The 55,329-nt window shown below is 57.1% G+C and carries 55 protein-coding genes, 3 tRNA genes and 1 riboswitch (2 of these 59 running past the window's edge); of the genes, 29 read left to right on the plus strand and 29 right to left on the minus strand.

Annotated features, from left to right (window positions below; genetic code table 11):
* The 4 genes in view from ACSSVV_RS05470 to rluB are tightly spaced (at most 41 nt apart) and all read left to right on the plus strand, a layout consistent with a single transcriptional unit that may run on beyond the window.
* Positions 1–326, plus strand: partial view of a tryptophan--tRNA ligase gene (locus ACSSVV_RS05470; protein ID WP_011784667.1) — the end only. It extends 889 nt beyond the left edge of the window; 326 of the gene's 1,215 nt are visible here — the last part of the coding sequence; its start codon lies off the left edge, out of view; it ends in the stop codon at positions 324–326.
* Positions 327–363: 37 nt separating this feature from the next.
* Complete coding sequence (locus ACSSVV_RS05475) at positions 364–1,191, plus strand: segregation and condensation protein A (RefSeq protein ID WP_011784668.1); 828 nt, start codon at positions 364–366, stop codon at positions 1,189–1,191.
* Between the two features lie 16 nt (positions 1,192–1,207).
* Positions 1,208–1,873 (plus strand): SMC-Scp complex subunit ScpB, encoded by a 666-nt coding sequence (gene scpB, locus ACSSVV_RS05480; protein ID WP_014421715.1) that lies wholly within the window; start codon positions 1,208–1,210, stop codon positions 1,871–1,873.
* Between the two features lie 41 nt (positions 1,874–1,914).
* A complete protein-coding gene (rluB, locus tag ACSSVV_RS05485) occupies positions 1,915–2,901 on the plus strand; it encodes a 23S rRNA pseudouridine(2605) synthase RluB (protein ID WP_454105702.1) in 987 nt (328 codons plus the stop codon).
* 9 nt (positions 2,902–2,910) lie between these two features.
* Here rluB and ACSSVV_RS05490 read toward each other — a convergent pair whose 3' ends face one another.
* A complete protein-coding gene (locus ACSSVV_RS05490) occupies positions 2,911–3,837 on the minus strand; it encodes a GGDEF domain-containing protein (protein WP_031211270.1) in 927 nt (308 codons plus the stop codon).
* A gap of 272 nt (positions 3,838–4,109) precedes the next feature.
* Between ACSSVV_RS05490 and ACSSVV_RS05495 the strand changes: the two genes are divergently transcribed.
* The 5 genes from ACSSVV_RS05495 to ACSSVV_RS05515 all read left to right on the plus strand — a co-directional run bounded on the left by ACSSVV_RS05495 (position 4,110) and on the right by ACSSVV_RS05515 (position 14,377).
* Complete coding sequence (locus ACSSVV_RS05495) at positions 4,110–4,790, plus strand: GntR family transcriptional regulator (RefSeq protein WP_022992464.1); 681 nt, start codon at positions 4,110–4,112, stop codon at positions 4,788–4,790.
* A 1-nt stretch (position 4,791) separates the two neighbouring features.
* Positions 4,792–8,283 (plus strand): chromosome segregation protein SMC, encoded by a 3,492-nt coding sequence (gene smc / locus ACSSVV_RS05500; protein WP_454105703.1) that lies wholly within the window; start codon positions 4,792–4,794, stop codon positions 8,281–8,283.
* A 130-nt stretch (positions 8,284–8,413) separates the two neighbouring features.
* Complete coding sequence (gene zipA / locus ACSSVV_RS05505) at positions 8,414–9,430, plus strand: cell division protein ZipA (RefSeq protein WP_454105704.1); 1,017 nt, start codon at positions 8,414–8,416, stop codon at positions 9,428–9,430.
* A gap of 24 nt (positions 9,431–9,454) precedes the next feature.
* Complete coding sequence (gene ligA, locus ACSSVV_RS05510; protein WP_454105705.1) at positions 9,455–11,491, plus strand: NAD-dependent DNA ligase LigA; 2,037 nt, start codon at positions 9,455–9,457, stop codon at positions 11,489–11,491.
* Between the two features lie 147 nt (positions 11,492–11,638).
* Positions 11,639–14,377, plus strand: coding sequence for a hypothetical protein (locus ACSSVV_RS05515; RefSeq protein WP_454105706.1), 2,739 nt, complete (start codon positions 11,639–11,641; stop codon positions 14,375–14,377).
* A gap of 28 nt (positions 14,378–14,405) precedes the next feature.
* Here the strand turns inward: ACSSVV_RS05515 and ACSSVV_RS05520 are convergent, their stop codons facing one another.
* The 3 genes from ACSSVV_RS05520 to ACSSVV_RS05530 form a co-directional block, all read right to left on the minus strand.
* The gene (locus ACSSVV_RS05520) at positions 14,406–15,050 is read right to left on the minus strand and encodes a CBS domain-containing protein (RefSeq protein WP_014421707.1); all 645 of its coding nucleotides are present in this window, start codon (positions 15,048–15,050) and stop codon (positions 14,406–14,408) included.
* A 90-nt stretch (positions 15,051–15,140) separates the two neighbouring features.
* Complete coding sequence (gene mnmC, locus ACSSVV_RS05525; protein WP_454105707.1) at positions 15,141–17,036, minus strand: bifunctional tRNA (5-methylaminomethyl-2-thiouridine)(34)-methyltransferase MnmD/FAD-dependent 5-carboxymethylaminomethyl-2-thiouridine(34) oxidoreductase MnmC; 1,896 nt, start codon at positions 17,034–17,036, stop codon at positions 15,141–15,143.
* Between the two features lie 5 nt (positions 17,037–17,041).
* Positions 17,042–17,650 (minus strand): peptidylprolyl isomerase, encoded by a 609-nt coding sequence (locus ACSSVV_RS05530; protein WP_199453160.1) that lies wholly within the window; start codon positions 17,648–17,650, stop codon positions 17,042–17,044.
* Between the two features lie 204 nt (positions 17,651–17,854).
* Between ACSSVV_RS05530 and ACSSVV_RS05535 the strand changes: the two genes are divergently transcribed.
* A complete protein-coding gene (locus ACSSVV_RS05535) occupies positions 17,855–18,598 on the plus strand; it encodes a hypothetical protein (RefSeq protein ID WP_014421704.1) in 744 nt (247 codons plus the stop codon).
* A gap of 71 nt (positions 18,599–18,669) precedes the next feature.
* Here the strand turns inward: ACSSVV_RS05535 and ACSSVV_RS05540 are convergent, their stop codons facing one another.
* The 3 genes from ACSSVV_RS05540 to flgA form a co-directional block, all read right to left on the minus strand.
* Positions 18,670–19,140: a flagella synthesis protein FlgN gene (locus tag ACSSVV_RS05540; RefSeq protein ID WP_454105708.1), complete on the minus strand. Its 471-nt coding sequence runs from the start codon at positions 19,138–19,140 to the stop codon at positions 18,670–18,672.
* A 7-nt stretch (positions 19,141–19,147) separates the two neighbouring features.
* A complete protein-coding gene (flgM, locus tag ACSSVV_RS05545; RefSeq protein ID WP_011784682.1) occupies positions 19,148–19,474 on the minus strand; it encodes a flagellar biosynthesis anti-sigma factor FlgM in 327 nt (108 codons plus the stop codon).
* Between the two features lie 127 nt (positions 19,475–19,601).
* Positions 19,602–20,309, minus strand: coding sequence for a flagellar basal body P-ring formation chaperone FlgA (flgA, locus tag ACSSVV_RS05550; protein ID WP_454105709.1), 708 nt, complete (start codon positions 20,307–20,309; stop codon positions 19,602–19,604).
* Between the two features lie 185 nt (positions 20,310–20,494).
* Here flgA and ACSSVV_RS05555 point away from each other — a divergent pair, with 185 nt between their 5' ends.
* The 4 genes from ACSSVV_RS05555 to ACSSVV_RS05570 all read left to right on the plus strand — a co-directional run bounded on the left by ACSSVV_RS05555 (position 20,495) and on the right by ACSSVV_RS05570 (position 23,707).
* Positions 20,495–21,424, plus strand: coding sequence for a chemotaxis protein CheV (locus tag ACSSVV_RS05555; protein WP_454105710.1), 930 nt, complete (start codon positions 20,495–20,497; stop codon positions 21,422–21,424).
* Between the two features lie 35 nt (positions 21,425–21,459).
* On the plus strand, positions 21,460–22,287 hold the full coding sequence (locus ACSSVV_RS05560) for a CheR family methyltransferase (RefSeq protein WP_023008233.1): 828 nt from the start codon (positions 21,460–21,462) through the stop codon (positions 22,285–22,287).
* A 34-nt stretch (positions 22,288–22,321) separates the two neighbouring features.
* Positions 22,322–23,221 carry a LysR family transcriptional regulator gene (locus tag ACSSVV_RS05565; protein ID WP_454105711.1) on the plus strand — a complete coding sequence of 300 codons (900 nt, stop codon included), beginning with the start codon at positions 22,322–22,324 and terminating at the stop codon, positions 23,219–23,221.
* A 120-nt stretch (positions 23,222–23,341) separates the two neighbouring features.
* Positions 23,342–23,707, plus strand: a complete 366-nt coding sequence (locus tag ACSSVV_RS05570; protein ID WP_014421698.1) for a DUF7352 domain-containing protein — start codon at positions 23,342–23,344, stop codon at positions 23,705–23,707.
* Positions 23,708–23,764: 57 nt separating this feature from the next.
* Here ACSSVV_RS05570 and ACSSVV_RS05575 read toward each other — a convergent pair whose 3' ends face one another.
* Both ACSSVV_RS05575 and ACSSVV_RS05580 read right to left on the minus strand, forming a co-directional pair.
* Complete coding sequence (locus ACSSVV_RS05575) at positions 23,765–24,433, minus strand: cupin domain-containing protein (RefSeq protein WP_023008234.1); 669 nt, start codon at positions 24,431–24,433, stop codon at positions 23,765–23,767.
* A 21-nt stretch (positions 24,434–24,454) separates the two neighbouring features.
* Complete coding sequence (locus tag ACSSVV_RS05580; protein WP_023008235.1) at positions 24,455–24,985, minus strand: isochorismatase family protein; 531 nt, start codon at positions 24,983–24,985, stop codon at positions 24,455–24,457.
* Between the two features lie 204 nt (positions 24,986–25,189).
* Between ACSSVV_RS05580 and ACSSVV_RS05585 the strand changes: the two genes are divergently transcribed.
* A tRNA-Ser gene (locus tag ACSSVV_RS05585) sits at positions 25,190–25,280 on the plus strand.
* A 169-nt stretch (positions 25,281–25,449) separates the two neighbouring features.
* Here the strand turns inward: ACSSVV_RS05585 and ACSSVV_RS05590 are convergent.
* The 4 genes from ACSSVV_RS05590 to ACSSVV_RS05605 form a co-directional block, all read right to left on the minus strand.
* Positions 25,450–26,400, minus strand: a complete 951-nt coding sequence (locus tag ACSSVV_RS05590) for an AEC family transporter (RefSeq protein WP_454105712.1) — start codon at positions 26,398–26,400, stop codon at positions 25,450–25,452.
* Complete coding sequence (locus tag ACSSVV_RS05595; RefSeq protein ID WP_023008248.1) at positions 26,397–26,675, minus strand: acylphosphatase; 279 nt, start codon at positions 26,673–26,675, stop codon at positions 26,397–26,399. The genes ACSSVV_RS05590 and ACSSVV_RS05595 overlap by 4 nt, the downstream gene beginning before the upstream one ends.
* A 76-nt stretch (positions 26,676–26,751) precedes the next feature.
* Positions 26,752–27,765, minus strand: a complete 1,014-nt coding sequence (locus ACSSVV_RS05600; protein ID WP_454105713.1) for a c-type cytochrome — start codon at positions 27,763–27,765, stop codon at positions 26,752–26,754.
* A gap of 12 nt (positions 27,766–27,777) precedes the next feature.
* Positions 27,778–28,425, minus strand: a complete 648-nt coding sequence (locus ACSSVV_RS05605) for a c-type cytochrome (protein ID WP_454105714.1) — start codon at positions 28,423–28,425, stop codon at positions 27,778–27,780.
* Positions 28,426–28,650: 225 nt separating this feature from the next.
* Here ACSSVV_RS05605 and ACSSVV_RS05610 point away from each other — a divergent pair, with 225 nt between their 5' ends.
* Positions 28,651–29,055 carry a DUF1330 domain-containing protein gene (locus tag ACSSVV_RS05610; protein ID WP_011784694.1) on the plus strand — a complete coding sequence of 135 codons (405 nt, stop codon included), beginning with the start codon at positions 28,651–28,653 and terminating at the stop codon, positions 29,053–29,055.
* A 12-nt stretch (positions 29,056–29,067) separates the two neighbouring features.
* Here ACSSVV_RS05610 and ACSSVV_RS05615 read toward each other — a convergent pair whose 3' ends face one another.
* Complete coding sequence (locus tag ACSSVV_RS05615; protein ID WP_014421679.1) at positions 29,068–29,400, minus strand: branched-chain amino acid transporter permease; 333 nt, start codon at positions 29,398–29,400, stop codon at positions 29,068–29,070.
* A complete protein-coding gene (locus ACSSVV_RS05620; protein ID WP_023008252.1) occupies positions 29,393–30,097 on the minus strand; it encodes an AzlC family ABC transporter permease in 705 nt (234 codons plus the stop codon). The genes ACSSVV_RS05615 and ACSSVV_RS05620 overlap by 8 nt, the downstream gene beginning before the upstream one ends.
* A 156-nt stretch (positions 30,098–30,253) precedes the next feature.
* Between ACSSVV_RS05620 and ACSSVV_RS05625 the strand changes: the two genes are divergently transcribed.
* The 5 genes from ACSSVV_RS05625 (at position 30,254) to pgsA (ending at position 35,378) form a co-directional block, all read left to right on the plus strand.
* Positions 30,254–31,873 (plus strand): methyl-accepting chemotaxis protein, encoded by a 1,620-nt coding sequence (locus ACSSVV_RS05625; RefSeq protein ID WP_454105715.1) that lies wholly within the window; start codon positions 30,254–30,256, stop codon positions 31,871–31,873.
* A 74-nt stretch (positions 31,874–31,947) separates the two neighbouring features.
* Positions 31,948–32,211: a YheU family protein gene (locus tag ACSSVV_RS05630; protein ID WP_011784698.1), complete on the plus strand. Its 264-nt coding sequence runs from the start codon at positions 31,948–31,950 to the stop codon at positions 32,209–32,211.
* A gap of 102 nt (positions 32,212–32,313) precedes the next feature.
* Positions 32,314–32,973 (plus strand): UvrY/SirA/GacA family response regulator transcription factor, encoded by a 660-nt coding sequence (uvrY, locus tag ACSSVV_RS05635; RefSeq protein ID WP_011784699.1) that lies wholly within the window; start codon positions 32,314–32,316, stop codon positions 32,971–32,973.
* Complete coding sequence (uvrC, locus tag ACSSVV_RS05640) at positions 32,957–34,816, plus strand: excinuclease ABC subunit UvrC (protein ID WP_222180621.1); 1,860 nt, start codon at positions 32,957–32,959, stop codon at positions 34,814–34,816. The genes uvrY and uvrC overlap by 17 nt, the downstream gene beginning before the upstream one ends.
* A gap of 7 nt (positions 34,817–34,823) precedes the next feature.
* A complete protein-coding gene (pgsA, locus tag ACSSVV_RS05645; RefSeq protein ID WP_011784701.1) occupies positions 34,824–35,378 on the plus strand; it encodes a CDP-diacylglycerol--glycerol-3-phosphate 3-phosphatidyltransferase in 555 nt (184 codons plus the stop codon).
* Here pgsA and ACSSVV_RS05650 read toward each other — a convergent pair.
* From ACSSVV_RS05650 to thiB, 7 genes are read right to left on the minus strand one after another with little or no spacing between them, the layout of a single operon-like run.
* Positions 35,375–35,983: an ABC-type transport auxiliary lipoprotein family protein gene (locus ACSSVV_RS05650; RefSeq protein ID WP_454105716.1), complete on the minus strand. Its 609-nt coding sequence runs from the start codon at positions 35,981–35,983 to the stop codon at positions 35,375–35,377. The two genes, pgsA and ACSSVV_RS05650, sit on opposite strands and share 4 nt — an antisense overlap.
* The gene (locus ACSSVV_RS05655) at positions 35,980–36,918 is read right to left on the minus strand and encodes an MlaD family protein (RefSeq protein ID WP_023008256.1); all 939 of its coding nucleotides are present in this window, start codon (positions 36,916–36,918) and stop codon (positions 35,980–35,982) included. The genes ACSSVV_RS05650 and ACSSVV_RS05655 overlap by 4 nt, the downstream gene beginning before the upstream one ends.
* Positions 36,918–37,712, minus strand: coding sequence for an ABC transporter ATP-binding protein (locus ACSSVV_RS05660; protein ID WP_023008257.1), 795 nt, complete (start codon positions 37,710–37,712; stop codon positions 36,918–36,920). Before ACSSVV_RS05660 ends, ACSSVV_RS05655 begins: the two co-directional genes overlap by 1 nt.
* A 3-nt stretch (positions 37,713–37,715) precedes the next feature.
* Positions 37,716–38,864, minus strand: coding sequence for an MlaE family ABC transporter permease (locus ACSSVV_RS05665; protein WP_023008258.1), 1,149 nt, complete (start codon positions 38,862–38,864; stop codon positions 37,716–37,718).
* A gap of 36 nt (positions 38,865–38,900) precedes the next feature.
* The gene (locus ACSSVV_RS05670) at positions 38,901–39,515 is read right to left on the minus strand and encodes a thiamine ABC transporter ATP-binding protein (protein WP_023008259.1); all 615 of its coding nucleotides are present in this window, start codon (positions 39,513–39,515) and stop codon (positions 38,901–38,903) included.
* Positions 39,508–41,175: a thiamine/thiamine pyrophosphate ABC transporter permease gene (gene thiP / locus ACSSVV_RS05675; RefSeq protein ID WP_023008260.1), complete on the minus strand. Its 1,668-nt coding sequence runs from the start codon at positions 41,173–41,175 to the stop codon at positions 39,508–39,510. Before thiP ends, ACSSVV_RS05670 begins: the two co-directional genes overlap by 8 nt.
* A gap of 4 nt (positions 41,176–41,179) precedes the next feature.
* Positions 41,180–42,184 (minus strand): thiamine ABC transporter substrate binding subunit, encoded by a 1,005-nt coding sequence (gene thiB, locus ACSSVV_RS05680; RefSeq protein ID WP_023008261.1) that lies wholly within the window; start codon positions 42,182–42,184, stop codon positions 41,180–41,182.
* Between the two features lie 48 nt (positions 42,185–42,232).
* A riboswitch (TPP riboswitch) is annotated at positions 42,233–42,324 on the minus strand.
* Between the two features lie 160 nt (positions 42,325–42,484).
* On the opposite strand from thiB, the gene ACSSVV_RS05685 reads away from it, so the two are divergent.
* The 3 genes from ACSSVV_RS05685 to ACSSVV_RS05695 all read left to right on the plus strand — a co-directional run bounded on the left by ACSSVV_RS05685 (position 42,485) and on the right by ACSSVV_RS05695 (position 43,563).
* On the plus strand, positions 42,485–43,228 hold the full coding sequence (locus ACSSVV_RS05685; protein WP_023008263.1) for a murein L,D-transpeptidase catalytic domain family protein: 744 nt from the start codon (positions 42,485–42,487) through the stop codon (positions 43,226–43,228).
* Between the two features lie 128 nt (positions 43,229–43,356).
* Positions 43,357–43,432: transfer RNA gene (locus ACSSVV_RS05690), tRNA-Gly, on the plus strand.
* A 57-nt stretch (positions 43,433–43,489) separates the two neighbouring features.
* Positions 43,490–43,563: transfer RNA gene (locus ACSSVV_RS05695), tRNA-Cys, on the plus strand.
* A gap of 238 nt (positions 43,564–43,801) precedes the next feature.
* Here the strand turns inward: ACSSVV_RS05695 and ACSSVV_RS05700 are convergent.
* Entirely contained in the window at positions 43,802–45,529 is a 1,728-nt protein-coding gene (locus tag ACSSVV_RS05700; RefSeq protein WP_023008264.1) for a putative bifunctional diguanylate cyclase/phosphodiesterase, read from the minus strand.
* A gap of 150 nt (positions 45,530–45,679) precedes the next feature.
* Between ACSSVV_RS05700 and ACSSVV_RS05705 the strand changes: the two genes are divergently transcribed.
* Complete coding sequence (locus ACSSVV_RS05705; RefSeq protein ID WP_454105717.1) at positions 45,680–46,531, plus strand: putative RNA methyltransferase; 852 nt, start codon at positions 45,680–45,682, stop codon at positions 46,529–46,531.
* Here the strand turns inward: ACSSVV_RS05705 and ACSSVV_RS05710 are convergent.
* From ACSSVV_RS05710 to ACSSVV_RS05720, 3 genes are all read right to left on the minus strand, one after another.
* Positions 46,513–47,259 (minus strand): DUF3581 family protein, encoded by a 747-nt coding sequence (locus tag ACSSVV_RS05710; protein ID WP_011784827.1) that lies wholly within the window; start codon positions 47,257–47,259, stop codon positions 46,513–46,515. The two genes, ACSSVV_RS05705 and ACSSVV_RS05710, sit on opposite strands and share 19 nt — an antisense overlap.
* Before the next feature lie 193 nt (positions 47,260–47,452).
* Complete coding sequence (locus ACSSVV_RS05715) at positions 47,453–47,659, minus strand: cold-shock protein (protein ID WP_011784828.1); 207 nt, start codon at positions 47,657–47,659, stop codon at positions 47,453–47,455.
* Positions 47,660–47,905: 246 nt separating this feature from the next.
* Positions 47,906–48,778, minus strand: coding sequence for a LysR family transcriptional regulator ArgP (locus tag ACSSVV_RS05720; protein ID WP_023008267.1), 873 nt, complete (start codon positions 48,776–48,778; stop codon positions 47,906–47,908).
* 89 nt (positions 48,779–48,867) lie between these two features.
* Here ACSSVV_RS05720 and ACSSVV_RS05725 point away from each other — a divergent pair, with 89 nt between their 5' ends.
* The 4 genes from ACSSVV_RS05725 (at position 48,868) to ACSSVV_RS05740 (ending at position 54,134) form a co-directional block, all read left to right on the plus strand.
* On the plus strand, positions 48,868–49,473 hold the full coding sequence (locus ACSSVV_RS05725) for a LysE/ArgO family amino acid transporter (RefSeq protein WP_014421660.1): 606 nt from the start codon (positions 48,868–48,870) through the stop codon (positions 49,471–49,473).
* Between the two features lie 125 nt (positions 49,474–49,598).
* Positions 49,599–50,753 (plus strand): efflux RND transporter periplasmic adaptor subunit, encoded by a 1,155-nt coding sequence (locus tag ACSSVV_RS05730; RefSeq protein ID WP_014421659.1) that lies wholly within the window; start codon positions 49,599–49,601, stop codon positions 50,751–50,753.
* The gene (locus ACSSVV_RS05735; RefSeq protein ID WP_454105718.1) at positions 50,750–52,684 is read left to right on the plus strand and encodes a MacB family efflux pump subunit; all 1,935 of its coding nucleotides are present in this window, start codon (positions 50,750–50,752) and stop codon (positions 52,682–52,684) included. Before ACSSVV_RS05730 ends, ACSSVV_RS05735 begins: the two co-directional genes overlap by 4 nt.
* A gap of 4 nt (positions 52,685–52,688) precedes the next feature.
* Entirely contained in the window at positions 52,689–54,134 is a 1,446-nt protein-coding gene (locus ACSSVV_RS05740) for an efflux transporter outer membrane subunit (RefSeq protein ID WP_454105719.1), read from the plus strand.
* Here ACSSVV_RS05740 and ACSSVV_RS05745 read toward each other — a convergent pair.
* The 3 genes from ACSSVV_RS05745 to ACSSVV_RS05755 all read right to left on the minus strand — a co-directional run.
* Complete coding sequence (locus tag ACSSVV_RS05745) at positions 54,082–54,876, minus strand: RES family NAD+ phosphorylase (RefSeq protein ID WP_454105720.1); 795 nt, start codon at positions 54,874–54,876, stop codon at positions 54,082–54,084. The genes ACSSVV_RS05740 and ACSSVV_RS05745 overlap by 53 nt on opposite strands.
* Positions 54,873–55,238: an MbcA/ParS/Xre antitoxin family protein gene (locus tag ACSSVV_RS05750; RefSeq protein ID WP_454105721.1), complete on the minus strand. Its 366-nt coding sequence runs from the start codon at positions 55,236–55,238 to the stop codon at positions 54,873–54,875. Before ACSSVV_RS05750 ends, ACSSVV_RS05745 begins: the two co-directional genes overlap by 4 nt.
* A gap of 66 nt (positions 55,239–55,304) precedes the next feature.
* On the minus strand, positions 55,305–55,329 hold the end of the coding sequence (locus ACSSVV_RS05755) for an FGGY-family carbohydrate kinase (RefSeq protein WP_370257062.1). The gene runs 1,535 nt beyond the window's last position; only the last 25 of its 1,560 coding nucleotides appear in the window; its start codon lies beyond the right edge, outside the window; the stop codon is at positions 55,305–55,307.

Here is a 55,329-nt window from a genome sequence, read left to right on the forward strand (position 1 = left end):
ACCCGCAGCGGGTGCGACGGACAGACCCGGGCGAGCCGGAGAAGTGCCCGGTCTGGGGTATGCACAAAGTCTACTCGGACGAGCAGACCTGCCAGTGGGTACAGGAAGGCTGCCGCAGCGCCGGTATTGGCTGCCTGGACTGCAAAAAGCCGCTGATCGATGCCATCATCGAGGAACAGAAGCCGTTGCATGAGCGTGCCCGGGAATACGAGAGCAATCCGGATCTGGTGCATTCCATTCTGCAGGAAGGGCGAGAGCATGCGCGCGATGCCGCCCGTGATACCCTGGAAGAAGTCCGTGCAGCGATGGGGCTCAGCTACCGCTGATTCCTGACCGCCAATAACGTCAAAGGCTGGCAAAGGCATGACCGAAGACACCAGGGAGCCGGAAGAAGCGCAGGCAACGACACCGGAACAGGTGCCGCTGGCGCTCGTATCCGGCAAACCCCTGGTGGATATCCCCAAGGATCTTTATATTCCGCCGGATGCCCTCGCGGTTTTTCTGGAGGCCTTTGAGGGGCCGCTGGATTTGCTGCTCTACCTCATTCGCCGCCAGAACATGAATATCCTCGATATTGATGTCAGTGAAATCACACGCCAGTACATGGATTACATTGGTGCGGTGGAAGCGATGCGGTTTGAGCTGGCAGCCGAGTACCTGGTGATGGCTGCGACCCTGGCGGAGATTAAATCCCGTATGTTGCTACCCCGCCAGGAGAGTGACGATGAAGACGATATTGACCCCCGGGCAGAGCTGATTCGCCGGCTGCAGCAGTACGAACGCTTCAAGAAGGCTGCGGAGGATATCGATGAAATCCCGCGCATGGAACGGGATACCTATCCGGCTTCCGCTGCTTTACCCAAGCTTCCGTCATCGCAACCCCATCCGGACGTTGATATGAAGGAGCTGTTGCTGGCGTTGCAGGGTGTTTTGCAGAGGGCGGATCTGTTTACCAGCCACCATGTCGAGAAAGAGCGGTTATCGACAAGGGAGCGGATGTCCCACATTCTCTCTGTGCTGCAGGGCGACCGGTTCGTAACATTCGAGAGCCTGTTTACCCTTGAAGAGGGCCGGCTTGGCGTGGTGGTGACCTTTCTTGCCACACTGGAACTGGTGAAAGAACAGCTGATTGAAATCGTTCAGGCGGAAGTGCTCGGCCCCATTCATGTCAGGGCGCGGGCGGCAAGCTGAAGGATCGAGTGACACTATGAACGAAGAACATCTGGCCCGTATTCAGGCTATTGCTGAGGCGGCACTGTTGGCGGCCGGCAAGCCGTTGTCTCTGGAGCAGCTGCGCGAGCTGTTTGGCGAAGATGAGCGCCCGGCCAGGCAGGTGATGGAGCATGCGCTGATGATGCTGGAGCAATCCTGCGAAGGTCGCGGCTTTGAGCTTCGCAAGGTTGCCAGCGGGTACCGATTGCAGGTCAGGGAAGAGTTTGCGCCATGGGTTGGTCGACTGTATGAGGAAAAGCCCCAGCGTTATTCCCGGGCGCTTCTGGAAACTCTGGCCCTGATTGCCTATCGTCAACCCATCACCCGTGGCGAGATCGAGGATATTCGTGGGGTTACGGTAAGCAGCAATATCATTCGAACACTGCTTGAGCGAGAGTGGGTGCGCGTGGTCGGTCATCGGGATGTCCCTGGGCGGCCTGCCATGTATGCCACCACACGCCAGTTCCTCGATTATTTCAACCTGACCGGGCTGGATGAACTGCCTCCGCTTTCTGAGGTACGTGACCTTGAGGAGATCGGTCGGGAAATAGAGCAGAACATGCAGGGAGAGATCAAATTCGACTCTCCTGATGGTTCCGGTGCCAGTCCGGACTCCGACGCGGAGTCCCAGGCGCCTGAACCGGATCAGACACTTCACTGAAACCCAGGTTTCAGCCCCGTATATCAAGGATATTTACCCTTATGGCGGCAAAAGGCCCCGAAAACAAAACAGCCCGTAGCGATCAGTCTCTAAGTGCAGGTCCGGAGCGGGTGCAGAAGCTGCTTGCTCGCGCCGGCGTTGGCTCCCGGCGGGAAGTGGAAGGCTGGATAGAGGCCGGTCGACTGCTGGTCAATGGTGTTCCGGTTCAGCCTGGCCAGAAGGCTTCCACTTCTGATCGTTTTGAGCTTGATGGCAAGCTGCTGGACGTGAGTTCAGCTGCCGAAGTTGTGCGTCGGGTGCTGATTTACAACAAGCCAGAGGGCGAAGTAACCAGCCGGAAAGACCCGGAAGGGCGGCCCACGGTGTTTGACCGCCTGCCGCGGCTCAAGGACCAGCGCTGGATCTCCATTGGGCGTCTGGATATCAACACTACCGGTCTGGTGTTGTTTACCACCGACGGTGAGTTGGCGAATCGCTTGATGCATCCCTCCAGTCAGATTGACCGGGAATACGCGGTTCGGGTATTCGGTGAAGTGGATGACGCCATGATTGAGCGCCTGAAGGAAGGTGTGCTGCTTGAAGACGGCATGGCCAAGTTTACAGATATCAGCCCGGCGGGTGGCAAAGGTATGAACCAGTGGTTCCACGTAACCTTGCTGGAAGGTCGTAACCGGGAGGTGCGTCGCCTTTGGGAATCTCAGGGCGTTCGGGTGAGCCGTCTCAAGCGGGTACGGTATGGACCGATCTTCCTGCCCAGCCGGTTGACCATGGGCCGTTGGGAAGAGCTGGATCAGAAGGGTGTTGATGCGCTGAGCCGTGCCGTGGGGCTCGGCAGCGTTGCTGTACCCCAGAAAACTCCGGGAGAGCAGGCTGCCCATGATCGCAAGCGCCGCAAGAGTCCTGGTAAATCACTGCAACGGACGCGTAAAGGTGGAAGCTGGCAAGTCGCCGATGGTGCGCCGTCAAAAGCCCGGTCAGATTCCCGCGGGAAGCCATCTGCAGGCAAGGGCAGAAAGCCCGCACGCTGAGGACTCTCTTCAGGAAATACTTGCGAATACCCGCGTGCAGTTTCTGCCGGCCGCCTTGGCCCGGTAGAGTGCTTCGTCGGCCCGGGCAAGCCATTGCTCGGGCTGTTCATCCGTCAGATGCATCGCCACACCGCAACTGGCGGTAACCGTCAAAGGTGTTTCACCGCCGTCCACTCGAATGCTTTCAATGGCACCCCGAATTCGATCTGCTACATCACGGGCTTCCTGCTCATTGGTATGAGGCAGGAGAATGGCAAACTCCTCACCACCAAAGCGATAGACCGTGTCGGAATTACGCAGGGCCTGCTCAAGCTTTTCCGCGGTGCGAGCGAGAATGTGGTCGCCAACCACATGGCCGTGGTTGTCGTTAATCAGTTTGAAGTGATCCAGATCGCACAGGATCAGGCTCCAGGGGGCGCCGTGTCTGTCCGCCATGGCGCTGGCGCGCTGGAGCGCTTCGTCCAGTGCCCGTTTGTTGCCAATGCCTGTCAGGGAATCCGTCAGTGCGGTCTGTTCGATGGCAATGAACTGGCAGGCATTACGAATATGGCAGATCGCACCGGACAGCATCATCTCGATACCCGTCAGCTCGTCATCGCTGAATCGCTGGCGACGGTGTAACGTCAGAGTGCCATACTGGTGACCTTCCAGAGAGAGACGGTACTCGCAGCGATGGGGCCCACCCATGCCAGTGGAAAAAACGAAGTCCTGACGGGCGATGCGGTGCCTGTAATTGAGTGAGTCGAAAGGCACCATGTCTGTCATCTCCTCCGCCAGAATCGACAGTTGCGCCTCGAGGGAGAGAGTGGTGCTCAGGCGTCTGGCCAGCCGGGCCATGACATCGGAGGTGTTGTTCCAGTCCTGAAACGACTGCTTCAAAGCCGCAAGCCGCGCGGGGCGGGAAGTGTTTGGCCGGATCGATGTCAGGTTTTTCACAGTAGGACGCTCTGCTGGTGACAAAGTGATTTGCTGTACCAATAAGCAGAAAAAATGCCATAAGATAAAAAACCAATAAAAACAACAGGGAAATGTCTCTTTTTAAAGTCGATTCCATAAACTGGCAGATAATATTTGCCTGGTTGTCAAAATTCCGGCAGCGGGTTGCCGGTTCTGAAGACGTGCAATCGAAATGTCGGACAAAGGGGTGGGGCTGCCAAAAGCCTGTGATAAACTCCTGCGCTTGAATGTACCAAGTGAGCTGTCGATTTATGAGATTTCAGGCACCGGAAAGCCTATCCGAACAGATTGCCCAGCATCTGGGGCAGCGCATTGTTGTTCGCGATCTCAAGCCGGGAGAGCGAATTCAGGAGCTCAAGGTCGCCGGCGATCTGAATGTCAGCCGCGGCTCCGTGCGTGAGGCTCTGCTGATTCTGGAGCGGCGTCATCTGGTTGAGATCTATCCCCGGCGCGGGGCGGTGGTGTCGGAGCTGACGATAGACTCGGTGAATGCCCTTTACGATATTTACATCGATCTGCTGTGCATGTTGGCTCGCAAGGTGCTGGAGCGTTGGCCAGGTGAACAGCTCGGCGGCGTGATGGGGCAGGTTAATGAAATGCAGGCGGTTATTGATGCCCTGAACTCGAATGCGCCCGATGCCGCAGAGCGGGTCATTGAAGCGGGGTTCGGGGTCATGCAGTATGCCTACCGTCTGGTTGACAATCCCTTTCTTGAGGAAACCCTCGAAAACTTCCGTCCCGCCATCAGCCGGACCTATTACGTGGCGCTGGATCATTTCCGGAGTGAGATCGCAGAAACCGGTACCTTCTTCCGTCGTCTGGCCGATGCTGCCGTTGAGGGCGATTCCGAGCGTCTGCAACGGGTTATTCAGGACTTTGGCGAGCATCAGCGCCACCAGGTTCTGAGTATTCTCACGGAGGAGACCGCCTGATATGCGGCTGAAGTCCATCAAGCTCGCGGGATTCAAATCCTTCGTTGATCCCACTACGGTGCCTTTCCCCTCCAACATGACCGCGGTGGTGGGCCCTAACGGCTGTGGCAAGTCCAATATTATCGATGCCGTTCGCTGGGTAATGGGTGAAAGTTCCGCGAAGTACCTGCGTGGCGAATCGATGACCGACGTTATCTTCAACGGTTCCAGTGCCCGCAAGCCGGTGGGACAGGCGTCGATTGAACTTGTTTTTGACAACAGTGACGGATCGGCGCCCGGCGAGTTTGTGAAGTTCAACGAGATTTCGGTAAAACGCCGGGTATCACGGGAAGGGCAATCCGAGTATTTCCTGAATGGCTCCAAATGCCGTCGTCGTGACATTACCGATCTGTTCCTTGGAACCGGTCTCGGGCCGCGCAGTTACGCCATTATCGAGCAGGGCATGATTTCCCGGCTGATTGAGGCGAAGCCCGAAGAATTGCGGGTATACATCGAGGAAGCTGCGGGCATTTCCAAGTACAAGGAACGGAGGCGGGAAACGGAGAACCGTATTCGCCGTACTCAGGAGAACCTGGAGCGGCTGACAGACCTTCGCGAAGAGCTTGGACGTCAACTGCAGCACCTGGAGCGTCAGGCGGCCGCCGCGGAAAAATACAAAGCCTACAAACAGGAAGAGCGCGAAAAGAAAGCCGAGCTAACCGTGTTGCGCTGGAAAGCCCTGGATGACGATCTTCAGACCTGGCGCGGAAAAATCCGCGATACCGAGCTGGAACTTGAGAAGTTCCTGACCGAAAGGGTGAACCTGGAAACTTCGCTGGAATCGCTCAGGGAAGACCACCATGAACGGACCGAGCACTTTAACCGGGCTCAGGCCCGGTACTATGAGGCCGGGGCCGACATTGCCCGTATTGAGCAAAGTCTGGAGCACCAGCGCGAGCGCAGCCGACAGACTGCCGCAGAGCTGGATCAGGCCCTGGCCAACGAGCGCGAATTAGGCCGCGAACTGGAACAGGATGAAGAAAAGCTGGCCACGCTCCGGGAAGAGCTCGACATGATCGAGCCTGAGCAGGAGGCATTGGCGATACGTTCAGAGGAATCGGCCGAGAAGCTCCAGCAAGCAGAAGAGGCCATGAGTGACTGGCAGCATCGCTGGGATGAGTTCAGTACCCGTTCATCGGATGCCCGCCGGCAGGCCGAACTGGCGCAATCCCGAATTCGCTCTCTTGAAGACGCCATCGAACAGCTGAAAACCCGACAACAGAAATTGCGGGATGAGCAGGCGCTGCTCGACGGACAATTGGATCGCTCGGAGCTCGAGCAGCTTCTGGAAGAACAGGAAACCCTGGCACTGAAAAGGGAAGAAACCGCGGAGCGTATTCAGCAACTGCAGGATCAGGTGTATTCGAGCCGACAGGCTTTGCGCGACGCCGAACAGAGTTCATCTGAATATCGGCAGACGGTGCAGAGCCTCAAAGCCACGATGGAGTCCCAGCAGGCACTGCTGGACGAACAAATGGGTGCCGGCGACGATGCCCTGCAATCGTGGCTGGCCGATCAGGGGCTGACCGACGCGCCGCGACTTGCTGCGAAATTGTCGATTGAGGACGGCTGGGAGTTTGCCGTCGAGCAGGTCATTGGCCGCTTCACTCAGGGCCTGACGTTGCCGGAATTCGATCAACTGGCTACAGCGCTGGAATCGGCCCCCAAAGGTTTTGCGGTGGTCAGTGACCGTGCCGTTGCCTCCGAAACCCGTGGCCTGGCGGCCAAGGTGAGTGGTGTTGGGGCGATCAGCCAGCTGCTTTCTTTGGTTCAGGCTGCCGATACCCTTTCTGAAGCCATGGCCAACCGATCTGGTCTGGCGCCTGGCGAGAGCATCATCACCCGGGACGGTGTCTGGCTTTCTCGTGACTGGTTGCTGATGCCTGACTCCGATGCCGCTCAGGTTGGTGTGATTGAGCGTCAGAAAAAGGTAACGGAATTGCAGGCAAAGCTGGCGGAAGCAGAAGCCAGGCTCGAGCAGGCAACCGAGCAGCTTGAGCATCTCCAGGAGAAGGCGGAGCGTGCCGAAACCGAACGGGACGAGGCTCAAGCCCGCCACAGCGACGTTGAGCGGGAGCTTGGGGCTCTGGCCTCACGTGCCAGTGGTCTGAAAGCCAGGGCAGAGCAGATTGAAGCCCGGCTGTCCCGGATCAGGGAAGACATTGCGGATGTGGGTCTGGCGTTGGAAGAGCAGCAGGCCAACCTCCAGGAAGCCCGTGAAGAGTGGGATATTGCACTCGCATCCAGCGAGGACAGTGAGGAAGAGAAAGAGCAGTTGCTGGAGCAACGGGATTCTCTGAGGGAAACACTGGACCGCCTGCGCCAGGAAGCCCGGCATGACCGTGATCACGCTCATCAACTGCAACTACAGTTGCAGACACTCCAGAGCCAGCGCGACGGACTGCAGCAAACCATCGACCGGATGCAGATGCAGAAAGAGCGTCTGCAAGAGCGGCTGGATGTACTCAGGGAATCCCGCGAAAGTGCCGAGGAGCCTATTGAGGATCTCCAGTTGCAACTTGAAGGGTTGCTGGAACGACGACTGGCCGAAGAAGAAAAGCTCAGTGCCGCCCGGGATGCCCTGGAAGAGATTGATCGACAGGTTCGTGATCGCGAACAGGGGCGGAGCCGAACCGAGCATCAGGTTCAGGAAATCCGGGCTCGGCTGGAAAAACTGAAGATGGAATCCCAGGCCCTGGAAATTCGCTCCGGCAACCATGTTGAGCAGCTCAAGGAACTCGACGTTAAACTCCAGGAAGTTCTCGAACAGCTGCCAGAGGATGCTGAAGAAAAGGTCTGGGCCGAAGAGCTGGAGAAAATCGGTAACCGTATCCAGCGCCTGGGAGCAATTAACCTCGCGGCCATTGAAGAGTATCAGGTACAAAGCGAGCGAAAGACCTACCTGGACGAGCAGCACAACGACCTGATGGAAGCGCTGGAAACCCTGGACAATGCTATCCGGAAAATTGACCGGGAAACCCGGCAGCGCTTCAAAGAGACGTTTGATCAGGTGAATGGCGGCCTGCAGGCCCTTTTCCCGAAAGTATTCGGTGGTGGCAATGCCTATCTCGAGTTGACCGGGGAAGACTTGCTGGAGACTGGCGTGGCCATCATGGCGAGGCCGCCGGGCAAGAAGAACAGCACCATCCACCTGTTGTCGGGGGGTGAGAAGGCGCTGACAGCCATCGCGCTTGTGTTCTCGATTTTCCAGCTCAATCCCGCTCCGTTCTGTATGCTGGACGAAGTGGACGCGCCGCTGGACGACGCCAACGTGGGTCGCTACGCGAATATGGTTAAGGAGATGTCGAAACAGGTTCAGTTCATCTACATTACCCATAACAAGATCGCCATGGAGATGGCGGATCAGTTAATGGGGGTCACCATGCACGAACCCGGCTGCTCGCGGCTGGTATCTGTTGATGTGGATGAGGCCGCCGCGCTGGCTGAGGCCTGATAGGCGCAGTGGTTGGTGAAATGCTCGCCAACCATGACAATAACGCCATCTGGGCCCGGTGTGCGTTGTATTCATTACGGGCTTTTCTTAGAGTAGCAACGTTCCAAACTGCAAACAGGACAGCAGCATTATGTCACTTAGGGAATGGTTAATTGCCATAGGTACCCTGGTTATTATTGGAATTGTGATTGACGGTGTGCGCCGTATGCGGCGTGCCCGGAAGGAATCCATGGCTATTTCGTCCGGTATGGGGGCTGACGAACTCAAGGATTCCCCGCTGGATGATGACTTCAACCCGGAATTGCCAAACGGTGGTGCTCGCACGGTTTCCCGTTCGACACTGGAAGACCGGGGCTATCTGAAGCGCGATATGTCCGCGCCCGTAAGTGCTGATCAAGAAGACGATGTAACCCCGGAATCCGGCTGGAGCGCCCGGGACGACGATGAGGATGACGGCATCCTGAGTCCGCCCAGGGTTGTGAAACCGGAAATAGAAGAACCCGAGTCCCCTGAGCCCGAGGTGACCAGCACTCCGGAACCAGAAGCGGATAAACCGAAAACCAGGCCCACCCGGCCTGAAAAGGCCAAAGCCGAACCCCAACCCCGAGCGGAAGAGCCGCCGGTGGTTACTACCGAAGTTGAGGAAGATACCGCCCGGCGAACGCCCAACAAACCGCGCAAGAATCAGCCCCTGGCCGGAGCCAATCGCCCCGAGGCCAGGGAAGTGCTGGTGATCAACGTGTTGGCCCGCAGCGGCGAGCAGTTCCAGGGCAGCAAGCTCAAGAGCCTGTTTGAGGCCTGCGGCCTGGAGCATGGCGATATGGACATTTACCACCGCCATGAATCCGAGGACACCACCACGCCTGTGCAATTCAGCGTGGCCAACGCCGTGGAGCCGGGCACCTTTCGCCCTCAGGACATGGCCGGGCTCAGCACTCCCGGTATCAGTTTCTTCATGAGCCTGCCAGGGCCCACCAATGCCTTGCAGGCCTTCGAGTTCATGCTTGAAACCGCCCAGTGTGTGGTGCGAAACCTCGGTGGTGAACTGAAAGACGAGCGTCGAAGCGTGATGACACCGCAAACCATTGAGCACTGTCGCCAGCGCATTCGTGAGTTTGAACGCAAGCAGCGCTCCCAGCGAGCCTAATAGCCCGTCCGGACCCCAGACCCGATGACTAACGTTCCCGAAGCTATCCGGAAGCGCGTGGATTCTCTGCGCGCTACCCTCGAAGACCACAATTACTACTATTACGTTCTGGACGACCCCAGAATTCCCGATGCCGAGTACGATCGTTTGTTTCGGGAACTGCAGAAGCTGGAAGCTGAACACCCGGAACTGGCGACTGAGGATTCCCCCACCCGTCGGGTAGGCAGTAGTGCTGAGACAAGTTTCGAGGAAGTCACCCACCGCCTGCCGATGCTGTCGCTGGATAATGCCTTCAGTGAGGACGAACTTCGGGATTTTGATCGTCGGGTTCGAGACCGACTGGGTGAGGACGGCGCCATTGAGTATGTCTGTGAGCCCAAACTTGATGGTCTCGCCGTCAGTCTGCACTACGAAAATGGCACCTTAACCCGCGCCGCTACCCGGGGCGATGGCTATACCGGCGAGGATATCACCGCCAATATTCGCACGATTCCGTCGGTACCCCTCAAACTGCGCGGCTCGGGATACCCGGATCTTGTTGAGGTTCGGGGCGAGGTCTACATGCCCCGTGCCGGTTTCGAGAAACTCAACGAGCGGCTGGCAGAGCAGGGCGAGAAGACCTTTGTGAATCCCCGCAACGCTGCTGCCGGAAGCCTGCGCCAGAAGAAATCGACCGTTACCGCCAAGCGTCCGTTGGAGCTGTGTGCTTATAGTATGGCGGTGACCGATGAAACGGTACTGCCGGAAACCCATTGGGACAGCCTGCAGCTTGTCCGGGGCTGGGGCTTCCGGATTAATCCGGAAATGCGCAAGGCTGAGGGCGTGGAAGCCTGCCTGGATGCCTACAACGAACTAATGGCCAAGCGTGACAGCCTGCCCTACGAAATCGACGGCATTGTGTTCAAGGTAAACCGTCTGGATTTCCAGCAGGAGCTTGGGTTCGTTTCCCGCGCCCCGCGCTGGGCGATCGCCCACAAGTTTCCAGCCCAGGAAGAGCTGACGGTTATTGAAGATGTGGAATTCCAGGTGGGCCGAACCGGAGCTGTAACCCCGGTAGCCCGGCTGAAACCGGTGTTTGTCGGCGGCGTCACGGTATCAAATGCGACCCTGCACAACATGGACGAGATCCGGCGCCTTGATGTTCATATCGGCGACACGGTGTTCATTCGCCGCGCCGGGGATGTAATCCCGCAGGTCGTGAAGGTGGTGCCGGAAAAGCGCCCGGCCAAGGCGCCGATGGTTAAAATGCCAGAGCATTGCCCGGTCTGTGGCTCAGATATAGTCCAGATTGAAGGGGAAGCCGTTGCCCGGTGTTCCGGCGGTCTGTACTGCCCGGCTCAGCGCAAGGAAGCAATCCGGCATTATGCCTCCCGGAAGGCCATGGATATTGAGGGCCTTGGGGACCGGCTGATCGAGGTGTTGGTAGACGAGGGCATGGTCAGCACCGTGGCGGATCTTTATCGCCTGACGAAATTCCAGATTGCCAGCCTGGAGCGTATGGGCGACAAATCTGCGGCAAATCTGATTGCCGCCATCGATCGCTCCCGTGAACCGGTGCTTTGGCGTTTCCTTTATGCACTTGGTATTCGTGAAGTGGGTGAGGCCACGGCCAAGGGGCTGGCAGCCCATTTCGGCACGTTGGAAGCGATTTCCGAAGCGGATGAGGAGACTCTGCAGACGGTACCTGACGTCGGGCCGATTGTGGCCGGTCATATCCGGAGCTTCTTTGATCAGCCCCAAAATCAGGAAACACTGGCGGCGCTGAAAGAAGCAGGCGTCACCTGGCAGGAAGAGCAAGTGCTGTCGGCGGATGAACAGCCTCTCAGTGGTCAGACCTGGGTATTGACCGGCACTCTCTCAGGCATGACACGGGATCAGGCCAAGGAAAAGCTTGAGCAGCTCGGTGCCAAGGTTGCTGGTAGTGTCTCCAAAAAAACCGCCTGCGTTGTCGCAGGCGAGGCCGCCGGCTCCAAACTGGCCAAAGCCGAGCAGCTGGGAGTGCCAGTGTTGGACGAGGAAGGGCTGGCCAACCTGCTACGGGAGCATGGTCTGGAGGCCTGAGGGCAGCTGGCCAAAGAATCTGAGAACTCGCGCAGGTCGCTCCGGATTCAAATTGGCTACCATGGCGTTGATCTGTAACGGTGTGTAAACCGGGTGCCAGGCACCCGGGCACGGCCATAACAACAACGTCATGAAACGGATTTTTGCATGCGCGCCGATTTGTTCTCCCGCTCAACCGCCTCGGGCCGCCTCCTTGGTGTTGCCCTGATTGCCCTGGCAGCGACCGGCTGCAAGACCGAAAAAGATCCTGACCAGCCCACCTTGTTGGGGGCGCCACCGACCACCGCCTATCTGGGGGTAGAGTATTACTACAACTGGGGCGCCTATGGCGGCGAAAGCATTCTCGATTACTCCCTGACCAATGCGCCATCCTGGCTTGCGCTGGAAGACACCAGCAATAAGGCCCGTCAGGGTATTATCATGCGCGGTGTGCCTGGGTTATCCGGGGGCAACCGGGGTGAAGCTGATCTTGGCCAGACCGAGAATATCGAGATAGTCACCACGGACGGCCGCATGGCGGGTTTCCAGCCGTTTGATATTGAAGTCAAGCGAAACGTAATTACCCTCGACGGAGCCAACCTGAAAGAAGGTGAAAGTCAGGCGTCTGAAGATGAGTCGGAGGAGCGGTGTGCGGTGCCTGAGCTGGATGCCGGTTCCTATTCTTACGAGCTCCAGAAGTTCACGGATGAGGGCGAGCCGGATGGAACTGAGTCAGTCACCTACCCAACCAAGCGCGCGTATGTAAAAGTAAATCTGGATCAACCCTCCGTTACCGAAGTCAAAATCGCCTTTGAGCTGCGTTCTGATTTCGACCCAGCTGCCTGTGACAATGACGAAACTGATCCCGCCCATCAGGACTGCAAATATAGCCGCGCCAACACCGGTGCGATTATTATCGGCGAAGACCTCGTTGCGCTCAGCGACGAGCTGAATCACCCCGTTGATAAAGAGGGTAACCCCCTCGAGTACGTCGAATATGACACGACTGGCAATACGGTAACCAGCGGTGTTGTGACACTGAAGCCCGGTCTCACCGAGTGCTACATTCCCTTTGAAGTGGTTGACGACCTGATTCCCGAGCCAACAGAAGTGGCGACCATGGTTCTGACCGAAGTACGCCAGGGCATTGCCTCGCTGGGCAATGGTAGTGTTGAGGTCAAAGCCAACCTTTCAATTGAGGATAACGAGCCGCTACTCAGCATAGAAACCGTCAATGGCGGTAGTCGCGATACCATCAATACCGAGACGACTCGTGAGTATCGCGCCATTCTCACGGGTGACCGTAAAACCCTGTTCAGAGCCAAGCTGACAAGAATTGGTGAGCTGACGGGTGTTGTCGAGGACGAGACTTTCGAGATTGTTGAGAAGAACGCTCAGGGTACCTACGACCCAATTGAGGAGCTGGTATTCCCGCTGGAGCAGGATGAAATCACCTTTGGTGTGCGTGCGCTTGTTTACAACAATCTTCAGGATGAATTGGACGACAACGCAGCGCCTATTGGCGTCGATGTAAATTACCAGGCTGGCCGGGCCGGATATGCGAGGGGCGAGTCTGAAACACTGCTGAGGTTGAACCTTAACCGTCTGATTGAACCGCTGGTCTGGAGTGATGGCTTTATGGCAACGGATGTGTCGCTGGGCCATGAGGGCCGGGTGTTTGTTGCTGGTTACCTTCCAGGGAACAATCAGGTCCAGGTCCGCATTTATGATCAGGCAGGTATGGAGCTGCAGATTGTTGAGGTGACAGACCCGGCGATAGCGCTGCAACCTTCAGACGTATTCCTGGACGTTGGTGTACGAACGGTCACTGAAAACAATAACCGTGTGAATCGTTATGAAATTGCCGTTGCTTTTAGCTCTGACCAGGCAGAACCGGGTGCTCCCGTTGGCGGGTCTGATGCGGTAACGGCCCTGTTCCATTATGACGGTGCTTCGGGGAACTATCTTCCGAGCTGGACCGGAAACAATATCTTCAGAATTGGCACGCCGGCGGACGATTCGGTGCGATGGGTGGGCATTAACGGCACCACTGGTTATGTTTTGGTGGGCGGCGAAACCCTCGGTGCCTGGAATACCGATGCCTACCAGGGCGGCACCGACAGTTTCCTGGCCCGCATTGATACGGCGGAGAACGCAGGGGCTCTGGAGCCGACCCTGGCCTGGACACGGCAGGTTGGCTCATCAGGTGATGAGACCGTGGTCGGTGGTAGCTCACAAGGCTCGCTGGCTCTGCTGTTCGGGGCGTCGCCAATGACGCTTGATGGCCTCGGAAATGTTGGCCCGTATTTCTTCAATGGCAACACCGGAGAGTCACCGACCGTGTATCAGGTGGGTGAAGACAGCTCTGAATCGCTCGGGGACGGTCTGTATGGTGGTGCCGGGGTGGTGCTGGTCGGCGACGCGCCCTATAGCTACCGATTCCGTGAAGCGCAGCCAGAGGATGCCGGTACCGAAAATGCGGAGGATGAGATTATTCGCACGCGGCTGGATAATCGGGCCGGCTTTGTTTTGGGATTCAATACTTCAGGCGAACCTCTGAGCGCGTACACCGTTGATGATGCGGGTGATCTATCCAACGAATTCCTGACCCGTGGTGTCCGGTTTGACGGTGATATTGTGGTGTCGGGCAACACCAACGGGAGCTTTGTTGAAGGCCAGGCGGCGCCGGTGGCGGGCACAGAGAGTATCCTGGCGAGAGTGGATACCTCCGAATCTGACGTAGCCTTCCGCAACTGGCGTAGGCAACTGGCATTCGAAGGTCTGGACATTCTCGATCTGGAGAATTACCGCGACGATGAAGTGGTGGCGTTGGTGAACCGAAATGGCGAAAGGATGCTGCTTGTTTTCAGCCCGGAAGGTGAGTTACTGACACCGATAACGCCGTAATCCTCCGGGTTGCAGGTCCGGGTTGGGGTCAGACCGCCCCTTCCTGTCGGCCCGCATTGGCATAGAGCTTCAGGTAGTCGGTGCTGGTGACCACGCCGGCGGGTTGTCCGGCAGCATTGATGACCAGGGCCGCATTCAGCCGGTGAGCGAGCATCAGGCGTGCCAGTTGATGGGCATCGGTTTCGGGAGATGCAGTCAGAAAAGCCGGTAGTTCGATGTGAATCAGGCTTTGGTTCAAAGCTTCCGAACTGTTCTCGTGAATCCACGAAAGAAGCCAGCGCAGGTCGATCAGGCCTGCGACATTGTTATCCGAGAGCACGACCAGATGGTGAACGCCGTGTTCTTCCATGGTCTCCAGCGCCTCTGCGACGGTGGCAGAAGCAGGAACCGAAAACTGCGCTGGCGAGCTGATGTCGGCGACTGGCAGGTAAACCCTTTCCTCCCGACGTTCGCCCGCAGCAGCGGCACCATACTCCTGAAGTGCGCGGAAGCTGCTACCACCACCGCCGCTGTGCACCGCCTGCTGGAACTCGGCGTCGGTAGCCTCGCTGTGTTCGGCAGAAATGGACGCAGACTCCGACAGCTCGGTGACATCGCCCACCCGGCGACTTCGGAACGCTTCGGGTAACCGGGTTCCGATCGGACGTCCGGGTTCACTGACGAAAATGGACATGGTTCCACCTCTCCGGGGATTTCCCCCTCTACTGCCACCTTATGAAGGTTTATCGGCCGCCGGACCGTTCGCTATAGCTCGAGTTTATTACTATACGGTTAGTTGGTTCCGGTAAAGGCGTCCCGTTTCCACACGACGGGCGAGCCGGGTATTCAGGCAGGCCGGTTGCTGGCAGATCCGGTCGGCCAGATATTCCGCCAGCAGGGGAGCCCATACCAGGCCTTTGCTGCCAAAACCGGTGAGCAGATACACGCCGGGCCCGGCTGTCTCATCGTTACCGGGGCACGGACCAGCCACCGGCTGATAGTCGTGTGTGGTACAGCGAAATCCCACGCGCCCCTGAAGATGTTCTGCCTGTATGTGTTCTGAGATGTTTACGGAGGGCAGCAGTTCCCGAAGTTGGTCCAGGTTTTCCTGATGTCCCTTGGGCGTTGGTTCGGGGTTATCGTCGCGCAGATCAAATGTGGCGCCGGTTATGGCACTGCCGTCATAAGCGGGGTTCAGATATTTGGTGCCACAAATGACCACGTCTGGAAGTTGGCAGTCGTCTGCGGGTATGCGCGTGACCTGTCCGCGAATGGGCTTGAGGCGCAGCGACTGGCCCTCAGGTACTGGAGCGAGGGCAGTGCTTTCATGGCCGGCAGCAACCACAACCTTTGCGGCTCTGAGAGATCTTCCGTCACTGGCCTGAATGACCCAGTGGTTGTCTGCCCACCTCAGCGTACCGGCCTTGAACCCGAAAATCGTGTGGATGAGTGGGTGCTCAATCAGCGTTTTGCACGCTCGGGCCGGTTGTAGCCACCCGGAACCCGGAAACCATAGCCCTTCGCGCTGGACCGGTATGCCGGCAATACGACTAGCTTCGGTGGGTGATACGGCACCCAGCAGGTTTTCGGGGTAGCTGCTGCGTTCCAGAAACCGCTTTTGGCGATCCTGCTCCTGGTCTGTGGCTGCAAGCTGCAGCAACCCGCTTGGGTGCCAGAACTCGCCCTGCCAGCGTTGGTAGAAGCGCTGACTGAAGCAAAGCGCGGTGGCTGAGAGCTCTGTCTGGTCGTTGTACTCGACACCGAGTTTTACGTACAGGGCCCCCTGGTCGTTACCGGAAGCTCCTGCTCCAGGGCCACTGGCCTGGTCGGCAAGCACCACCGGAACGCCCCGTTCCGCCAGGTTGCGGGCCAGAGCGGCACCGGCGATCCCGGCACCAATGATGACGATGGGGTCAGTTCCGACAGTGGGGGCAGAGACCTCTTCCGAGGTTGGCAGTCTGCCGGTCAGCATTTCCCGCTTGCGCCCGAAGCCGGGAACTTTCGCCATCTCGAAGCCTTCATCTGCCAGCGCACGACGAACCCTGCCGACCGAGGTGAAGGTGGCCAGGGTGGTGCCTGGTTGGCTGTGAGCCCGAATCTGATGAATGGCTTTTTCGAGCCACATGTCCGGGTTCAGCGACGGCGCAAACCCATCAAGGAACCAGGCGTCGGCCACGAATTCCAGTTCGTTCCAGGCGTCCAGTACATCGCCAAAACAGAGGGTAAGCCTGATAGCGCCGCCGCCAAGTACCAGGCGGTGCGTTCCTTTGATCAGCGGTGGGTAGTTCTCAATCAGCTCCCGAGCCAGGGGCTGCAGCCCCGGCCAGCTCTCCAGGGCCTTTTCCAGATCGGCCAGAGACAGGGGGTAACGTTCCACCGAGATGAAGTGAAGAATTGCGTGGTCTTTATCGTCAGGTCGTTGAGCCAGCCACTCGGCCCAGGTCGCCAGGAAGTTGAGCCCGGTTCCGAAGCCTGTCTCGGCGATCACAAAGTGGCTGTTCCTGTCGAGTTCGGCGAAGCGCCCGGGTAGTCCATTTCTTTCGATGAACACGTAACGGGTTTCGGCCAGACCGTCATCTCTGCTGAAGTAAACGTCGCCAAAGCGCGCTGATTCAGGCACTCCGTCTCGCCATATCAGCTCCGCCGGTTCCATTGCCGGCGGACGAAGGTCGTTAATCATGGGGCTTAGTTGTCTTTTGTGATTTCTTCGGCGGACTCGATGATGACCGGGCTCACCGGAACATCGGCCATTCCGCGCTGGTAGCCGGTCTGGACCCCTGCGATACGATCAATCACACCCATGCCATCGGTCACCTTGCCGAAAACCGCATAGCCCGGGCCCCGAACTCCGGCGTTCAGGAAATCATTATTGGCCACATTGATGAAAAACTGGCTGGTGGCAGAATCCGGCGCATTGGTTCGGGCCATGGCGATGGTGCCGCGAAGGTTGGGCAGGGTGCTGGTAGCTTCGTTCACGATGGGAGCTCGGGTCTGTTTACGCCCCAGGTTCTCATCGAATCCGCCGGCCTGAACCATGAAGCCGGGAATAACCCGGTGAAAGATGGTGCCATCGTAAAAACCGCTGTTTACGTAAGCCAGAAAGTTTTCCACGGTTTTGGGCGCAACATCGGGCCGAAGCTGAAGCACGAAAGAGCCCTCCGTCGTGACAAAACGGACCTCAGGAAGTGCCGGTTCCTCGTTTTGCGCCACGGCTGGTGAGGTGGTCAGCAGAGTGGCAACGAAGGCAAACAGGACAGACATCACAATCGGGACGAGTTTTACGGGATTTGTCATTTCAGGGCAGCTCTCTGTTACAGGTGGTGACCAGAATACTGAGATAATCCGGTTATTACGTAGTTTGTGCAGATCTTAACAGATCATTACGCCATTAAGGGCAAATCAGAACAGCACGCTCAGAGGTTGTGGGCTACGCTTCACTTGACTGTTGAATACCGGGCCGGGTTGTACGGTGATCACTGATACTGCAGGAGGAATCTGGTGAGAATCCGTCAGGGTTTTGAAGAGAAATCCCGGCTTGGCCGGTTGCTGATCAATCGTGGCTACCTGTCTGAAGGTCAGCTGGAAGAAGGGCTTCGTGCTCAGAGGGAAACCGGGCAGCGCCTCGGTGAGGTGTTAATTGCTGCCGGCTGGATCTCAGAGAGGGAACTCCACCGCGTACTCAAGCATCAGTCGCGTTACCGCAATGCAGCAGCTCTTGTTACCATGGTCACCTTGCCATTTCAGCCCTTGGTGTCACTGGCGTCCAGCAACACCAATGCAGCGCAGATAGGCGCCGGAGCGGGCGAACTCTACGAGCGGAGCGGACTCACCCCCCTCTCGGAAGAGGAAATGTCAGGGGTGTCTGCACAAAGCGGTATTGGCCTGATGGAGCGTCTGGAGGCCGTGTCTTCCATGCCCGCCAGCGCCCGGGACGATCTCTCAGGAGAATCTCCCGATGTCGATGTGGTGGAAGGGATCAGACTGGCGGCAAATGTATTCGTGCCGGTGCTCAGTTTTCTGGATTCAGACCTTACAATTACGGGTGTGCATTACCGGGACTCAGAGCCTCGCTACTCGCTACAGGAAGACGGAGGCCTGAGGCTGGCATTTCCGGAGCGTATCGAGGAAATCCGGATGGATAATATTCGCGTGATGGGCGGCCAGACTCCACCCATGGGCAATGTCAGCATTCGCGATATCCGCTTTCACCCGGATTCCCAGATGACCATCTATACGCGTTGAAAATCTTGCCCTGAAACGAAAAATGCCCGGAAGATCTCCGGGCATTTCGTTGTCTGTGAGCGATGGGCGTATCAGGCGCTGGCCAGAATGTTGGTGCTTGAGACGTTGGTCTGCTGGCCTTTGGCACCATAGAGCTTCTGCTGGGTGGAAGCACCTCGGAAGATGTCGGTAAGGCGTGACAGGCGCTTTTGCAGGTGGCCAAGAATTCGGCCGTTGTTCTGATTCACGGCCTGGCATTCGCGCAAACGGGTGTCGGCTTCTTTCCAGAGTTGGTACAGCTCATCCATACCAGCGGCGCGAATGAAGCGTGATGGCTCTCCGGCATTGGGCTTGTAGCCCATATTCACCAGCAGGTGAATCTTCTTTTTGGCGCGTTCGCGTATGCCCTCAAGAATCTGGTTTTTCCGGCTGGTCATTTCCTGGAGGGGTTGGATATCCGCAGAGGAGAGCACGGATTTTTCCTGGTGGAGTACTTCCGCCAGCGACTCAAGCTGGCGGATATCTTCCTGAAGAATCGCTTTCAACTGTTCATGTGCAGTCATGCTTTACTCACCCGAAAATGCTTTTATCCATCTCAAGCATTTTCTGGGCCAGTTTCTGGGCATCTACCTTGTAGGTGCCGTTCTCAAGAGCAGAACGAATCTGTTCGATGCGATCATCGTCCATTTCGGGGTAGTCCCCCAGCTTCTGCTCAAGTTGCTTCAGGTTTTTCGCCTGATTGCTCAGGTTCACGTTTTCGCCACGGGCAGCGGGGCTCTGGGCCTTGGCTTGCTCGCCTGTGGGCGCCTGTGACGTTTGATTGCCTGAGGCTTTGTCGGCCGTGGTGCGCGTGGTGTTGACCTGGCCGGGGCCAATTCCATTTAAGTCAACTGACATATCAATACCTGCTTGCCTGGGGCCACAAGAAAGTGGCGTATTCGGGTTTATATCTGCTTAACGGCAAATCCGCGCCATACTTTAGTTACAAAACGGAAAACATTTGCCGCTCTTGCTGTTTGCCGCCTTACATCGGAATTTCGACCCGCCCGGGGCCGACGGCACGAGCTTTGACTGTCCGGGACGAGCGGAGGTTTTCCACCAGTACCTGTTCTCCAACGCCCGCGCTCGCCAGTGCCTTACCGCGAGATGATACCGAGAATGAGCCTGAGCGCGCGGTGATAATAACATGGTCACCCCGCTCAATCGCGTTGGGAGCTTCAAGGAGATCCGGGGTCATTACCGTGCCGGCGTTCACCGGGCGGCGCATCATCATGCCTGAAACGGACTCTTTGCGGGTGAGTACGCCGCGACGACTGGCATTGATCTGCACCGAATTTACGGTGACCAGATCTGGTGTCAGGCGCTCTCCGCGCGCCAGGGGACGGGCTGCTATCAGGGCGGGGCCATGAACCTCGACGCTGGCGGTAACGTACATTCTCCAGGGTCGCTCACCACTGCAGGAAACCAGGACCGACGGGCTGGTGGTCTGTAGCGGATCGCCCGCAAACTCGGCGTTCAGCCCCTGGTTGCAGGCAGCAAGGGCGATGCGGCTGTCGATAGCGCCAACTTCGTAGCGGCTCGTGTAGCCATCGGCAGCAAGGGTTCTGGACCACTCTGCCAGGAACGTCTGGGCAGCGTCACGGATGGCTTCAGCACTGGTTCTCTCTGAAGACAGAGTGATTGGGCTCAGTGATAGACACAATGCAGCCAAAAAGATGATTCGCATACGCACCGGTTTGTCCTATGCTGTCTGTATCTTTGTGTATTGTCGAAATCCGCTAAGGATTCGGGTTTTCGGGCCGTTAACCGTTAACAGGTTTGCAGGCGTCAAAGATTTGTCTTGGACAGGCCTGAAAACACCTTACAAAGGTCAAAGCAATATTGATGCCGGTAAAGGCGCGCCAGGAGTAAAGCATCATGACAGGGGTACTCGACAGCGTTAATCAGCGAACGCAACTGGTCGGTAAGAACAGGCTGGAATTATTACTTTTTCGGCTCCGGGGGCAGCAGCTATACGGTATCAACGTCTTCAAGATTAAAGAGGTGCTGCAATGTCCCAAGTTATCCTCGATTCCCAACAGTAAAACGGTGGTGAGAGGCGTTTCTCATGTTCGGGGGGAGACCATTCCCATTATTGATCTGAGCATGGCGATAGGGCTCGCGGGCATACCGCAGGAGCAGTTAGCTACAAGCTTTGTGATCATTACGGAATACAATCGTAAAACGCAGGGTTTTCTCGTGGCTGGTGTCGAGAGAATCATGAATATGAATTGGGAGGATATTCTTCCGCCACCCAAGGGTGCGGGAAAGGATGTTTACCTGACTGCGGTGACGAAGATTGATGATAAGCTGGTAGAAATCATAGATGTAGAAAAGATTCTTGCAGAAGTTTCTCCGCTCAGGGAAGATGTTACGGAGGAGTTGGTTGCCAGGAGTGCCGAACGTGTGCCGGGCCACCTGCCTGTGCTGGTGGTGGATGACTCTTCGGTGGCTCGTCGGCAGATCGAGCGTTGCCTGACCGCTATAGGAATGGAAGTGGTTACCAAAAACGATGGCAAGCAAGCACTGCAGTATCTCAAAGAGATAACTCAGGATGGATCGCGCGCAAATGATCACCTGTCTCTGATTATCTCTGATGTTGAGATGCCGGAAATGGACGGCTACACCCTCGTTACCAGAATCAAAGAAGATGCGGCTCTGAAAGAAATGTATGTAATGCTGCACACCTCGCTGAGCGGTGTCTTCAACCGGGCGATGGTGCAGAAAGTGGGCGCAGACGATTTCATGGCGAAATTCAGCCCGGATGAGCTGGCCGAGCGAGTAATGGAAATTATTGATCAGCACTGATGCTCGGCTGATGGTTTCACCCACGAAGAGATCCAATGAAAGCGGACATAACGCCCCAGGAATACGAAGCCTTTAAAAAGTTCCTGCAGGATGCGTGCGGCATCCTGCTGGGTGATAACAAACAGTATCTTGTAAAGAGCAGGCTTCGGCGCATTCTCGAAGAAAACAGCCTGAATTCCCTTGGAGAGCTTCTGGAACGATTAAAGAGGCCTGGAAGGGCAGGCTTGCGCGAGGTGGTCATCGACGCGATGACGACCAACGAGACACTTTGGTTCAGGGACAACCATCCGTTCCGGATTCTGCAGGAAAAGCTCTTGCCAGAGTTTGCCGAGCGCAGTTCACTCCAGCCGTTAAGAATCTGGTCTTCCGCCTGTTCTACTGGCCAGGAGCCATACTCCGTAGCCATGGTAATTGACGAATTCCGCCGTACCCGGCCGGGTAAGCTGCGGGATGTAAAAATCACGGCAACGGACATTTCCAAAAGCGTGCTGGAGGTTGCCCGGAGAGGCGAGTATGAAATGATCGCCATCGGCCGCGGGCTGTCGCCGGAGCGTCAAAAGCACTTTTTTACCCCCTCGGCCAACGGTGGTTGGCAGATTCGACCGCAAATCAAGTCCATGGTGGAATTCAAGGAATTGAACCTGCTGGATCGATACATGCTTGGCAAGTTCGACATCATCATGTGCCGGAATGTGCTGATCTATTTCTCAGCGGAACTGAAAAAGGACATTCTTACCCGGCTGCATGGTGCTCTGAACCCCGGAGGCTATCTGATTCTTGGTGCTTCTGAGTCTTTGAACGGGCTTCCCAATCTCTACGAAATGGTCCAGTGTCACCCTGGCATCATCTATCGCAAAAAATAGCCGGGAACTGTTCAATGCGGAGTAGGGGACCGATGTGGAGAATCTGAACCTCCGACATCTCTATTATTTCTGGGTTATTAGCCGCGAAGGCTCTATTGCCCGAGCCAGCGAGGTGCTCGACCTGGCACCCCAGACCCTCAGTGGCCAGCTTGCGACCTTTGAAGGCGCGGTGGGTGGCCGGTTATTCAGCCGCGAGCGCCGGCAACTGGTGCTCACAGAACTCGGCCATATGGTTCGCAGTTATGCCGATGAGATCTTCGAGCTAACCGGTCAGTTGTCTGAAACCCTGAGGGCGGGACCTGAACACAGGCCGCTTTCCTTGTCTGCGGGCATGTCGGCGTCTATCCACAAACTGATCGCCTATTACCTCCTTCACCCGGCGATGAAGCTGAACCGGCCCGTGCAACTGGAATGCCGGACCGGCCGGACGGAAGATCTTCTTCTCAGCCTCAAGCGGAAGGAGCTCGACGTTGTACTGACCGATAGAATGCCCCAGGCAGAATCTCCTGAACGTTTCGCGGTTCATCCGCTATCCCGGTCTACCATCAGTCTCTTTGCTGCACCCGAACTGGCGGAGCAGCTCAAAACCGGCTTTCCTCACTCGCTCAATCACCAGCCGTTACTGGCGAACGCTACCGATGCGCCGTATTTCGAGAAACTGATGCACTGGTTCAATCTCAATAATGTCCGAATGAACCTGGTTGCCCGAGTCGATGACAGCGCCCTTATCAAGGTGTTTGGTCGGGAGGGACTTGGTGTGTTCGCGGCGCCTACGATGATTCAGGATGAAGTGTGCCGTCAGTATCAGGTGGCTCTGATTGCTTCGCTCGATGAGGTGACGGATCAGCTGTTTGCGGTCTCCCGAAGCCGAAAGCTGGCCCATGAGGGGGTGAGGGCAATCTGCGAGGCTCGCCAGGGGATCTTTGAGCGCTAGACTTCACTCTGTTAAAACATCGAAAAATACGATGTTTTTTGCTTAATAAAACTTATTTTATCGAATTCTGCAGTGCTCCATTATGGAGTCGTATTCCGCAGTATCCAGAGGAGCGCAGCTATGAAAACGATTCACAAGTTCAGACTTGAGCCTGGTAAAGAGCCTACCACCCTGACCTTGAGAGAGGGTTATGAAGTGGTGCGCTGCGAGTATCTGGTGCCGCACAAAGCGGTCTTCCTTTGGGTACAGCAGCCTTTGAATGTAACCACGCCTACTGTGGAACGGCAGTTCCGGGTGGCAATGTCGGGTGAGCCGGTTCCCGATCGGTTCCAGTACATTGATACCGCGCTTGACCCGTTCGGCCCTGAGGCCTATCACGTCTTCGCGGTGCCGGCAGGTGAATTACACCTCACTGGTAATGGCCACGAGCGGGCCGGCGATGAAATGCTGGGTGGCGCTGGGTGGCAAGGGCGTTACGCGTCCTGAATATGATCGCTAGCAAGCAGCGTTGCACGCGCTCTTGGGCCCCATCTGGGGCCCTTTTTACGTTTCAGGGGAGTGGTTTACCGGTAAGTGGCCGGTTTTTACCCAGATGACCGTCTCCTGTTCAACAAACGGATGATGTTCGCTCATATGCGGGCTGCGAATCCAGCTTCCTGCGGGATACCGGCCGTGTTCATCACAGAATTCGCCCGACAGCACAAAGATCTCTTCTCCACCAAAGTGACGATGCGGCTGAAAGGTTTCGTTTGGCGGCCACTTCACCAGGGCAACGTGTTCATGCTCGAATTCGTGCAAAGGCATAACCTGTAAGCCGCCAATGCCGGGTAGCCAGTGGCCGGCATTGGTATCGATTCTGACCGTCGCGGTATCTCTCGGGTCGAACTGATGGAGTTTGACCAGCAGGGTGCAGCCCTCTTCACTGAACGGTGCGTGACTGCTGCCTGGAGGGTTCCGGATGTAGGTGCCGGCCGGATAGTGGCCGGTCTCGTCGGAAAAAACGCCTTCAAGCACCAGAATCTCTTCGCCCAGAGGGTGTTCGTGGGTAGAGAAGGAGGAACCGGGCTTATAGCGCACAACGCTGGTGGCGTGGCCCCGCTCCGCTTCCTCTCGGGCCAGTGGTTTGCGCTCAACGCCAGCGGCGGGGCTGGGCACCCAGTGCTGTTCGTGGGTGCGAATAACAACGCGCTGGGAAAAGTCCATGTTGAGCATAATGTATCTACCTTCTGTCATTCACTTTATCAGGGCCTGAATGTCCCGGAAGTGTGGATGCTTGCAGTGAACCATCCACTCGAAGGCCACCATTTCCGTGGTAACAATGCGGGCGCCGCTCTGGTGCAGTCGATCCAGGGCAACGTCCCGGTCAAGTTCGCTACGGGACCCGGTGGCATCTGCCACCACCCACACCTTATAGCCTGCATCCAGGAGGCTCAGGGCGGTCTGCAGCATACATACGTGGGTTTCGCAGCCCCCGATGACAATGTGTTGCCGGCCTTCGGGCAATTCGTCGATGAGTCCGTCCGGGCAGGCGTCGAAATGGGTTTTCTCCAGAGTTTTGTTGCACAGCTCCTTAACGCCTTCCAGATTCGGCCCAAGTTTTTCAGGTATCTGCTCAGTTGCAATTGCAGGTACGCCAAGCAGTCCCGCAATAGTTGCCAGTATAATGCAACGCTCAGCAACCGCGTCGCCCTCGCTGATGGCGGGCATCAGCCGTTCCTGAACGTCAATGAGTAACAGGGTGGATTGGTCGGCTTTCATCAGCATGGTCATTCTCCTGAACGTGTTGAGCGGGTTTCCTGAAAGGATACGCCATGGACCCCGGGTTTGTTATGCCCGAGGCCGTCGTAAGGTTCTTCTGAAAAAAAATTTTTGATGAATTCAAAACATGGAGTTGCCAAACGCCGTCAAAACCATTAAAGTTTGCGCCCTCAAATGAGCGACGACATCGCTGATTTGAAACAGTTTATTGGAGAGGTGGCCGAGTGGCTGAAGGCGCACGCCTGGAAAGTGTGTATACGTTAATAGCGTATCGAGGGTTCGAATCCCTCCCTCTCCGCCAATACAAAACCCCAGCAGAAATGCTGGGGTTTTTTATTGGCCGATTGGGTGGGTAGAAGAACCCTCGCAGGTTCGACCGAAGGCTGCGCAGCAGCCGCAGGAACGTCGGAGCAAAGCGACGACGGCCCCGAAGGGGTGAGGGCCGCAGGCCCGAATAATCCCTCCTATTCTTAGGCAACTCCTATCGACTGCAGCACAAACACCCCGGTAGTTACGGTCACACTCGCCAGCAATGTCGTCAGTGCAATAATGTTCGCGGCCATGCGATCGTTGCCGCCAAGGGCCCTCACCATCACGAAGCTGGCCGCTGCCGTTGGGCTGGCGAAGAACAGGAACATGAGCCCGAGCTCCCGCCCTTCAAAGCCAACCAGCCAGGCAGCAAGAGTGCACAGTGCCGGCAAAGATACCATCTTCCAGATGGATGAACCCACGGCCGGGCCGCTGTCGCTGCGTATGGATTTCAGTGAGACCGTTGCGCCGATACAGAGCAGGGCGAGAGGCAGCGTTAGCGAAGCAAAGTAGTCGCCGCTGGTCATTACCCATCCGGGAAGCCTGATTTCAAGGGCTGCGAAAGGAATGGCCAGCACTACGCCGATGATCAGTGGGTTTCTGGCAATGTCTCGCAGGGTGTTGGTCAGGCTCATGGTTTTACCGGGCTGATACGCCAGCAACACGATCACCGATAACGAGTTGTAGACCACAATCACCAGAGCCAGGAGCAGGCCCCCGGCTGAGAGCCCATAGTCGCCGTAAAGGTTGGCTGCCAACGCCAGACCAACGATGCCACAATTGCCCCGAAACGCGCCCTGGACATAAACCCCGCGATCCTCTTGCCGGACCCGCTTTGTTGCCCAGAACCAGACAAGGGCAAAACTGGCCAGGGTCGCCAGGAAGTAAAAGATCAGCATGCTGATGCTGAGGGTGGTATCCAGGTCGGCTCTGATAATGCTCAGGAAAACCAGGGTGGGGAGCGTGGCCTTGAAAACCAGAGCAGAGGCGGTGGCGATGAAGCCCTGGTCAATCCAGCCAATGCGCCGAAGACCGATGCCGATAAAAACCATGGCGAATACCGGCAGCGTAGTCTCCAGCGTGTACAGAAAGGTATCAAGAAGACTGCTCAATGTGTAGTCCTGAAGTCAGCGAATTCCTGAGTGGCGGGCAGTTCCTGGGTTGCAACCTCATCGACCACCGCGCGTTCCGGGCCTTCGTGACACCATTCATGCAGTGCCTTGAGCTGGAGTGGCTCGCCCTCTGCCATGATTTCGACCCTGCCGTCCGGTAAATTTCGTACCCAGCCTGTGAGGCCCAGTTCCCGGGCTTTCTGTTCGGTGGATGCCCGGTAGTAAACGCCCTGTACTTTGCCGCTTACCAGCAAGTGCCAGCGATTGATGGTCATCGTGTTCCTCCTTGCGTTGATTGCAAGCAAAAAGGCCTCCGCAAGGGAGGCCTGTGACACCGAATTATAACGTCTGTCAGTCGAATGTTCTCGACCGCACGGTGTCTGGTTTAAGGAAAGGCTTGTCTCCGGTGTTGTCGTGGTCACCCAGTAACTTGCCATCGGATTCCCGAACCTGACCATACATGGAATGTTTGTGGAAGGTAGGCCCGAATTTTTCAGCGGTTTCCTTCACATCGCCCGTGTAGCGCGGATCTTGTGGTCGCTCCTGGCTGTCCATGTAGAAGGCGATATCCCAGGCTTCCTGATCGGTCAGGGAGTTGGGCTGCCCCAATGGCATGTTGTTCTTGATAAAGCCAGCTGCGGTATGCAGGCGCACAATACCAGCCCCCCAGTTGTTGGACATATCTCCCCAGGGGGCCGGGAATACTGTGTGGCCGTCGATACGCAGGCCTGTCCCATCTTCAGCGTGGCACACCGCGCAGTTTTCCTGATATAGCTTTTCACCGTTGGTGTAGCTCAGTTCAGCCGGCCGCTCGGGCGCCGGGAAACCGCGGCCGTAGATGGGCTGTTTGGGGTACATCTCCACACCTGTCGCCAACCACTGATGGTAGGCAGACAGTGCCAGCATATCGTCACTGCCGTACTCCAGCGGCTTGCCGTTCATGGAATAGGTGAAGCAGCCCGCAATCCGTTCCTCCAGATTGTTTACATGGCCGTTCTTGCCGCGATAGCCGGGCAGGGTGACGGCAGCCGGCCAGATAGGCGCGCTGAAAGGCATCCGGCCTTCGCCCAGATGGCAGCTGGAACAGTTCATGTTGTTGAACACGTTCTTGCCACGCAGTTGCTGGGTGTTGGTGAACAGGTCGTAGCCCCTGCGGATAACCTTTTTCAGTTCCGGATGGATGTCGGCTTCCTCCAGGTCTGCCATGGACGGCGGAATGTGCACCAGCTGGTTTTCGTTCGGGGCAGCAAAGCCCATGGCGGTGAGCTGATCGATGTAGGCCTGGGTTCTGTCGTCATTGGCCGCAGCGGTTACCGGAAGTATTACGCAGCCGGAGAGGGCGACGGTTAGCAGTGTGCGCATCATGATCTTTGTCCCTCAGTTGCTGGCGGTGTTCTGGTTGGCAAGCCAGACGGCGACCGCGTGAATGTCGGTATCGCTCATGCGGCGTGCAATGGAGCCCATAAGATCCTGGGGATCGTTCTTGCGGGTCCCTTCCTTCCAGGCTTTCAGTTGTGCCTCGATGTAACCCGCGTGCTGGCCTGCAATGCCGGGAAATACGTCGCCAGCACCCTGGTTCCCGGGGCCGTGGCAGCTTTTGCAGGAAACAACGTATTGGGACCAGTCGCCACGCTGAGCCAATTGTTCGCCCCTGGTCAGAAGTGCTTCATCGGCTTTTTGGCCGCCTTCACCAGCGGTGGGTTCAAGCTGGCTGTAGTAGGCCGCAACGTCGGCAATCTTTTGATCGTCCAGCATGTTGACGAAAGGCATCATGGTGGGGCTGGTCCGGGAGCCATCTTTGATGTCATGCAACTGTTTGGCCAGATAGGTGGCATTCAGCCCGGCCAGCCTGGGCCAGGATTCTCCACCTTCGATGTGTTTGCCGCTGCCATCGGCCTGGTGGCACGCTACGCAGAGGTTGGCGACCTCCTTGCCGTTTTGTGGGTCGCCAGATAACGCAGCAGATGCAATACCTGCCGTGGTGGCCAGCCCGATTGCGGCCAGTATCACTGGGAGTTTGCTCACGGTCGATTGTCTCTCTCTTGTTCTGAATAAGTACGCTTTAGCACTGATGGTTATGTGCTTATAGCCGTAGTGTGGCCTCAATTCTTGCTTGACGAAGGTCAATAATGCAAGGGAACCCCTCCGAAAGGCGAAGATGGAGATGCACATTTCGGGATTTTCGTTTACTGTCCTATTCAAAGAATGGCATCAAAGAGCCATCCTGCAAACGAATGAACAGGGACAACTATGGCGACCGTCAATCCATCTCAGGAAGAGTTACAGAAGATTCTTGATGAAATCCCCAAAGATCAGCCTGTTGTGATGCTGAATCTGCTTCGGTTCAGGGACAAGGCTGCATACAAGGATGACAGCGAAGACTGTTCCGGAAGGGATGCTTACAAGCGTTATATGACAGAGGCTGCCCGCAGTGTCTCGGAAGTTGGTGCCGAGGTGATCTGGTCTGGCCGTTCCGTCGGTTCGCTGATTGCGCCGCCGGATGAATCCTGGGATCAGGTGCTGCTGGTCCGCTACCCCTCCATTAACGCGTTTCTGGCGATGATTGAAAGCCCGGAATACAAGGGCGTGGTGAAGCACCGCACGGCCGCGCTGGAAGATTCCCGGCTGGTGGCCAATGTTGAGGGCACCCCCTGATTTTCGGGTGCCTTACAGAATGCCTGATTGCTGAATGGCCATGTAGGCTGCAGTGCCGGCCGCGATAGAAAGCAGCGCGTTTCTGCGCCACAGGTGAACGGCAACCACCAGTAATGCGGGTATCAGCGCATCTGCGCCAGGTGCCTGTGCCTGCCAGTCCGCAGACCTCTGCAAAAATACTGTGGCCAGTAATGCCATCACGGCTGCGGGCAGGAAGCGCCCGATGTGTTTGACCAGAGGGTGTTCCGTGTGCTTTTCAAAGAACAGGAAAGGCACCACCCGGGTCGCAAATGTGGCCAGGGCGGAGATGGCAATAAACGCCGCCAGGTAGCTACTTTCACCCACGATTTGCGTCTCCTGCCATGGTGTCTGTTCGATACTTCCGGTAGTGCAGAAGAAGCACTGCAGTAACCAGTACAATGCCTGCTATCAGTTGATGGGTTGCCGGCACCAGCATCATGGCAAACGCAGCTGCCGCCGCCCCCGCCCACACCGGAAACGAATCCCCCAATGCTTTCAATTGTTCGATGGTGAGCACAATAAACAGCGCCACGAGTGCAAACTCAATGCCGGTACTGTTGAAGGCGACAGTCTTGCCGAGTACCGCACCCAAGGTGCATCCGACAATCCAGTAGCCCTGGTTCATGGCCGTGATCCGGAAGTCCACATGCTGTTCCTGTTCGCGATTGGCCGAACGGGGGCGGCTGGTGAGCAGGGAATAGGTTTCATCGGTCAAACCGAAAATCAGATACGCCTTACGCCAGCCGGCGCCACGGAATTGTCCCAGCAGCGACAACCCATAGAAGAGATGTCGAGCGTTCAGTACGAACATGGCAACGGCCACCTCAACCAGTCCGGCGTTGGCAGCCAGCAGGCTGACCGCCAGAATCTGGCCGGCACCGGCGTAGATAACCAGGCCCATCAGGGGGGCAATCCACCAGGGATAATCCAGTTGCGTGGTAAACAGCACACCAAAGGCCATACCAAGGGGGATGTAGCCAAATAAAATCGGCAGAGTGAGTTTGAAAGCGTGGTGATTCATTAGCATCCGAACGGAAATAAAAGAGCGATGATAGTGATTTAGCAGTTATTTTTGAAGATCGCCAAACGTAGTATCGAAAAAATGACGCAAGCAAATACATAAAAGTGTCATAAAACGGGCATACCCTCCGACCGGGTACACCTGATCGGAGTTTTTATGCTGACCACTGTTCGCGCCAGAATCCTGGCGTTTGCGTTGCTGTCGGTGGCTGCTGTTGCCGGCCTCACGTTCATTGCCTGGATGATCATAGCGAAAGCCGAGCATACCTCGCAGGCACTGGTTGGAGAGAGTCTCGAGCAATCCTGGATGCTGGTTGATCTGGAGCAGGACCATCGACTGCTGCAGGATCTGGCTTACAAGATCAAGGCACAGCTTTTACTGTGGGACGAAATCGATCCTTTGTTCACCGAGTTGGAGCGCTCAATTCCCCGGCACTGGCAGAGGATTCAGGAGAATTCCGGGTTAGGCACCTGGTCACGGGACAATCGCGAGCAATATGACCGGGTCGTGGCGCTGATGGCGGACATGAAACAGGGAATAGGCCAGCGCAGCTACTATGAAGTGGGAAAAATCGTCGATTTTCAACTGTTCCAAGCGTTGGAGCCCATGCTGACGGCGATAACTGAGCGCCAGAGAGCCAGTCGCGATGGCGTTACTGCGAGCGCATCGGAACTGTTGCATTATCTGGCAGACCAGCAGAGGTTCCTGCTTGGTGGCGCCCTGGTCTTTCTTGCGTTGGTCGCGGCGATGACGCTCTGGCTACGGACTTCGGTGATCCTTCGCTTGCAGGCCATGGCCCGGGATGTGTCGGCCATGGAGCAGAACGCTGATCTAACCAAGATCCTCGCGGTAAAAGGTCGTGACGAGGTTGCCGGCGTGGCCGGAGCTATTGAACAACTGGTCCGGCGCTTTGAGGTGTTTGTTGAGGATGTTCGGTCAGCGGCTTCAGGCCTTGATGCACGCTCTGCCAGCCTGGATAACGGAGCGGAAGCACTGCAGCAAACCTCCGAAAGCACTCGTCGCCAGATTTCCGATGTGGCTCAGTCTATGGCTTCCATCGCGGATCAGGCGTCACAGATCGAACAGGCCACCGAGCACTCTGCAGCAACGGTGATGCATGCAGTCAATGCCAACAGCGAAGTCCGTGAGGGGCTGGCTAACAGTGAGAAAGGCGCTGACCACACGGTTGAGGTGATTGGACGGGTTTCTGAGTCGATCACCGCGTTGATAGACGCAACCGGAAAAATCGAGCAAGTCACCGGCGTGATCGCCGATATTGCCGAGCAGACCAACCTTCTGGCCCTGAATGCGGCGATTGAAGCAGCCAGGGCGGGCGAACACGGCCGGGGATTTGCCGTGGTGGCAGACGAGGTACGCACGCTTTCGCGTCGGACCTCGGAATCCACCGCCAATATTCGCCAGTGGGTGCAGGACCTTGTCGTGGGTGCAAACAACGCAGACTCACTGTTGGAAGATATGGCGGGCGCTGGCGAAATGAATCGCGCTAATCTGCATGCCCTGAGAGCGCACCTGGAAGGTCTGGCGGCTCAGTTTCATGAGCTGCAGCGTCAGAGTGAGAGTGTGCAGGGTGCGGTTGCCTTGCAGCGGGATGAAATCGCGAGAGTGGGGCGTCGTGCGGAGGCTCTCGGTGAGAGTGCTGAGACCCTGACTCTGAATGTGGAGGATACCCGCCTTGTCAGTGAAGCGCTTAGGCAGGAATCGGTGGGCATGAAGCAGCTCATTGCCCGTTTCCGCACCCGCTCTCCAGAAACGTGATGATGTGTCTTCATCTGCGGGGGTTCTTGTCTGGCTCATAAAACCGTAACATACAGCGACTGACTGGAGGTTCTATGAGTAACGATGCAGTGCAGCCTTCCGATCCGGACCCGCGAGAAGAAAAATTTGTAGTAGACACGGGTTTGCTTACGGCTGATCAGCTCGAGGGCCTGGCCGAGGAATACTGCACCCGTTATCACGGGTTGAATGACACCGAAAGTCCTCTGGCAGAGCGGGAGCGCGTACTTGAAGCTGTGCGTAGGGGAGAACTGGTGGTCTGGTTCGATCCGGTTGAGAACACTGCCGGCCTGGGTTCCCCTTCCGGCAATGGTCTGTGATCAAGGTGCCCATTCTGGCAATTTTTTTCATGCCGCCTACCGGCTGACGCTGCTAACCGTTACAATCGGCCTGTTTCCTCATACCTGACGGCGAGGTGAGTTTTGATCAGGGTATTGGTTGTTGATGACCACGAGCTCGTACGCTCGGGTATCACTCGCATGCTGGCTGACAATCCCGATATAGACGTCATTGGCCAGGCTTCGTCCGGCGAAGAGGCGATTGACTGTGTGCGTGAAAACCGTCCGGATATTGTCCTGATGGATATTCGCATGCCCGGTATTGGCGGCCTGGAGGCGACCCGGCGCATTCTTCGTATTGATGATTCCATTCGCGTTATCGTGGTTACCGCCTGTGCTGACGACCCCTATCCGGCCCGTGTGATGCAGAGCGGCGCCACCGCGTATGTCACCAAAGGCGCTGACATTCAGGAAATGGTGCGGGCCATTCGTAAAGCCCATTCCGGCCAGCGCTACATCAGCCCCGAAATTGCCCAGAAAATGGCACTGAAACAGCTCGGGGGTGAGCGGGATGAAGACGGCGAGCTGTCGTTGTTCGAGCGCCTGTCTGAGCGCGAAATGCAGATTGCCATGATGGTGGTGGATTGCCAGAAGGTTCAGGATATCTCCGACAAGCTGTGCCTGAGCCCGAAAACCGTAAACAGTTACCGTTACCGGATTTTCGAAAAGCTGGAGATTTCCAGTGATGTGGAACTGGCACTGATGGCAGTAAGGCTTGGATTGCTGGATGCCGACAAGGTCTGATCCCGAGCAATCTCCCGGGAAGTTCGACAGCCAGAATTTCCTGAAACAACTGACAGAACGCCCCGGTGTCTATCGTATGTATGACGATACCGGTGGCATCCTCTACGTGGGTAAAGCCCGCAACCTTCGCAAGCGCGTCAGCAGTTATTTCCGTAAATCAGGCCTGGCCCCTAAAACCGAAGCCCTGGTGGGCAAGATTGCGGCCATTGAAGTCACTATTACCGGCAGTGAAACAGAAGCGTTGCTGCTGGAACAGAATCTGATCAAATCGCTGCGGCCACCCTACAATATTCTGTTGAGGGACGATAAGTCCTATCCCTATATCTATCTCTCCTCGCATTCGGATTATCCCTCGCTGACCTTTCGGCGGGGCCGCACCAAAAAGGGTGGTGGCACCTGGTTCGGGCCCTTTCCAAGCTCGGGAGCGGTCAAGGAAAGTCTTAATATTCTACAAAAGGTTTTTCGCATAAGATCCTGTAGTGAAAGCTATTTTAGAAACAGAACCCGGCCATGCCTGCAGTACCAGATCAACCGCTGCACGGCGCCGTGCGTCGGCTTTATCAGCCCTGAGGAATACCAGGAGGATATCCGGCACGCCAGCATGTTTCTGGAGGGCAAGAACCCGGCGATTATTCAGGACCTGATGCAGTCCATGGAGGATGCATCACGGGCCCTGGAGTTTGAGAAAGCCGCGGCGTACAGAGATCAGATCAACAATCTTCGCCATGTTCAGGAACAGCAATCCGTAGACGGTGAGGGAGGGGATGCAGATGTCATCGCCATTGCCCAGGATGCCGGTGTGGTCTGCATCGTTGTGATTATTGTTCGTGGCGGGCGGGTGCTGGGCACCAAGGATTATTTTCCTCGCTATTCCCTGGAACAGACCGAAGGCGAATTGCTGGCCTCGTTTCTGGGCCAGTACTATTTCGGTGGCGACACCCGGCGGGAGATTCCGCGCGACATCCTGGTGCCGGTGGCGGTAGACGGGCAGGAATTGTTATCGCAGGCCCTGTCGGAAGCCGCTCGACGGGAAACCCGCATCCGCGGCAATGTGCGGGGCGAACGCCGGCGTTGGCTGGAGCTGGCGATGACCAATGCCCGGCAAACCCTGCTGACACACCTCGCCAGCAAAGAAACCGTGTATCGTCGATTGCTGGCCCTGCGCGACCTGCTGGAGCTGACGGAAACACCTTCCCGTATGGAATGCTTCGATATCAGCCACAGTCATGGGGAAAATACCGTCGCATCCTGTGTGGTTTTCGACGAGAATGGGCCACTGAAAAGCGATTACCGGTTGTATAACATCCAGGACATAACCGCCGGCGATGACTATGCCGCCATGCGACAGGTGCTCACCCGGCGTTATCGGCGGATGGTGAACGGCGAAGGCAAGCGGCCAGATCTGGTGTTTATCGACGGTGGTAAGGGCCAGTTGAATATTGCTCGTGAAGTGTTTGAAGAGCTAGGAATTTCCGATATCCCCCTGATTGGTGTCGCCAAGGGTGTGACCCGGCGCGCAGGGATGGAGCAGCTGATTGACGCCTTAACAGGGGCCGTATTCCGAGTACCGGCGGATTCTCCGGCGCTGCACCTGATACAGCATATTCGGGATGAATCCCACCGCTTTGCCATATCCGGACACCGGGCCGGGCGCGATAAAAAGCGGCGCCAGTCGACCCTGGAAGGTATCGAAGGGGTTGGGCCGAAGCGCCGGCGCGAACTGATTCGCTATTTCGGTGGCATCCAGGAACTCAGAAAAGCCAGTGTTGATGAAATGGCCAAAGTGCAGGGCATCAGCAAATCTTTGGCAGAGACCATTTACGCAGCATTGCATGACCAATAGGAACACCATGAATTTACCGAACATACTGACCATGTCCCGTATCGTGATGATTCCGGTATTCGTGGTGATCTTTTACCTGCCCATGCAATGGAGTTACCTGGTCAGCGCCATCATATTTGCTCTGGCAGGCCTGACGGACTGGCTGGACGGGTACCTGGCCCGCAAATTGAACCAGAGCACGCCTTTCGGCGCTTTCCTGGATCCGGTGGCCGATAAACTCATGGTGGCAGTGGCGCTGGCCGTCTTGATCGAAGAGTATTCGGCGGTATTACTGACTATTCCCGCCACCGTGATTATCGGTCGCGAGATTGTGATCTCGGCGTTGCGTGAATGGATGGCCGAAATGGGCAGTCGCGCCAGTGTTGCTGTGTCTTATATCGGCAAGATCAAGACCACCGCTCAGATGGCGGCCATTGTCGGGTTGCTGGCGTTTCCGCCGGGTAATTTCTGGGCTTATGTGGCCATCGGTCTGCTATACATCGCAGCAGTGCTGACCCTGTGGTCCATGATTCTTTACCTTCGTGCCGCCTGGGCTGACTTGTTTCCGAAAGAGGCAGGTTAATTGGCCGGAGGTTCCTGGGCCATACACTGGTGTGCCCAGGTGACGGTGGTCACGGATGAATGTGCGCTGGCATTACTGAAGGCCTCCATCAACTCCCCCAGCGCGGTGCTTTGTGCGTTCGCCCTGGCTTCATAACTCCTCACACACAAGCTCCGTCTGGTGCGATTATCCATGAGTTGCTGATGCTGCCTGATCACCACCCGTGTGCCAGTTTCATCATTCTCAGCATGAAATCCGGTCAGCTCGGAGACCAGGGTTAACTGCGACGTTGCCGGGCTGGTGTCGGTCATCACATTTGCGAACGCGCCGCTTGCCCGGAGAGTCTCCAGCAGGTGATCGCGAACGACCACGGGAATACTCTCTCGCCATCGGGCGCCTGCCAGGGCCCGGTATTCGTAAGCTGACGGTTTGATCAGAATACGAGTGCTGTCCAGTGGGTCAGATGCCAGTGGCGTATCCACCCGAAGGCTGGCGGGCAGCGCCTGATCAAATGCTGGCAAGTCGTTCGCTGGTGCCAGCTCCATCAAACGTGGGGATTCGGGTACCGGGAATACCGTGCAGCCGGCCAGAATCAGGCTCAAGGCAAGAGCGAATACTACTTTCATTGTTCGTACTCCTTGATGCCGGCGCCGCCCCACAAGGTTCCGGTGGGGTCCTGTTCCAGCCTGCGCGTAAACGAGTTCAGATTGCGCAAGGTGCTGCGCAGTTCCCGCAGTGCCGGGGTAATTTCTCCCAGACCCTGAAGGCCGGCGTCCAGCGCCAGTTCATTATCGCTGGTCAGGGTGTCCAGCCGGTCCAGAGTAGGCTGAAGGGTAGTCAGCGCCCTGGACATGGCCAGGAGAACCGGTTCTACCCGCTCATCCAGTACCTCTCGGGACCTGTCTGCTGCGGCAGACACCTTGATAGCAGCTTCTTCGGCGCGTATTCCGGCCGCGTCGAACCGGGCCATCAGCGCTTCCAGCTCGTCCCGGCTGGCCAACAGGGATTCACTGGCCTGGCGGGTGTTTTCAAGAATTTCGGTAATGTTGCTCAGGTTGTTCTCGGACATCAGCTGGTTGGCACTCTCCAGCAACTGTTCGGCTTTACCGAGCATGGCTTCGCCGTTGGTCAGCAGGTTACTGAAGGCGGAAGGCTCGGCGGCAATCAGCGGTGGGTTGTCTTTGTGGCCTTCGAGAATGGGGCTGTCTGTTGTGCCTCCGGTAAACTGTATGCTCATGCTACCAGTAATGTTCGCCAGCACCAGGCCTGCGCGGGTATTCTCCCGTACCGGAATGTCCTGGTTCACCCGCACCAGTACCCGCACATGGGCAGGGTTGTCCGGCGCCAGGGTAAGATCAAGCACGTCGCCCACCGGAACGCCGGTGTAGAGTACCGGGTTACCCTTGGCCAGCCCGCCAACGGGGTGGTCAAACCCGATTCGGTAATAAGCCCAGTTGGTGTCGGTAGACGATTTGCCCAGCCACAAGGCAAACAGCAAGGCAGCGCTGACTGCCGCGAGGGTAAAGAATCCGATGATAACGTGATGGGCCTTTGGCTCCATTAACCGGGCTCCTGTTCGGTTAGCCTGTGGTGGGCGGTAATCGCCGCGCGGCCACGGGGGCCATGGAAGTAATCCTGGATCCAGCGGTCGTCGGTTTGTGCCACCTTTTCCAGGGTATCGGCAACCAGTACCTTGCGTTGAGACAGAACCGCGACACGGTCGCAGGTGGTGTACAGGGTATCCAGATCGTGGGTAACAAGAAACACCGTCAGGCCCAGTGCGTTGCGAAGGGTCACAATCAGTTCGTCAAAGGCGGCCGCGCCAATCGGGTCCAGACCGGCGGTTGGCTCGTCCAGAAACAGGATTTCCGGGTCCAGCGCCAGTGCCCTGGCCAGTGCCGCCCGCTTGACCATACCGCCGGAGAGTTCGGCCGGGTACTTCGTGGCGGCCTCTGGTGGCAGGCCGGTCAAGGCCAGTTTCATACGGGCAAGTTCTTCCGCCTCGGCCCGCGACAGCCGGGCATGTTCAATCAGCGGCAGCGCGATGTTCTGCTCAAGGTTCAGCGAGGTGAACAAGGCGCCGCCCTGAAACAGAACCCCGAAACGCTGCTCATTGCGGGAGCGCTCCGTGGCGGATAGTTCCGTAAGATCTTCACCGAACACGGTGATATGTCCGCCGGATGGCGGGTTCAGGCCAACAATGCTGCGCAACAGAACGGATTTGCCGGTGCCGGAGCCGCCGACCACCCCAAGAATCTCCCTGGGGTACAGATCAAGATCGAGTTTCTCATGAACGATGTGGCTGCCGAACCGGTTGTCGAGTGCGCGTACCTGTATGACCGGATGATCTGCCATGCCTTACCAACCCATTTCCATGAAAAACAGCGCTGCCACGGAATCCAGCAGTATCACCATAAAGATAGACTGCACCACGCTGGAGGTGGTGTGTTCCCCGACAGACTGTGCGCTGCCTGCGACTTTGAAGCCTTCCAGGCAACCGATGACGGCAATCAGAAACGCGAACACCGGCGCCTTGCCAAGGCCGACCAGGAAGTGCTTCAGGGCAATGTCCCGTTCGACAATGGCTATGAACTGACTGGGTGGAATGTCCAGTGCCAGAGCGCAGACCATGGCCCCGCCGACCATGCCCGAAATCATGCCAATAAAAGTGAGAATGGGGAGGCTGAACATCATCGCCAATACCCGGGGAACCACCAACAGTTCCACCGGATTGAGCCCCAGGGTGCGAATGGCGTCGAGTTCTTCATTGACCTTCATGGCGCCAATCTGTGCGGTGAATGCACTGGCGGTTCGGCCGGCCAGCAGGATGGCTGCCAGAAGTACCCCGAACTCCCGCAGGAACGAGAACGCCACCAGATCCACGGTGTAAATAGTCGCACCAAAGTCCTCAAGAACCGTCGCGCCGAGAAACGCTACCACGGCCCCAACCAGAAAGGTGAGCAAGGCAACAATGGGCAGGGCATTCAGGCCGGTGTCATGCAGTGCCGCTACAAAGGGGGTCATACGCCAGCGATTAGGCCGGGGCAGAATGTAGAACAGGGTGCCCAGCGTCTGGCCAATGAACCCGGCCAACAACCAGATAAGCTGCCCCAGGGAGGTTATCTTTTTCCCTGTTTCTGCCAGGAACGCCACGACCGGGTTAACGGTTGCGACCTCCGCCGACGGCTGGTTCATGGCTTCAGCAACCGCCTGTATCAGGGCACGCTGTTCATCCGGCAATTCGGCTCGTTCCAGAGCGCTGATCAGAGCGTCGCTGCCCAGTAATTTCACCATCAACGAGGCGCCGGCGGTGTCCAGTCGGCCCAGGCCGGAAAAATCCGGGTTACAGCCGGCTGCGCGAGGTTTCAGGGCAGTTGTTTGCCGATTCAGAGCCGAATAGTGGGGTAGTATCCAGTCGCCGGAGAACGTCAGCGTATGACCACCGAGTTCGGCGTTACCGGGAGTGTGGGCGCCAAGTGGCTGAGAGAGGCCTGGTTCATTTGCCACGGAGTCACGGAGTCCCTGTTTGAGTTCTCTGAAAGCTTAAAGATTCCAGTGGCTATCTGCCAGTATTCTGCGTTCTTCTTCATCGTGACTGGCCAGTAGCATGGTGATGCCCCGGGCTTTCTCTTCCAGCAGCATGGCGTACAGGATCTTCCGGGTCTCGGTGTCCAGGCCCGTCATGGGTTCATCCAGCAGCAGCAATGGTTGGCGCCGCAGGATGGCACGCAGCAGGGCAACGCGCTGGCGCTGGCCACCGGAAAGCTCGCCAGGCATTCTGGGGCCAAAACCCGCCAATCCGGTGCGTTCCAGTCCGGCTTCAATGGCTTGGCGTTGGCTTTCATCCAACTTGAGGCCGGGGTGAATGCCAAGGCCAATATTGGTAAAGACATCCAGATGTTCGAACAGGTTGTGTTCCTGGAAAACGCTGGTGACCGGGCGTTGCCAGGGCTTTAGCGCATGAATTGGCTTGCCCATCCAGAGAATACGGCCTTCGTCTGGAGGGAGAAAACCTGCAATCAGACTGAGCAGTGTTGATTTGCCGGAACCGCTGGGGCCCTGGATGGCCAGACATTCGCCGGCAGGCACGGCAAAATTAAAGCGCCAGAGATGGCCATCAGGGCCATACTCGAAGGCCAGATCTTTGATCTCAAGCATGTTCAGGTTCCGGCAGTGGTTGGCTTGCAGCGGAAGTTGTTCTGGACTTAATGCCGGGAACACGGGAGAGCGACACAAAAATCAGTACCAGTAGCCCCAACAGCCAGAGTCCGGTACCTGCGGCTTCCGCTAATCGGTAACTACCCAGTTGCTGGTAAAGCAAAACCGGGAGGGTAGGTTTGCCCGGGCTGCCGAACAGGGCGATAACCCCAAAGTCACCCAGAGATAACGCAACACCATACGCCAGGGCTAGAGCAACTGGGCGGCGCAGATGCGGCCAATACAGCCATCGCCATCGATACCAGCCCAGGATGCCCAGTTGGTCTGCCTGTTGGAGTGATCCGGCATCCAGGCTTGCGAGAGGTCCGCGCAGTATCTGTAGTACAAACGGCACGGCCATCAGCCCGTTGATCAGCGCCACCAGGAACCAGCCCTGCATGGTATTTCCCAATTGCGGCCTTAACAGAATAAAAAGCCCGGTTCCCAGTACCAGAGGTGGGACGATCAAGGGGAGATAGCCGGTGACAGCCGGCACTATGGCCAGCCAGCGCCGACGAGCCCGGTTGGCGGCTGCCAGAGTTAGCAATGCAACGAGCACCGAGCCGAGCCCGGCTGGAATCGCAATTAACAGGCTGCGGGCGGTGGCTGGCAAGAGCTGCTGGTAAGAAGAAGGAGCATCCGCCATTGGCCATAACGCCGGCAAACCGCGCAGGATGATGGCCAGCAGTGGCGAGACCAGAAAGGCCGTGAAAATCAGCAACAGCAGACCCGCTGAAAACCCTTGCCAGGGCCGTGCAAACAGGGGGGCCGGGCGTGATAACCGGCGGTTTGGCAGTACAGCGGTGTCCAGACGCTTCCGGAAAACCAGCCACCAGAGGCTGCCGCAAATAGCTAACTGAAGAATGGCAAACAGTGCGGCACGGGCGAAATCGAATTCGAAGCGCAGGGCCTGGTAGATGGCGACTTCCAGGGTGGTTGTTCCTGGCCCTCCGCCCAGCGTCATGATGATGGCAAAACTGGTGAAGCAGAGCGTGAACACCAGTGCCGCCACGCCGGGCAGTACCGGTTTGATGGCGGGCCAGTGCACCGCACGCCATAGCCACCAGCCTCCGAGCCCAAGTTGAGAGGCGGTTCGCATTCGCGGCGCGGGTATGGAATCCAGCGCCTGCAACAGGATTCGGGCCGCCAATGGCGCATTGAAGAACGCGTGGGCGAGCAGAATGCCGCTCAGCCCATAAAGATTCCACCCATTTCCAGGAAGCCAGATATTAAGTAGGCCGGTGAACCAGCCCTGCCGACCAAACACCGCGATGATGCCGGAGACTGCCACGATGGTGGGTAATACCAGACTCAACTCCATCAGCCGGAGAATCAATTTGCGACCGGGAAAGCCTGTGTAGCGGGCGAGGGCAGTCGCCACCGGGAGCGCCAGCGCCAGGCTTAACAGGACAGATAAAAAGGCCTGCCAAAGGGTAAAGCGGACCACATTCTGGAAATAGGAGCTTTCCAGCGTACTCCCCATGTCCAGCTCGCCGGCCTCCTGAAGGATGCTCCCAAGGCCGAGTGCCACCAGCAGCAACAGCCCGGTGCCGAGTAAAAGGCCGGGCCAGAGTTGCCAGCCAGGATGGCTGAAGGGGGCGGCTCTCGCGTGTGTTGGCATCACTTCAGTCGGTCAGTGCATCAAGCCAGTCGTTCACCAACTGTCGGCGAATGGTGGCAACTTTCGCGGGGTCTATATACAGGGCTTCGGATGGTGTAATCAGCTTGTCGAAAACGTCTGGCAATTCATCGCCAAGATCAACCGCCGGATACATCACATTCTTCAGTGGAATATGACGCTGGAAGTCCGCGGTCAGCATGAAGTCCAGAAACTCTCTGGCAAGTGTCTTGTTATCGGAGCTTTCCACCAGGGCGGCGACTTCTACCTGCAGGTAATGCCCTTCATTGAAACGGGCCGCCTGATAACGGTCAGTTTTGTCGATAGCCATGTGATAGGCAGGCGAGGTGCTGTAAGAGAGGATCATGGGCGCTTCGCCATTCATGAATAGCGAGAAATAACCGTCACTCCAGCTCTGAGTGGTGGCGAGAATCTTGTTGCTGAGCTGCTGCCACTTTGCTGGCGCCTCATCACCATAGACGGTATGCATCCAGAGCAACAGGCCGAGCCCCGGTGTGCTGGTGCGCGGATCCTGAATAATGATCTTGAGATCGTCTGGCGCTTTCACCAGTTCCTCGAGGCTTGAGGGCGGTTCTTGCAGCTGCTCGGTATCGTAGACAAAGGCAAAATATCCCCAGTCATAGGGCACGAAAGTGTCGTCGTCCCAGTTAACGGGCAGTGCCAGGCGTTCCAGTGATTGGCCGTGGCGGCCAAGAAGACCGGTTTGACGTGCGGTCTCCATGGTGCCGGTATCCAGCCCCAGAACCACATCTGCCGGGGTGGAGCTTCCTTCCAGCCGGAGCCTTTGCAGAATATCGCCGCCACTGTCCAGCACGGTGTAATTCAGGGAACAGCCGCATTGGGCTTCAAACGCCTCTTTAACAGCGGGCCCCGGGCCCCACTCGGCGGCAAAGGATGGATGGGTATACACATTCAGAACGGCCGGTTCTTCGGCAGCGGCCATCGCAGGCAGCGACACGGCGAGAAGCGCAGGAATCAAGCGTGAAAACATACAGCGGCACCTTGTTCAGTAGCGGGGGTGCCATGCCGCGAACACCACCAAAGGTGGTGACTCAATCCCTACGCCGGTATTAACCGGGTCAGGTTCCGCGGGTATGGTCTCAGCCCTTCCAGGCACCCCGTTGAGTTAGGCCAATGTTACCACGCCCGAGCCACACCCCGGAATTCGTATGTTTGATTACCGCTTGTTTATTTTTTGTACGGCGATGACGGGTGTCTCATTTTTTATTGGTAGAATGGGGCATTTTTTGTTCTACGGATTTAAACAGCTTCGAGTTGAGAGGTAAGCTTGATGCCCAAGCATCACAAACTACGAAAGATTTCCGCCCTGTTTGCGGGCGCGCTTTTTTCCCTTGGGTTATCGGCGGCAGGCCACGCCCAATCCGGTAATGATGATATGTTTGGCCGCCTGGCCTCCGCAGCACCCAAGTTGAGCCCACAGGTTCTCGAAGCCGCATTGAAAGCAACTCGTTGTGCCATCAGCAATGGCACGGCCATGCCAGAGAGGCTGGCGGTGATCGACTTCTCTTTGCCGTCTTCCAAAGAAAGGCTGTGGTTGTTTGATCTCAATGAAGGCGAGTTGATTCTTCGTGATCTGGTGGCCCACGGTAAAAACTCCGGTAATGCCGAGGCAACCGCTTTCTCCAATATCGAGGGCAGTTACCAATCCAGCATCGGCTTGTTCAAAGCTGCTGAATCCTATCGGGGTTCCCACGGCTATTCGTTGCGCCTTGACGGACTGGAGCCGGGCTTCAATGACCTGGCTCGCCAGCGGGCAATTGTCATCCATGGTGCCGACTACGTTCAGGACAGCTGGGTCACAAAATACGGCAGAATCGGCCGCAGTCATGGCTGCCCGGCGGTAGACAACCAGATCATCAAAACCGTGGTGGACGAACTCAAGGGCGGGCAACTGGTATTCAAGTACTATCCCGATCAGGAATGGCTCCAGGCATCCAGTTATCTGAACTGCGATTCCGCCGGGCAGCTGGCGGGTGCACGTAACGTAACAGCGCAGGCCGGGGATCGATCCTGAATCGTTGCTGGCTAAACTTTGTTCAGATTGTCAGTAAAAACAGAAAGTTGAAAAAAAGGTGTTGACGGCGAAGGCGGAATCCGTAGAATACGCAGCCGTTGATGAGGCAATGCTTCCGAAACATTAGAGCGGGAATAGCTCAGTTGGTAGAGCACAACCTTGCCAAGGTTGGGGTCGCGAGTTCGAATCTCGTTTCCCGCTCCAATTTCTCCAAGTCTCTCAATGCCTCCTGAGAGCAAAAGCCAGAATCCAGGCTTCCCCGGCGCGGTGGCAGAGTGGTTATGCAGCGGACTGCAACTCCGTGTACGCCGGTTCGATTCCGACCCGCGCCTCCATTTTTACTCCCTTATATCAAAGTCTTGTGATCTTGGGCAGTAGTCCTCGGCTGATACTGAAGGCTCATGTCTTCGGGCATATTCATGAGGGCTATGGTGAGTACCTGCAGGGCGAAACCCGTCTCATTAATGCCAGTACCTGCAACGAGCGTTGTATGCCTGAGAGTACTCCGGTGGTGTTAGACCTATCCCTTCAAAAGGGCTGACCTCAAGGACGCCAGGCTATGTTTGTTGCTCATTAACTGCGTGAAGCCAGGGGCTTCATAAATGCCTCTGCCGCTTTCGCCGGCATTGGTTTGGCGTAAAGAAAGCCCTGGGCGAAATCGCATCCGAGATCCCGTATCAGCTTTGCCTGTTGCTCGGTCTCTACACCTTCTACAAGAATGCTCAAGCCGAGACTCTGGCCGACCGTAACCATGGCTTTCATGATGGCCATGTCGCTTTCGTTTTCCATGGCATAGTGAAGAAAGCTTCGATCGATCTTGATGCTGCATACCGGGAGCTTCCGAAGATAAACCAGGGAAGAGTATCCGGTGCCGAAGTCGTCAATGGATATATGGAGCCCGGCAGCCTTGAGGCGCTCCAGTTGCCTGGTTTGGTCTTCTTCGCTCCCAAACACCTCGTTTTCCGTGAGTTCTACCCCGAGTTGCTCAGGTTTCAAACCATAGTGTTTGATGGTTTCCAGGATCTGGTCAGCCAGGTGTGGATTGGTCAGTTGGCGACCGGACAGATTGACGTCAATGCGCACGCCCGCGAACTCAGTTCGCTGCCAGGCATTGAGCTGCTTGCATGCGGCATCGATGACCCAGTCACCGATACGGTTTATAAGCCCCGATTTTTCGGCAACAGGGATGAACGTCGCCGGCGAGACAAGGCTTGATGCCTTGTCGAAACACCGCAACAGCGCCTCGCAGGAGGTGGTCCCGCCAGTTCTCAGATCTATCTGTGGCTGGTAGTAAAGTTCCAATCCGCCATTCGTCAGGGCTTGTCGGAGCAGGGCCGTAATCTGTTGGTATTTGACGAGCCGGTCGTTGATATCAGAGGTGTAGAAGCAGACCGTATTCTTTCCGATCTCCTTGGCGCGGTACATGGCCGCGTCTGCGTTGCCCATGAGTTCCGCGGCGGTGCCGCCATTGTGTGGGTACAGGCTGACGCCAAAACTCGCCGATACCTGATAGCAATCACCGTGAAGCTGCACCTTGCTTTCGAGTGCCTTGACCAGCCGTTGAAGTAATTCATGGATGCCCTCTGGGCCATGAAAATCGAACAGCAACAGAACGAATTCGTCGCCTCCGAAACGGCAGAGCAGATCGCTGTGTCGTAATTCCTGCTTTAAGGTGTCAGCAACCGATTTGAGGAGGGTGTCGCCCTGATAGTGGCCGAGCGTATCGTTAATCAGTTTGAAGTTGTCCAGATCCATGAAGATCACCGCAACTTCCCGATTGCAACGATCTGCCTCGGCCAGCCGGCTTTCAAGTTCAGACTCCATCAGGCGTCGGTTGGGTAACCCGGTAAGATCATCAAAGCTGGCGCGGCGAACCAGTTCTGCCTTGGCTTGCGTTTGTTCTTCCAGGCTGATGTCGATACAGAACATTTCGCACTCGCCGGTATCCTGCTTGATCATGACATGACTCGAGTAAACGGGAACCTGGTGGCCATCCTTGTGTTTCAGTGCCAGTTCTTCTGCGGGAATGCTGATGTTGTGATCGAGCCAGTTGGTGTGGGCCTCAATAACGGCTTCGCGCATGGCTTCCGGAATAATCAGGTCCTCCAGCCGTTTTCCCTGAGCCTCATTTCTGGAGTACCCGTATAGTCTTGTGCTGGCTTCATTCCAGTAGATGACCCTCCGATTCCGGTCGTAGCCCTGAACGGCAACCATCGGCAGGCTCTCAATCAACTCATGGAACTTTTGTTCACTTTGCTCCGATTGTGACGATGACGACGATCTGTCCTTCTTCTTATCCATGACGGACGAGACTCCTCCCGGTTGGGTGAGAACGCATCTATGCGCTTTCCAGTCGTTCACAACAAGAATAGGAAGCCATTCCTCCGTTTGCGAGCCTGATGGGATATTCCTTGTTAGAATACGCCGGCATTTCCAACGTTTGGACGCTCAGTGAACACCACTCCCTTTGAATCCCTCGCCTGTCCGCTCGACGGCAATCCGCTGCAGCGGGAAGACAAAGTCTGGCGCTGTCCACAGGGCCATAGCTTCGATATTGCCCGCCAGGGCTACGTAAATTTGCTGCCAGTTCAGAAAAAGCGCTCGAAAGAACCCGGTGACAGCAAAGCCATGGTGGCCGCGCGCCAGCGCTTTCTGGAGGTGGGATACTATCGCCCGATTGCGGATGCCGTGTCGGCGGCAATCCTGAACGACGCTGCCACGGGCAGCGAACTCAGTTGCCTGGATGCCGGCTGTGGTGAGGGCTATTATTTGCGTCAGCTAGCGTCCCCGGAGGGTGAAACCTCACTATCGTTGCTCGGATTGGACATTTCCAAGTGGGCGGTGCTGGCGGCTGCGCGCAGGGAAAAGCGCGCATGTTGGGTGGTTGGCAGCAATGCCAATCTGCCGGTGTTACCAGCTTCAGTCGACCGTGTGCTTTGCCTCTTCGGGTTTCCGGTGTATCCGGAGTTTGCGCGGGTTTTAAGGCCAGGCGGGCGACTGGTACAGGTAGACGCCGGCCAGGATCATCTGAGGGAATTGCGGGAGATTGTTTACCCGGAAGTTCGCGCAGACTCCCGTAAAGTGGCTCCGGTACCGGAGGGATTTCGGCGAATCGGCACCCAGGACATACGCTTTACAGTGCACCTTGACGGCGCCGAGCCCATTGCCGATTTATTGGCAATGACCCCACACCTCTACCGGGCAAGCGTGGAGGGCAGGGCCCGGGCTGCGGGGCTGAAAACGTTATCGGTAACCGTGGATGTCTGCCTGCAAACGTTTGAGCGTTACAATCCGGCCGGCTGATCAGCGCTCTCCATTCCCCAGCGGGTGCCTCTCGCCTTGAGCCGGTAAAACTCCTCGATGATGCCGGCCATGGCCTCAGGGCAGTACTCCCGAAGGCCGCCCAGTACCAGCCGCTTGGCAACCTCGCCAACGGTTTTGCCGGAAGACTGCAGGTTGTATTCAAGCGTTACGTTGCCGCGTTTACCCGCAACTTCCAGGTCCGCGTTGTTCAGTTCGAGGTCTGGGTGAGGATTCTCCAGCTGTGTGAGAGCCAGGCTCATGCTCTCATACATCACCATTGGCCGGTCGGGATTGAACATCACCCCGTGTGATTCCATCAAGGGCTTGAGCGTGTGCGGAAAGTTTTTCCCGGACGCCGCAACATAGCACCGACTGAACTCTTCAATCACTTTTTCATCCCGGGTTACCGCGCCTTTACGGGTAACTTCCAGGTAGACCTTACCGGCTTCGTCGACAACGTTGATGGCTTCGCCATTGTCGCTTTCGCGGAACTCAAGCGGAACCTCGGCACCAAGCAGGTTACGGAACTTGAAGGTCATATTTTCTGAGAGCCCGAAACGGGACACCACAATGGTGAACAGCAGGTCGCCGGGCACGCAAAAACGACGGGCGTCCGGATCGTGGATCGGATTGAAGTCCCCGGCGATCTCTTTGGCAAAGTAGCTGGCCTGGGGTGCGGAAATCACAATACGTCCGTCCTGGACGGAATAGAACTGTTCAGAAAACATGGTGGGCCTTTTCTGGTTTGCTGAGCCTCGAGGGCCTGGGGAGTGAATTCACCCGAGCGGGCATTATAGGCCTTAGCGTGGCTCAAGGTGAGCCCGACCATGGTACTAATAAGGATGAATACGGACTAACACGGAAATTCAGGCAACAAAAAAGGCAGCCGAAGCTGCCTTTTTGATCGTACTGGGCTGTTATTTACAGACCAACTACGTTTTCCGCCTGAGGACCTTTCTGGCCCTGAGTCACGGTGAATTCAACCTGCTGGCCTTCTGCCAGAGTCTTGAAGCCGCCGCCCTGAATGGCGCTGTAGTGAACGAAAACGTCCGGGCCGCCTTCACGAGTGATAAAGCCGAAGCCTTTGGATTCGTTGAAGAACTTAACAGTACCGGTAACAGTAGACATATTTTACTATCCTGAATTCAATCATTTAATGTGCTGCCTGGTCTCGTTGTGAGGGCAGGTCAGCGGTGTGAGGAAACATAAAAACTGGCGTGATCAAAAACAGGACGAACACTACTTATAACAACAGGGATGCGTCTTATTGATGAATGCTTTGCTAAATCTTTCCAACGACGGCCACTGTACTCCTGTCTCGATGGTTTGCATAGCTATTTTTTCTAGGCAGATACCCTGATCACCGGAAACCACTCAAACCAACTCGCTCGAATCCTGCAGTTTGCGCGTTAACCGGGACATCAGCTCCCCACCGTGACGCCAGAAGTGCCAGTAAAGAGGAACTTCCAGGCCGCTGCCCGGGGAGATACTAACCAGTCGATTTGCCTCGATATGCTCCCGGGCCTGAATTTCTGGAATCATTCCATAACCCATGCCGGTCAGCGCAAGCTTTACGAAGCCCTCGGATGAAGGGCACAGGTGGTGCGGAAATTTGCCCTGATAGCCCACCTGGGCCAGGAACCGATGCTGGAGTTGATCGTTGGGCCCAAACACAATGGCGGGCGCGGATTGCAGGCTCGCGTTGTTCAGCCCGTCCGGAAAAAAGCGGCGGCTATAGTCCGGTGTGGCCAATGGCTGATACGTCATCACTCCCAGCGGTATGCACCGGGCGCCGGCAACCGGCTGAGGGCTGCTGCAAAGGCAGGCGGCTACATCGCCCTCGCGCATGCGCCGCAATCCGACGTCCTGGTCTTCTACCACCATGTCCAGAAGTATTCCCTCTTCGGTACAGAAGTCGCCGACGGCAGAGGCCCACCAGGTTGCGAGGCTGTCCGCATTGAGCGCGACGCGGAATCGAGTGGCTGGTTCGGCCAGGGAGGGAATGGAACTGGTCAGGTCGCGTTCCAGCAGGCGCACCTGATGAACATGATTGAGTAATCTCTGGCCTGCGGGCGTTGCTCTTGGGTTTTGGCTTCGCACCAGCACAGGCTGGCCAAGCCTGACTTCAAGTGTACGAATTCGCTGAGAAATGGCGGACTGGCTGATGCCCAGCATGTCGCCGGCTTTGTCAAAACCGCCGGCGTCGACCACGGCCGCAAGGGCTTCCAGCAATTTGTAGTCAAGCATAAGAAAAACTTATCAGGTATTAACAGGATGAATTTCAAGTATAGCGGTAACGGGGTAGGCTTTCGCCATTAATCATAAGGAGTGCCGTGGTGTTTGAGAGTTATCTGACAGGCCTGGTTGTGTGTGGCGGCATCATCGTGGCTATTGGTGCCCAGAATGCCTACGTTCTCAGTCAGGCCATTCGTCGCGAACACCATTGGTGGTCGGCCGGTTTGTGTATGACCTCGGATATCCTGCTGTTCACTCTGGGCATGTTTGGTGTGAGTGCGGCACTGATGGCCATGCCCGAGGCGCTGGACGTGCTCAGATGGCTGGGCGTTGGGTTCCTCGGTTTGCTGGCAGGACAGGCGTTCTATCGGGTTCTGAAGGGGAGGGCGTCACTGGCGGCAGGGGAAGCTCGGCGCAGCACCGTCAAAGGCGTGATCCTGACAACCTTGGCGGTCACCTTGCTGAACCCCCAGGTTTACCTGGATACGTTACTGTTAATTCCAGCAGTGGGGGCCCAGCAATCGGATCCGGCCACGTTTGTGGCGGGTGCCAGTAGCGCGTCGGTGCTTTGGTTCGGCGCGCTGGCCTGGGCCGGTTCCCGGCTGGCGCCCTGGTTGGCCAGGCCTGCGGCGTGGCGTGTGATTGACGGTGTTATCGGCCTGATGATGGCTGCGATTGCTATCCAGCTCGCTTCAGGAGGGCTGTAACCCTATAGCCTCTTTGCGCCTGACATCGTTCGTGTAAAGGTTTCGCAAAACCCTGATCCCCGGCTTCTTTTTCCCGTATCAGTTCTCTATGGTTCGGTCTGATTTGAACTCTTGGAGATATCTGAATGGCCTCTGCTACCCGTGCCGGGCATCGCTGGCTGAAGTGGGTTGGATTTCTGTGTGTGCTGTGCGCGATAGCCTTCGCTGTCGTTTGGTACGCCCGCAATGCTAACGGCAATGAACCGGCTTTGAATACCGTGGCGGTGAGCCGAGGCGACATCCAGAACCTGGTTTCGGCCACCGGCGTGCTTGAGCCGAGTGATTATGTGGATGTGGGTGCACAGGTTTCCGGCCAGCTGGAGCTGATTCACGTACGAGTGGGCCAACCCGTTAGCACCGGCGATCTGCTGGCGGAAATCGACCCTACCGTGTATGTGGCGAAAGTGGATGCCACCCGCGCCCAGTTGAAGAACCAGCAGGCCCAGCTAGCCGATCGCAAGGCCCAGCTGCGGCTCGCCGAGATCCAGTTCCAGCGCCAGCAGAACCTGTGGCGTGAAGATGCGACCACACGGGAATCCCTGCAGACTGCCGAAGCATCTTTAGCGTCCGCCCGGGCGCAGTTGGCCATGCTTGAGGCACAGATAGAACAGACCTCCTCCACCCTGAGGGCTGAAGAAGCCAATCTGGGTTATGCCCGCATCTATGCGCCGATGGATGGCACTGTGGTATCCATCGAAGCCCGCCAGGGGCAAACCCTGAACGCGAGCCAGACCGCGCCGTTGCTTATGCGCATTGCCAATCTGAGCACCATGCGGGTGCGGGCCCAGGTGTCTGAGGCCGACGTCGGCAAGCTGCAACCGGGCATGCGGGTGTACTTCACCACACTTGGCGATTCGGAGCATAAGCTCTACGGCGAGTTGCAGTACATTGAGCCAACCCCCGAAGTAACCAACAACGTGGTGCTCTACAACGCGCTGTTTACGGTGGATAACCAGGAGGGGCGGCTGTTGCCCCAGATGACCGCCCAGGTGTTCTTTATTCAGGATGAGGCGCTGAATGTATTGCGGGTGCCAGTCAGTGCGGTGGTGAGAAACCAGGTCAAGGTCCTGGATGCGAAGGGGCAGCCACAGATTCGGGCCATCGAAACCGGCATCAGCAACCGCGTATACGTGGAGGTTCGGTCCGGATTGAATGAGGGTGATCAGGTGGTTCTTGCAAACCGGGATCCGCGGGCCGGGCAGGGTGAGAGCCGGGCTGCCTTTCGGGGTATGCTGAGATGAGCCCGCGACCGTTGATTGAGCTTCAAGACATTACCCGATCCTTTGGCGAGGGCGAACTGGCGGTTCCTGTGCTCAAGGGCATTGATCTGAAAATCTGGCCCGGTGAGTTTGTGGCCATCATGGGGCCATCGGGCTCCGGCAAATCTACCCTGATGAACATCCTCGGCTGTCTGGATCAGCCCAGCGCTGGCCAGTACCGATTCAATGGCAGGGACGTATCCGCCCTGGACCGGGACGAACTGGCACGGCTTCGGCGTGACGCCTTTGGTTTTGTATTCCAGAGTTACAACCTGCTGCCCGGGATGACTGCCCGTGAGAATGTGGAGATCCCCGCCATTTACGCCGGAATGGCGCCGGCCGAGCGGCACGCAAGGGCAGAACGGTTACTCACCGGGCTTGGGCTGGGCGAGCGGCTGTCGCACAGGCCGGCACAGTTATCGGGTGGTCAGCAACAGCGAGTGTCTATTGCTCGGGCCCTGATGAATGGCGGCCAGTTGATCTTCGCAGACGAACCGACCGGTGCTCTGGACAGCAAAAGCAGCCAGGAAGTGATCCGGCTGTTAACCGATCTTTCTGAGCAGGGCCACACCATTATCCTGATCACCCACGACCCCGATGTGGCAACGGTGGCTCGACGGCAAATTCGCATTGCCGATGGTGAGATTGTTGAGGACACCGGCGCAGAAGTGCCCTCGGTCCCGATGCCAGCAACCGACCAGAATGGCCGTCGCCGTTCCCGCCTTGGCGACTGGCAGGAAGCCCTGAAAAGCGCGGTGCGTTCCCTGCACAGTAACCTGTTTCGGACGGCGTTGACCCTGCTTGGCATCGTAATCGGGGTTGCCTCAGTGATCACCATGCTGGCGATCGGAGAGGGGGCCCGAAAGGATGTAGTCGACAGAATCAGCACCATGGGCAGTGATCTGCTGCTGGTGCGCCCCGGTGGGCCCGATCAGCGGGGTGGGCGCTGGAGCGTGACCACGCTGGTACCATCTGACTTCAAAGCAATCAATGAGATAGAGGGTGTTCTTGCAGCAATACCTGAACTGACTGGCGGCCAGACGCTGCGCTATTCCAACCGGGATCACTCGGCCGAGATCAATGCCACCTCCTTCCGCTTCCCGGTTGCCCGCCAGTGGCCTGTCGTTGAAGGCACCTTCTTCAGCGCCGAGGATGAAGCCAGCTATGCAGCTGTGGCGGTACTCGGCAAAACCACCGCCAACGCCCTGTTTCCCGACGAAAGCCCTCTCGGCAAACACTTGATGGTTAACAACGTGCTGTTTCAGGTGATTGGTGTGATGGATGAAAAAGGCGCCTCTCCCATGGGGCAGGACCAGGACGATGTGGTGTTTGTTCCCTATACCACGGGCAGCCTGCGCATCTTCGGGCAAACACACCTGCGCAACATCACCGTGGCTGTGGCCGATATCGATCGTATGGATGAGATCGAAGCCCTCATCCACGACACTCTGATGGCCCGCCATGGCATTGAGGACTTTACTATCCGCAACATGGCTTCATTGATTGAAACCATTTCGGAAACCCAGAATACGCTCACCTGGCTGCTGGGCTCTATTGCAGCAATTTCCCTGCTTGTGGGTGGTATCGGGGTTATGAATATCATGCTGGTGAGCGTCACCGAACGTACCCGCGAGATCGGTATTCGCATGGCCACCGGTGCCCGGGCATGGAATATCCTGCAGCAGTTTCTGACCGAGGCCTGGCTGGTATCGGCCATTGGCGGGTTGATTGGTGTTGTCATCGGCATTGCGGCAACCCGGATTATTGGCTCACTGGGAACACCTATTCACATGACGCTGCTACCCATGGCTCTGGCCTTTGGTTGCGCTTTTGCCACGGGCCTGCTGTTCGGATTTCTGCCCGCCCGTAAGGCCGCCCATCTGGACCCTGTTCATGCCCTGGCCTCGGAGTAATGTTATGAGCGTTCGCCATATTGCACTGGTGTCGGTGTTGTTGACCGGGTGTGCCGGCTTTCAGCCACAACCCATCGAGCGGCCGGTGAATCCGCCGGCCCAGTGGCACATCGGGGCTGGCGCCGGCGAAGCGGCTGGTGCTCGCTGGTGGTATGCCTTCGGTGACGAAGAGCTCAACCGTTTAATAGACCGGGCACTTTCGAATAATCCGGATCTGGCTGCCACCGCTCAGGCAGTGATTCAGGCAGACTTGCAGTTGCGCAACGCCGGAGCTGCCTTGCTGCCGACCCTTGGTGCGTCGGGAAGCACGGGTAAACAGGCAAGCGAGGCCTCCGGCCAGGATCGTGTCACGAGTGGTTCGAGTAGCCTCGGGCTGTCGGTTGACTACGAGCTGGATCTCTGGGGTCGCCTGTCCGCCGTGGAAGCCGGGGCTCTCGCGGGTTTCCAGGCCTCGGAGTATGACTATGACGCCGCCCGAATGATGCTGGTGGCCTCGGTAGCCAGTACCTGGTTCGAATGGCAGGAGTTGCAGCAGCGTTTGGATATTGCGCGTCGGAATCTGGAACTGGGTGAAAAAACACTGGCCCTCGTCGATGCCCGGTATCGTAACGGTGTGGCCGATCGCTCGGAATTGTCCCGCCAGCAAACCTCCGTACTGAACCTGAAGAATGCGGTGCCGCCACTGGAGTATCAGGCCCGGCAACGGTTAGCGGCCTTGCGGCTACTGACCGGGGATTATCCGTTTACGGAAGAGATTCCGGAGGCTGGGCTACTTGCGGTTCAAGTGCCGGAGATCAACCCGGAAACGCCGGCCAGCCTGGTTACCCGAAGACCGGACCTGGCGGCTGAGGAGGCTCGGCTGATGGCCGCCAGTGCGGACGTCGAGCAGGCCAGGGCGGCCTTGATGCCATCGGTGTCGCTCAGCGGCGCGGTTCGCTTCTCCACCAATAGTTTTGTAAGCCTGGCGGACCCACTGCAAACCGCCAATGGCCTGCTTGCCCTCAGCCAGACTCTGTTTGATGGAGGCCAGCGTCGCAACAATGTGGCCATTTCGGAATCCCGGCGGGTGGCTTTGTTGGAGAATTACCGTGCCAGCCTGCTCTCGGCATTCCAGGAAGTCGGGGATGCACTCGACAGAGAAGCGCTGTACCTGGGCCAGGAGCAGCGGTTACAGAGTATTTTGACTCAGGCGGAAGAGACCTTACGGTTGACCGAAGTGCGTTACCGGGAAGGGGCAGATGACCTGCTCACCTTGCTGGAAAGCCAGCGAACCGTATTTGATGCCCGGCAGCAACTCAGTCAGGTGCGGTTGAATCGGCTGATTGCAGCGGTGGATCTGTACAAGGCGCTGGGAGGCGGCTGGCAGGCCGATCTTCAGGAGAGAGAAACGGCAGAAGCTACGGCGCCGGCTGAGGCAGTTCGCCCTCTATCAGAAACTGGTCCAGGCTGAATTCGTAAACCTGCTTGCTGCCATCCGGCTCCGACAGGCTCATGGACACCTGGTTGGTCGAGGTCACGGCAATCAGTTTTTGATAACTTCTGGGGGCGGCGTCCCGGAACACACTGGCATTGAACAAAGCTACATTGACGCCTTCGACGCCGTTGTCCGGATGGACGGGGAGCTCATAGAGGCCTGCCTGCAGAGCGCGGGCTGAGAGAAACTGGAAGGCGCCCACTTGCAGGCTGCGCATGTCGGTACCCAAGGCCTGGCTTTCCCGGTAGCTGACTGGATCTGCCAGCGTATGATGCAGATCCTGCCAGTGTTCAGACTGCAGCCGAACACCTCGTTCCGTGCGGAATCGGGCGCTGAACACCGTATGCAAGGTGGTTAACGGGCGCTTGAACGGGACTTTCAGATGGCTCATGAATACAAACCGATAAAACGCGGTTTCCGCCAGAGCCGTGGGAATGCTCATGGCTCCGTAAAACAGACTGGGTTCGAAACTGCGGCCAAAACGTGAGCCGTATTTCAGGGGCGGGTAGCGGAACGGGGTGGTCAGCAGGTAATGGCGTTTTCGGGCCGTGCCGGGCACCGGTGGTTTGTTGCTTTCCAGCAGTTCCTCCAGTCGATTCTGTTCCTGCATACTGTCTACGATGCGTGCCGTCGCGATGTCTTCCTGACTTTCCACCACTCGGAACAGGCTGCCTTGCAGCGGTGTGATGGACTGGGCAATCCGTTCCCGATAATTCAAATCCGCCCCCGCATGGCATCCAGGTAGTGAACCGCCCGAACCAGGCCTTCCGTGCTCTGGATCATCTCTCTGGGTGTATCATCAAAATAGTGATTGGGCGTGTTCAGCCAATGGGTCATGGCCTCCCGTTCACCGCCGGTCAGTGCATAGACGCTACGGTATAGCCGGATAAACAACAGTGCCAGTTCACCGGACTTACTGGCCGGGTCAATGCCGTCACGGGTCAAACCTGTGCGGTTGCGGCCAACCACGGCCGCGATTTCCGCTTGTGGCAAACCAAAGGCTTTGGCTGCGTTCAGCAGGGCTTTGGACAGCAGAGCTTTATCGCTGGTTTCCGGTGCTGCACTAACCGCTTCTGGCATGCCCTGGCCTCCGTTGATGAATTTTCATCATTATAGGCTTCTCTGAATAAAAAGTCACCAAAAGGGCTAGCGCGGATAGCCGGTAATTTCC

The organism is Marinobacter sp. MBR-105 (genome assembly GCF_053628895.1).

What these genes read in the sequence shown, in the direction of transcription:
- ACSSVV_RS05560 (WP_023008233.1), top strand. Translation starts at nt 21,460, where the DNA reads ATGAAAGCGGACATAACGCCCCAGGAATACGAAGCCTTTAAAAAGTTC.
- ACSSVV_RS05625 (WP_454105715.1), top strand. Translation starts at nt 30,254, where the DNA reads ATGCTGACCACTGTTCGCGCCAGAATCCTGGCGTTTGCGTTGCTGTCG.
- ACSSVV_RS05735 (WP_454105718.1), top strand. Translation starts at nt 50,750, where the DNA reads ATGAGCCCGCGACCGTTGATTGAGCTTCAAGACATTACCCGATCCTTT.
- ACSSVV_RS05555 (WP_454105710.1), top strand. Translation starts at nt 20,495, where the DNA reads ATGACAGGGGTACTCGACAGCGTTAATCAGCGAACGCAACTGGTCGGT.
- pgsA (WP_011784701.1), top strand. Translation starts at nt 34,824, where the DNA reads ATGAATTTACCGAACATACTGACCATGTCCCGTATCGTGATGATTCCG.
- smc (WP_454105703.1), top strand. Translation starts at nt 4,792, where the DNA reads ATGCGGCTGAAGTCCATCAAGCTCGCGGGATTCAAATCCTTCGTTGAT.
- ACSSVV_RS05715 (WP_011784828.1), bottom strand. Translation starts at nt 47,659, where the DNA reads ATGTCTACTGTTACCGGTACTGTTAAGTTCTTCAACGAATCCAAAGGC.
- uvrC (WP_222180621.1), top strand. Translation starts at nt 32,957, where the DNA reads ATGCCGACAAGGTCTGATCCCGAGCAATCTCCCGGGAAGTTCGACAGC.
- ACSSVV_RS05720 (WP_023008267.1), bottom strand. Translation starts at nt 48,778, where the DNA reads ATGCTTGACTACAAATTGCTGGAAGCCCTTGCGGCCGTGGTCGACGCC.
- zipA (WP_454105704.1), top strand. Translation starts at nt 8,414, where the DNA reads ATGTCACTTAGGGAATGGTTAATTGCCATAGGTACCCTGGTTATTATT.
- ACSSVV_RS05580 (WP_023008235.1), bottom strand. Translation starts at nt 24,985, where the DNA reads ATGCTGATGAAAGCCGACCAATCCACCCTGTTACTCATTGACGTTCAG.
- ACSSVV_RS05495 (WP_022992464.1), top strand. Translation starts at nt 4,110, where the DNA reads ATGAGATTTCAGGCACCGGAAAGCCTATCCGAACAGATTGCCCAGCAT.
- ACSSVV_RS05650 (WP_454105716.1), bottom strand. Translation starts at nt 35,983, where the DNA reads ATGAAAGTAGTATTCGCTCTTGCCTTGAGCCTGATTCTGGCCGGCTGC.
- ACSSVV_RS05530 (WP_199453160.1), bottom strand. Translation starts at nt 17,650, where the DNA reads ATGACAAATCCCGTAAAACTCGTCCCGATTGTGATGTCTGTCCTGTTT.
- ACSSVV_RS05595 (WP_023008248.1), bottom strand. Translation starts at nt 26,675, where the DNA reads ATGACCATCAATCGCTGGCACTTGCTGGTAAGCGGCAAAGTACAGGGC.
- ACSSVV_RS05670 (WP_023008259.1), bottom strand. Translation starts at nt 39,515, where the DNA reads ATGCTTGAGATCAAAGATCTGGCCTTCGAGTATGGCCCTGATGGCCAT.
- ACSSVV_RS05750 (WP_454105721.1), bottom strand. Translation starts at nt 55,238, where the DNA reads ATGCCAGAAGCGGTTAGTGCAGCACCGGAAACCAGCGATAAAGCTCTG.
- ACSSVV_RS05575 (WP_023008234.1), bottom strand. Translation starts at nt 24,433, where the DNA reads ATGCTCAACATGGACTTTTCCCAGCGCGTTGTTATTCGCACCCACGAA.
- thiB (WP_023008261.1), bottom strand. Translation starts at nt 42,184, where the DNA reads ATGTTTTCACGCTTGATTCCTGCGCTTCTCGCCGTGTCGCTGCCTGCG.
- ACSSVV_RS05515 (WP_454105706.1), top strand. Translation starts at nt 11,639, where the DNA reads ATGCGCGCCGATTTGTTCTCCCGCTCAACCGCCTCGGGCCGCCTCCTT.
- ACSSVV_RS05655 (WP_023008256.1), bottom strand. Translation starts at nt 36,918, where the DNA reads ATGGAGCCAAAGGCCCATCACGTTATCATCGGATTCTTTACCCTCGCG.
- ACSSVV_RS05660 (WP_023008257.1), bottom strand. Translation starts at nt 37,712, where the DNA reads ATGGCAGATCATCCGGTCATACAGGTACGCGCACTCGACAACCGGTTC.
- ACSSVV_RS05730 (WP_014421659.1), top strand. Translation starts at nt 49,599, where the DNA reads ATGGCCTCTGCTACCCGTGCCGGGCATCGCTGGCTGAAGTGGGTTGGA.
- ACSSVV_RS05600 (WP_454105713.1), bottom strand. Translation starts at nt 27,765, where the DNA reads ATGATGCGCACACTGCTAACCGTCGCCCTCTCCGGCTGCGTAATACTT.
- ACSSVV_RS05700 (WP_023008264.1), bottom strand. Translation starts at nt 45,529, where the DNA reads ATGGATAAGAAGAAGGACAGATCGTCGTCATCGTCACAATCGGAGCAA.
- ACSSVV_RS05540 (WP_454105708.1), bottom strand. Translation starts at nt 19,140, where the DNA reads ATGACTGCACATGAACAGTTGAAAGCGATTCTTCAGGAAGATATCCGC.
- ACSSVV_RS05570 (WP_014421698.1), top strand. Translation starts at nt 23,342, where the DNA reads ATGAAAACGATTCACAAGTTCAGACTTGAGCCTGGTAAAGAGCCTACC.
- ACSSVV_RS05710 (WP_011784827.1), bottom strand. Translation starts at nt 47,259, where the DNA reads ATGTTTTCTGAACAGTTCTATTCCGTCCAGGACGGACGTATTGTGATT.
- ligA (WP_454105705.1), top strand. Translation starts at nt 9,455, where the DNA reads ATGACTAACGTTCCCGAAGCTATCCGGAAGCGCGTGGATTCTCTGCGC.
- ACSSVV_RS05630 (WP_011784698.1), top strand. Translation starts at nt 31,948, where the DNA reads ATGAGTAACGATGCAGTGCAGCCTTCCGATCCGGACCCGCGAGAAGAA.
- rluB (WP_454105702.1), top strand. Translation starts at nt 1,915, where the DNA reads ATGGCGGCAAAAGGCCCCGAAAACAAAACAGCCCGTAGCGATCAGTCT.
- thiP (WP_023008260.1), bottom strand. Translation starts at nt 41,175, where the DNA reads ATGCCAACACACGCGAGAGCCGCCCCCTTCAGCCATCCTGGCTGGCAA.
- flgM (WP_011784682.1), bottom strand. Translation starts at nt 19,474, where the DNA reads ATGTCAGTTGACTTAAATGGAATTGGCCCCGGCCAGGTCAACACCACG.
- ACSSVV_RS05520 (WP_014421707.1), bottom strand. Translation starts at nt 15,050, where the DNA reads ATGTCCATTTTCGTCAGTGAACCCGGACGTCCGATCGGAACCCGGTTA.
- ACSSVV_RS05475 (WP_011784668.1), top strand. Translation starts at nt 364, where the DNA reads ATGACCGAAGACACCAGGGAGCCGGAAGAAGCGCAGGCAACGACACCG.
- ACSSVV_RS05610 (WP_011784694.1), top strand. Translation starts at nt 28,651, where the DNA reads ATGGCGACCGTCAATCCATCTCAGGAAGAGTTACAGAAGATTCTTGAT.
- ACSSVV_RS05740 (WP_454105719.1), top strand. Translation starts at nt 52,689, where the DNA reads ATGAGCGTTCGCCATATTGCACTGGTGTCGGTGTTGTTGACCGGGTGT.
- ACSSVV_RS05685 (WP_023008263.1), top strand. Translation starts at nt 42,485, where the DNA reads ATGCCCAAGCATCACAAACTACGAAAGATTTCCGCCCTGTTTGCGGGC.
- mnmC (WP_454105707.1), bottom strand. Translation starts at nt 17,036, where the DNA reads ATGATTAACGACCTTCGTCCGCCGGCAATGGAACCGGCGGAGCTGATA.
- ACSSVV_RS05620 (WP_023008252.1), bottom strand. Translation starts at nt 30,097, where the DNA reads ATGAATCACCACGCTTTCAAACTCACTCTGCCGATTTTATTTGGCTAC.
- scpB (WP_014421715.1), top strand. Translation starts at nt 1,208, where the DNA reads ATGAACGAAGAACATCTGGCCCGTATTCAGGCTATTGCTGAGGCGGCA.